The 56,242-nt window shown below is 66.1% G+C and carries 50 protein-coding genes and 2 pseudogenes (1 of these 52 only partly in view); 24 read left to right on the top strand and 28 right to left on the bottom strand.

Annotation, left to right across the window (positions count from 1 at the left end):
- Positions 1 to 83 precede the first annotated feature (83 nt).
- The 3 genes from FBZ89_RS25135 to FBZ89_RS25125 all read left to right on the top strand — a co-directional run bounded on the left by FBZ89_RS25135 (position 84) and on the right by FBZ89_RS25125 (position 2,189).
- The gene (locus tag FBZ89_RS25135; protein WP_145753194.1) at positions 84 to 1,289 is read left to right on the top strand and encodes an acyl-CoA dehydrogenase; all 1,206 of its coding nucleotides are present in this window, start codon (positions 84 to 86) and stop codon (positions 1,287 to 1,289) included.
- A 123-nt stretch (positions 1,290 to 1,412) separates the two neighbouring features.
- On the top strand, positions 1,413 to 1,643 hold the full coding sequence (locus tag FBZ89_RS25130) for a hypothetical protein (protein WP_145753193.1): 231 nt from the start codon (positions 1,413 to 1,415) through the stop codon (positions 1,641 to 1,643).
- Positions 1,644 to 1,955: 312 nt separating this feature from the next.
- Positions 1,956 to 2,189: a hypothetical protein gene (locus tag FBZ89_RS25125; protein ID WP_138918831.1), complete on the top strand. Its 234-nt coding sequence runs from the start codon at positions 1,956 to 1,958 to the stop codon at positions 2,187 to 2,189.
- Positions 2,190 to 2,255: 66 nt separating this feature from the next.
- On the opposite strand, the gene FBZ89_RS25120 is transcribed toward FBZ89_RS25125, so the two are convergent.
- The 6 genes from FBZ89_RS25120 to FBZ89_RS25095 all read right to left on the bottom strand — a co-directional run bounded on the left by FBZ89_RS25120 (position 2,256) and on the right by FBZ89_RS25095 (position 9,779).
- A complete protein-coding gene (locus FBZ89_RS25120; protein WP_145753191.1) occupies positions 2,256 to 2,828 on the bottom strand; it encodes a nucleoside 2-deoxyribosyltransferase in 573 nt (190 codons plus the stop codon).
- Positions 2,825 to 4,834 carry a bifunctional 2',3'-cyclic-nucleotide 2'-phosphodiesterase/3'-nucleotidase gene (locus tag FBZ89_RS25115; protein WP_145753189.1) on the bottom strand — a complete coding sequence of 670 codons (2,010 nt, stop codon included), beginning with the start codon at positions 4,832 to 4,834 and terminating at the stop codon, positions 2,825 to 2,827. Before FBZ89_RS25115 ends, FBZ89_RS25120 begins: the two co-directional genes overlap by 4 nt.
- Positions 4,835 to 4,966: 132 nt before the next feature.
- The gene (locus FBZ89_RS25110; RefSeq protein WP_145753187.1) at positions 4,967 to 5,941 is read right to left on the bottom strand and encodes an ABC transporter permease; all 975 of its coding nucleotides are present in this window, start codon (positions 5,939 to 5,941) and stop codon (positions 4,967 to 4,969) included.
- 20 nt (positions 5,942 to 5,961) lie between these two features.
- Entirely contained in the window at positions 5,962 to 7,086 is a 1,125-nt protein-coding gene (locus FBZ89_RS25105; protein WP_145753185.1) for an ABC transporter permease, read from the bottom strand.
- A complete protein-coding gene (locus tag FBZ89_RS25100) occupies positions 7,083 to 8,699 on the bottom strand; it encodes an ABC transporter ATP-binding protein (RefSeq protein ID WP_246172560.1) in 1,617 nt (538 codons plus the stop codon). Before FBZ89_RS25100 ends, FBZ89_RS25105 begins: the two co-directional genes overlap by 4 nt.
- Before the next feature lie 66 nt (positions 8,700 to 8,765).
- Positions 8,766 to 9,779 carry a BMP family lipoprotein gene (locus FBZ89_RS25095; RefSeq protein ID WP_186457571.1) on the bottom strand — a complete coding sequence of 338 codons (1,014 nt, stop codon included), beginning with the start codon at positions 9,777 to 9,779 and terminating at the stop codon, positions 8,766 to 8,768.
- Between the two features lie 360 nt (positions 9,780 to 10,139).
- On the opposite strand from FBZ89_RS25095, the gene FBZ89_RS25090 reads away from it, so the two are divergent.
- The gene (locus tag FBZ89_RS25090) at positions 10,140 to 11,744 is read left to right on the top strand and encodes an alkaline phosphatase D family protein (protein WP_145753183.1); all 1,605 of its coding nucleotides are present in this window, start codon (positions 10,140 to 10,142) and stop codon (positions 11,742 to 11,744) included.
- A 3-nt stretch (positions 11,745 to 11,747) separates the two neighbouring features.
- On the opposite strand, the gene FBZ89_RS25085 is transcribed toward FBZ89_RS25090, so the two are convergent.
- Positions 11,748 to 12,170 (bottom strand): DUF6326 family protein, encoded by a 423-nt coding sequence (locus FBZ89_RS25085; protein ID WP_145753181.1) that lies wholly within the window; start codon positions 12,168 to 12,170, stop codon positions 11,748 to 11,750.
- Positions 12,171 to 12,212: 42 nt separating this feature from the next.
- Positions 12,213 to 12,959, bottom strand: coding sequence for a DUF4386 domain-containing protein (locus FBZ89_RS25080; RefSeq protein ID WP_145753179.1), 747 nt, complete (start codon positions 12,957 to 12,959; stop codon positions 12,213 to 12,215).
- A 120-nt stretch (positions 12,960 to 13,079) separates the two neighbouring features.
- On the opposite strand from FBZ89_RS25080, the gene FBZ89_RS25075 reads away from it, so the two are divergent.
- A complete protein-coding gene (locus tag FBZ89_RS25075) occupies positions 13,080 to 14,144 on the top strand; it encodes an AraC family transcriptional regulator (protein ID WP_145753177.1) in 1,065 nt (354 codons plus the stop codon).
- A gap of 18 nt (positions 14,145 to 14,162) precedes the next feature.
- Here the strand turns inward: FBZ89_RS25075 and FBZ89_RS25070 are convergent, their stop codons facing one another.
- The 11 genes from FBZ89_RS25070 to FBZ89_RS25020 form a co-directional block, all read right to left on the bottom strand.
- Positions 14,163 to 14,621, bottom strand: coding sequence for an NfeD family protein (locus FBZ89_RS25070; RefSeq protein ID WP_145753175.1), 459 nt, complete (start codon positions 14,619 to 14,621; stop codon positions 14,163 to 14,165).
- Positions 14,622 to 14,672: 51 nt separating this feature from the next.
- The gene (locus FBZ89_RS25065) at positions 14,673 to 15,689 is read right to left on the bottom strand and encodes an SPFH domain-containing protein (RefSeq protein ID WP_246172559.1); all 1,017 of its coding nucleotides are present in this window, start codon (positions 15,687 to 15,689) and stop codon (positions 14,673 to 14,675) included.
- A 121-nt stretch (positions 15,690 to 15,810) separates the two neighbouring features.
- Complete coding sequence (locus FBZ89_RS25060; RefSeq protein ID WP_145753173.1) at positions 15,811 to 17,046, bottom strand: patatin-like phospholipase family protein; 1,236 nt, start codon at positions 17,044 to 17,046, stop codon at positions 15,811 to 15,813.
- 61 nt (positions 17,047 to 17,107) lie between these two features.
- Positions 17,108 to 17,758, bottom strand: coding sequence for a ribulose-phosphate 3-epimerase (gene rpe, locus FBZ89_RS25055; RefSeq protein ID WP_145753171.1), 651 nt, complete (start codon positions 17,756 to 17,758; stop codon positions 17,108 to 17,110).
- Positions 17,755 to 18,741 carry a CbbX protein gene (gene cbbX, locus FBZ89_RS25050; RefSeq protein ID WP_211115355.1) on the bottom strand — a complete coding sequence of 329 codons (987 nt, stop codon included), beginning with the start codon at positions 18,739 to 18,741 and terminating at the stop codon, positions 17,755 to 17,757. Before cbbX ends, rpe begins: the two co-directional genes overlap by 4 nt.
- A complete protein-coding gene (locus FBZ89_RS25045) occupies positions 18,741 to 19,160 on the bottom strand; it encodes a ribulose bisphosphate carboxylase small subunit (RefSeq protein WP_145608921.1) in 420 nt (139 codons plus the stop codon). The genes cbbX and FBZ89_RS25045 overlap by 1 nt, the downstream gene beginning before the upstream one ends.
- A 17-nt stretch (positions 19,161 to 19,177) precedes the next feature.
- Positions 19,178 to 20,635, bottom strand: coding sequence for a form I ribulose bisphosphate carboxylase large subunit (locus tag FBZ89_RS25040; RefSeq protein ID WP_145753170.1), 1,458 nt, complete (start codon positions 20,633 to 20,635; stop codon positions 19,178 to 19,180).
- 131 nt (positions 20,636 to 20,766) lie between these two features.
- On the bottom strand, positions 20,767 to 21,852 hold the full coding sequence (gene fba / locus FBZ89_RS25035) for a class II fructose-bisphosphate aldolase (RefSeq protein ID WP_145753169.1): 1,086 nt from the start codon (positions 21,850 to 21,852) through the stop codon (positions 20,767 to 20,769).
- Positions 21,853 to 21,981: 129 nt separating this feature from the next.
- Positions 21,982 to 24,003, bottom strand: coding sequence for a transketolase (tkt, locus tag FBZ89_RS25030; protein WP_145753167.1), 2,022 nt, complete (start codon positions 24,001 to 24,003; stop codon positions 21,982 to 21,984).
- A 15-nt stretch (positions 24,004 to 24,018) separates the two neighbouring features.
- Positions 24,019 to 24,894, bottom strand: a complete 876-nt coding sequence (locus FBZ89_RS25025) for a phosphoribulokinase (RefSeq protein ID WP_004273407.1) — start codon at positions 24,892 to 24,894, stop codon at positions 24,019 to 24,021.
- A gap of 17 nt (positions 24,895 to 24,911) precedes the next feature.
- Entirely contained in the window at positions 24,912 to 26,045 is a 1,134-nt protein-coding gene (locus FBZ89_RS25020) for a class 1 fructose-bisphosphatase (RefSeq protein ID WP_145753165.1), read from the bottom strand.
- Between the two features lie 135 nt (positions 26,046 to 26,180).
- Between FBZ89_RS25020 and FBZ89_RS25015 the strand changes: the two genes are divergently transcribed.
- The 5 genes from FBZ89_RS25015 (at position 26,181) to FBZ89_RS24995 (ending at position 29,065) form a co-directional block, all read left to right on the top strand.
- Complete coding sequence (locus FBZ89_RS25015; RefSeq protein ID WP_145753163.1) at positions 26,181 to 27,101, top strand: LysR family transcriptional regulator; 921 nt, start codon at positions 26,181 to 26,183, stop codon at positions 27,099 to 27,101.
- A 79-nt stretch (positions 27,102 to 27,180) separates the two neighbouring features.
- Entirely contained in the window at positions 27,181 to 27,672 is a 492-nt protein-coding gene (locus FBZ89_RS25010) for a hypothetical protein (RefSeq protein WP_145753161.1), read from the top strand.
- A 51-nt stretch (positions 27,673 to 27,723) separates the two neighbouring features.
- Positions 27,724 to 28,176: a hypothetical protein gene (locus FBZ89_RS25005; protein ID WP_145753159.1), complete on the top strand. Its 453-nt coding sequence runs from the start codon at positions 27,724 to 27,726 to the stop codon at positions 28,174 to 28,176.
- Positions 28,177 to 28,264: 88 nt separating this feature from the next.
- Positions 28,265 to 28,738, top strand: coding sequence for a hypothetical protein (locus FBZ89_RS25000; protein ID WP_145753157.1), 474 nt, complete (start codon positions 28,265 to 28,267; stop codon positions 28,736 to 28,738).
- Positions 28,739 to 28,837: 99 nt separating this feature from the next.
- Positions 28,838 to 29,065 (top strand): hypothetical protein, encoded by a 228-nt coding sequence (locus tag FBZ89_RS24995; RefSeq protein WP_145753155.1) that lies wholly within the window; start codon positions 28,838 to 28,840, stop codon positions 29,063 to 29,065.
- A gap of 426 nt (positions 29,066 to 29,491) precedes the next feature.
- Here the strand turns inward: FBZ89_RS24995 and FBZ89_RS24990 are convergent, their stop codons facing one another.
- The 5 genes from FBZ89_RS24990 to FBZ89_RS24975 form a co-directional block, all read right to left on the bottom strand.
- Positions 29,492 to 31,378, bottom strand: coding sequence for a TniQ family protein (locus tag FBZ89_RS24990; RefSeq protein WP_186457570.1), 1,887 nt, complete (start codon positions 31,376 to 31,378; stop codon positions 29,492 to 29,494).
- The gene (locus FBZ89_RS31970; RefSeq protein WP_145753151.1) at positions 31,375 to 32,406 is read right to left on the bottom strand and encodes an ATP-binding protein; all 1,032 of its coding nucleotides are present in this window, start codon (positions 32,404 to 32,406) and stop codon (positions 31,375 to 31,377) included. The genes FBZ89_RS24990 and FBZ89_RS31970 overlap by 4 nt, the downstream gene beginning before the upstream one ends.
- A gap of 5 nt (positions 32,407 to 32,411) precedes the next feature.
- A complete protein-coding gene (locus FBZ89_RS24980) occupies positions 32,412 to 34,598 on the bottom strand; it encodes a Mu transposase C-terminal domain-containing protein (RefSeq protein WP_186457569.1) in 2,187 nt (728 codons plus the stop codon).
- A complete protein-coding gene (locus tag FBZ89_RS31030; protein WP_186457568.1) occupies positions 34,591 to 35,418 on the bottom strand; it encodes a PDDEXK family nuclease in 828 nt (275 codons plus the stop codon). The genes FBZ89_RS24980 and FBZ89_RS31030 overlap by 8 nt, the downstream gene beginning before the upstream one ends.
- Positions 35,419 to 35,620: 202 nt before the next feature.
- Complete coding sequence (locus FBZ89_RS24975; protein WP_145753147.1) at positions 35,621 to 37,627, bottom strand: AAA family ATPase; 2,007 nt, start codon at positions 37,625 to 37,627, stop codon at positions 35,621 to 35,623.
- 959 nt (positions 37,628 to 38,586) lie between these two features.
- Between FBZ89_RS24975 and FBZ89_RS24970 the strand changes: the two genes are divergently transcribed.
- The 9 genes and pseudogenes from FBZ89_RS24970 to FBZ89_RS24930 all read left to right on the top strand — a co-directional run bounded on the left by FBZ89_RS24970 (position 38,587) and on the right by FBZ89_RS24930 (position 45,672).
- A complete protein-coding gene (locus FBZ89_RS24970; RefSeq protein ID WP_145753145.1) occupies positions 38,587 to 38,955 on the top strand; it encodes a hypothetical protein in 369 nt (122 codons plus the stop codon).
- On the top strand, positions 38,927 to 39,490 hold the full coding sequence (locus tag FBZ89_RS24965; protein ID WP_145753143.1) for a hypothetical protein: 564 nt from the start codon (positions 38,927 to 38,929) through the stop codon (positions 39,488 to 39,490). The genes FBZ89_RS24970 and FBZ89_RS24965 overlap by 29 nt, the downstream gene beginning before the upstream one ends.
- A gap of 798 nt (positions 39,491 to 40,288) precedes the next feature.
- Positions 40,289 to 40,726, top strand: a complete 438-nt coding sequence (locus tag FBZ89_RS24960; protein WP_145753141.1) for a hypothetical protein — start codon at positions 40,289 to 40,291, stop codon at positions 40,724 to 40,726.
- 7 nt (positions 40,727 to 40,733) lie between these two features.
- Positions 40,734 to 42,152 carry a hypothetical protein gene (locus FBZ89_RS24955; RefSeq protein WP_145753139.1) on the top strand — a complete coding sequence of 473 codons (1,419 nt, stop codon included), beginning with the start codon at positions 40,734 to 40,736 and terminating at the stop codon, positions 42,150 to 42,152.
- Entirely contained in the window at positions 42,149 to 42,802 is a 654-nt protein-coding gene (gene dcd, locus FBZ89_RS24950; RefSeq protein WP_145753137.1) for a dCTP deaminase, read from the top strand. The genes FBZ89_RS24955 and dcd overlap by 4 nt, the downstream gene beginning before the upstream one ends.
- 69 nt (positions 42,803 to 42,871) lie before the next feature.
- Positions 42,872 to 43,005 (top strand): annotated as a pseudogene (locus FBZ89_RS24945) (ATP-binding protein); the annotation flags it as partial.
- Positions 43,006 to 43,146: 141 nt separating this feature from the next.
- On the top strand, positions 43,147 to 43,626 hold the full coding sequence (locus FBZ89_RS24940) for an ASCH domain-containing protein (protein WP_145753135.1): 480 nt from the start codon (positions 43,147 to 43,149) through the stop codon (positions 43,624 to 43,626).
- Positions 43,577 to 45,115 (top strand): GNAT family N-acetyltransferase, encoded by a 1,539-nt coding sequence (locus tag FBZ89_RS24935; RefSeq protein ID WP_145753133.1) that lies wholly within the window; start codon positions 43,577 to 43,579, stop codon positions 45,113 to 45,115. The genes FBZ89_RS24940 and FBZ89_RS24935 overlap by 50 nt, the downstream gene beginning before the upstream one ends.
- The gene (locus FBZ89_RS24930; RefSeq protein WP_145753131.1) at positions 45,112 to 45,672 is read left to right on the top strand and encodes an AAA family ATPase; all 561 of its coding nucleotides are present in this window, start codon (positions 45,112 to 45,114) and stop codon (positions 45,670 to 45,672) included. Before FBZ89_RS24935 ends, FBZ89_RS24930 begins: the two co-directional genes overlap by 4 nt.
- Positions 45,673 to 45,804: 132 nt before the next feature.
- Here FBZ89_RS24930 and FBZ89_RS24925 read toward each other — a convergent pair.
- Positions 45,805 to 45,915 (bottom strand): annotated as a pseudogene (locus FBZ89_RS24925) (IS630 family transposase); the annotation flags it as partial.
- 188 nt (positions 45,916 to 46,103) lie between these two features.
- Between FBZ89_RS24925 and FBZ89_RS24920 the strand changes: the two are divergent.
- Complete coding sequence (locus tag FBZ89_RS24920) at positions 46,104 to 46,910, top strand: metallophosphoesterase (RefSeq protein ID WP_145753129.1); 807 nt, start codon at positions 46,104 to 46,106, stop codon at positions 46,908 to 46,910.
- Between the two features lie 167 nt (positions 46,911 to 47,077).
- Here the strand turns inward: FBZ89_RS24920 and FBZ89_RS24915 are convergent, their stop codons facing one another.
- A complete protein-coding gene (locus FBZ89_RS24915; protein ID WP_145753127.1) occupies positions 47,078 to 50,830 on the bottom strand; it encodes a vitamin B12-dependent ribonucleotide reductase in 3,753 nt (1,250 codons plus the stop codon).
- A gap of 504 nt (positions 50,831 to 51,334) precedes the next feature.
- Between FBZ89_RS24915 and FBZ89_RS24910 the strand changes: the two genes are divergently transcribed.
- From FBZ89_RS24910 to FBZ89_RS31660, 4 genes are all read left to right on the top strand, one after another.
- The gene (locus tag FBZ89_RS24910; RefSeq protein ID WP_246172556.1) at positions 51,335 to 52,462 is read left to right on the top strand and encodes a putative bifunctional lysylphosphatidylglycerol flippase/synthetase; all 1,128 of its coding nucleotides are present in this window, start codon (positions 51,335 to 51,337) and stop codon (positions 52,460 to 52,462) included.
- Between the two features lie 144 nt (positions 52,463 to 52,606).
- Positions 52,607 to 52,996 carry an NADH:ubiquinone oxidoreductase subunit NDUFA12 gene (locus FBZ89_RS24905; protein WP_186457567.1) on the top strand — a complete coding sequence of 130 codons (390 nt, stop codon included), beginning with the start codon at positions 52,607 to 52,609 and terminating at the stop codon, positions 52,994 to 52,996.
- Positions 52,997 to 53,206: 210 nt separating this feature from the next.
- Positions 53,207 to 53,785 carry an outer membrane lipid asymmetry maintenance protein MlaD gene (gene mlaD, locus FBZ89_RS24900; RefSeq protein WP_145753125.1) on the top strand — a complete coding sequence of 193 codons (579 nt, stop codon included), beginning with the start codon at positions 53,207 to 53,209 and terminating at the stop codon, positions 53,783 to 53,785.
- Positions 53,782 to 54,462, top strand: coding sequence for a DUF2155 domain-containing protein (locus FBZ89_RS31660; protein ID WP_246172554.1), 681 nt, complete (start codon positions 53,782 to 53,784; stop codon positions 54,460 to 54,462). The genes mlaD and FBZ89_RS31660 overlap by 4 nt, the downstream gene beginning before the upstream one ends.
- Here the strand turns inward: FBZ89_RS31660 and aat are convergent.
- A complete protein-coding gene (aat, locus tag FBZ89_RS24890; protein WP_145753215.1) occupies positions 54,396 to 55,046 on the bottom strand; it encodes a leucyl/phenylalanyl-tRNA--protein transferase in 651 nt (216 codons plus the stop codon). The two genes, FBZ89_RS31660 and aat, sit on opposite strands and share 67 nt — an antisense overlap.
- A protein-coding gene (locus FBZ89_RS24885) for a DUF2339 domain-containing protein (RefSeq protein ID WP_145753124.1) crosses the window boundary here: on the bottom strand, positions 55,046 to 56,242 show its 3' end. 1,464 nt of this gene lie beyond the right edge of the window; only the last 1,197 of its 2,661 coding nucleotides appear in the window; its start codon lies off the right edge, out of view; its stop codon occupies positions 55,046 to 55,048. The genes aat and FBZ89_RS24885 overlap by 1 nt, the downstream gene beginning before the upstream one ends.

Genomic DNA, 56,242 nt, shown 5'->3' with positions numbered 1-56,242 from the left:
ATCGATCACGGAGTCCCTTGACCGCCCGCGGCATCCCGCCTGCAATGCGGCCATCCAACGACCACCAACCAGGGGAAAGACCCATGGCGAGCGACAGTGCGGGCAAGGGCGGTTTCCATCAGGGAGCGTTTCAATGGGACGACGCCCTGCTGCTGGATGATCAGCTGGAGGCGGAGGAGCGGCAGGTGCGCGACAGCGCCCGCGCCTTCTGCCAGGGCCGGCTGGCCCCCCGCGTGCGCGACGCCTTCCGGCATGAGGTGTTCGACCCCGCCATCATGGCCGAGATGGGGGAGCTGGGCTTGCTGGGCATGACCATCGACGGCTATGGCTGCGCCGGGGTGAACCATGTCTGCTACGGCCTGGTGGCGCGTGAGGTGGAACGGGTGGACAGCGGCTACCGCTCCGCCATGAGCGTCCAGTCTTCCCTGGTCATGCACCCCATCCACGCCTATGGCAGCGAGGAACAGCGCCAGCGCTACCTGCCCGGCCTGGCGGCCGGCACGCTGATCGGTTGTTTCGGCCTGACGGAACCGGACGCCGGGTCCGATCCTGGCGCCATGAAGACGCGGGCGCGCCGGGTGGCTGATGGCTATGTCCTGACCGGGTCCAAGATGTGGATCACCAACGCGCCGGTGGCCGACGTCTTCGTCGTCTGGGCCAAGGATGACGAGGGGCAGATCCGGGGCTTCATCCTGGAAAAGGGTATGACGGGCCTGTCGGTGCCCAAGATCGAGGGCAAGTTTTCCCTGCGCGCCTCCATCACCGGCGAGATCGTGATGGACGGGGTGGCGGTGCCGGAAACGGCGCAGCTGCCCGGCGTGGTCGGGCTGAAGGGGCCCTTCGGCTGCCTGAACAAGGCGCGCTACGGTATCTCCTGGGGCGCCATGGGCGCGGCGGAGGCCTGCTGGTTCGCGGCGCGCGACTATACCCTCAACCGCACCGCCTTCGGCCGGCCGCTGGCCGCGACCCAGCTGATCCAGAAGAAGCTGGCCGACATGCAGACGGAAATCACCCTGGGCTTGCAGGGCGCCCTGCGCCTGGGCCGGCTGATGGACCAGGGCCGCGCGGCGCCGGAGATGATCAGCCTGATGAAGCGCAACAATTGCGGCAAGGCGCTGGACATCGCCCGCGCCGCCCGCGACATGCACGGCGGCAACGGGGTGTCCGATGAGTACCCCGTCATCCGCCATGTCCTGAACCTGGAGGCGGTGAACACCTACGAGGGGACCCACGACGTCCACGCCTTGGTTCTTGGCCGGGCGCAGACAGGCCTGCAGGCCTTCGGCTGAGCCCTGGTGAAGGGTGGGCGACCAAACAAATTGCCTGCCGATTGATCCAGCTCAAGAACGGTGCGGCCGACGACGGATAGTCCTGGCCCTATCCGGAACGCATAGCCAGGGAAGCACCGTCCCATGAACCTTATCTTCCCCCATGCCACGGCTGTGGCGGTGTTGGCCCCGGCCCCGGTTTTTGGGGGTGAACTGGCGGGGCTTTCCTTAATCGCCTATGCCATGGGGTGTGCCGCGCGGCGGGATGGACATGCCCTTTTGTCTAATCCTTTTGATGAGGCCGATCCCCTTGGCTCTTTGGGTCATATCGAACCTGCGGGAGCTTGGCGCGATGGTTGGCTGAACGGCGGCTGAAAGCGGGTAAAGTGCCCATAATGCAGGGGTTGTTGCCAATCCGGAATGGTTGTTCGGGCGACCCACGTGCCACCCGGAATCACGCGCGGGCGTCAACGGCCAGAAAATCGGGGGAAGATGTCGGGTGACAAGGTGATGACGTACCCCTAAGCTATATCCCTTGGCATTTGAATTGGATTATGCTGATCGCAACAGCCCATGGGTTCCAGTCCCCGGGGCGGACCGGTCCGGCGAACGGCCTGGGTTTCTAGAGCCGACCCCCAAAGGCGCGCAGGCAGGTGTCCCCGGGGGCTGTTAAGGAGTAGGGAAGCTATGGCGTTGTCTAGGCGCGGGGTCGAACCGCCCAAACCGGGTGAATGGATGGAAGAGGTGAAGCTGCCCAAGCGTCGCCTGCTGGTCCATGCCATCCATCAGCGGGCGGGTCATCCGCCCCATGTCGAATTCCTGGTCGACGGCCGCTCCAGCGACCGCCTCAGTCTGGCGCTGGAGGTTGTGCTGGACAGTGACCGGTTCCGGCGCATGGGCGTATCGCAAAACGCCGCCTGACGCGCGCGGAAACAGATGGATCTGAAACAGCCGGGCCCGCAACGGCCCGGCTGTTTCATTTTCTGGTCAGCGCCCCTGAAGGGAAATCCAATCCCGCGCTGCGCTGAGGGCGGCATCCACCCCATGATAAATGCCCAGGGGGGCAGGCTTGGCCGTCGGGAACGGCGCGGGGTGGACCAGCATCAGGTTGGCGCCCAGGCCGAAATCCTCCACCATACGTCCTTCCGGGTCGCGCCAGTCGCCCGTGGCGTCCTGGGTCAGAGGAAAATGGGCGCGGGTCCGATCCAGCAAACTGGCTGGTGTGTCGGTATAGGCGAAGACCGGCCGGCCCAGCGCCGCCGCAAAGCCCATCTCATAGGCCGTGCCGTCGTCGGCCGAGGGGCCGCGAAAGGGGCTGACGTTGGCCAACACCAGGTCCGTTTTCCGGATCAGGTCCAGGTTGGTGGCGCGGATACGGGCGGCGTGGTCCGCGGCCGTCTCGCCTGGGATCGAGACCACCGCACCATCCATGGGGAAGACGCCAACGATGTCGAAGCGGGCACAGGCCGCGCGCAGGCTTTCGGCGGCGGCGGTCGGATCGGGCAGGAACACCTCCGGCCCTGCCAGATACGCCCGCCAAACCTTCTTTTCCGCGGTCATTTCCCCAGCACCTGGCCGGCCAGCGCAGTCGGCGACAAATCCACGCGGAACAGTTCCAACCCCGGGTCGCCGGGCCCCACGTCGCTTAGGTTGGGGTATTGGGTCAACAGCGTCGCCGCCTTGGCGTTGGTATCGTACAGCACGGTCACCGGCGCGGTGACGGGCACGAAGCCCCAGCTGTGGTTGGTGGCGGGCACCAGGGTGCCGGTGGCGCGCAGATAGTCGGCGATGATCTCCTGGATCGTTTCCGTGCCTGAGTAGACGATGTTCTTACCGTCCAGGCCGGGGAAGTTGCCGCCGCCGTTGGCGCGATAATTGTTGGTGACGACGATGAACTCATCGTCATCCTTCACTGGCTGGCCTTTATGGCGCAGGTCGACGATGCGGTGGTTGTCGCCCGGCGCCAGCTTGCCGTCGCCGCCGAAGCGCGGCGGCTGGGTCACGTCGACCCGCCAGGTGACGCCGTCGATGACATCGAAGTCGAAGCTGGGGACGGCCCGGTTCACCAGCATCTGCGGTTCCTTCTTGGCCGGATCGACGCGGTTGAAGACGCGGGCACCCATCTCCAGCCAGTCGCGCACCTGGGCGCCCGTCACCTTCACCGCCGCGACGATGTTGGGATAGAGGTAGAGGTCGGCCACGTTCCGCAGGCTGATCTGGCCGGCGGCCACGTCGGTGAAATAATCGGGGCCGGGCTTGCCGCCCGCCTTGAAGGGGGCCGCCGCCGACAGGATGGGCAAATTGGCGTAAGGACCGCCGGCCAACGCCTTGGCCACGTACTGGCGCTGGGCGTCCGACACGATGTCCAAGGCCGGCTGGTCGGCGATGAAGCTGAAATAGGTCTCGATGCGGCCGGTGCTCTTGCCCACGGGCTGGCGCACATAATCCAGGGTCGCCTGGTGCGCGTCCTTGGCGATGGCCGCCACCGTCGCGTCCGGTTCCACCAGCGGCGTGGGCTTGCCGTTCACGCGGGTGAGCACGGGCCGGGTCTCGGCATGGCCGGCGGCCACGGTCCAGCCGCCCTTGCCGCCATGGGCCTTGGGGTCGGCGGACAGAATCAGGTCGATCACGCCCAGATGGTCGCCGAAGAAGCCGGCCATGACCACCGGCTTGCCATGGATCAGGCCGTGCGGGATGTCGGCGTCCGGCAGGTTGGCATAGTCGGCGGCGGGGAAGACGCGGTGGGCATGGCCGGTGACGACGGCATCCACCTCGGGAATGGCGGCCACGGCCACGCCAGCGTTCTCCGCCATCTTCTGGTGGGGGGCCGCCGACAGGCCGCTGTGGATGACCGCCACCACCACGTCGGCGCCCTGGTCCTTCAGGTCCCGGGCGGTCTTGGCCGCCACCTCCACGATGTCGGAGGTGGTGACCTTGCCCTCCAGCTTGTCCTTGTCCCACAGCACGATCTGGGGCGTCAGCACGCCGACCACGCCCACGCGCACCGTGTGTTTGGCGCCGGCGCCGTCGGTGAAGTCGCGGTCCAGGATGACGCCGGCGGGGAACAGGGGCTGGCCATCCTCCACCCGGTTGACGTTGCCGGCCAGCACGGGATACTTGGCCTCCTTCTCCGCCGCCACGGCATAGTCCAGGCCGAAGTTGAACTCATGGTTGCCCATGACGGCGGCGTCATAGCCCAGCGCGTTCAAGGCGGCGATGATGGGCTGGAACTTGCCCGGCCCCAGGCCCTGCACCCGGGCGACATAGTCGCCCATGGGCGTGCCCTGGATCAGGTCGCCGGCATCCACCAGCAGGGTGTTGGGCTTTTCGGCCCTGGCCTTGCGGATCAGGCTGGCCACCCGCACCAGGCCGATGCCAGGGTCCGGCTTGTCGCCGTAGTAGTCGTAATCCATGACGTTCATGTGCAGGTCGGTGGTCGATAGGATCTGCACGTCGATCTGGTCGGATTTGGCTTCCTGCGCCCCCGCGTCCAGGCCCCCGAACAGCCCCCCAAGCGTCACGGTACCGGTCAACAGCAGGGCGGCCAGGCGGCGGCAGGCGGGCATGGCGGGGGCATCCTTGATCTGCATCGGGCTTGATCTGTGTCGGGAAGGGGGGCCGGATGCGTTCCGGCCCCCTAGGCTCTACAGGCGCGGTGTTACACCCACGCCATCGCCGCAGGCTTTGATGTAGGTCGCTTACCGGTCTTTCACATAGGCCTGGCCCGCCGCCTTGGGCGGGATGGACTTGCCAACGAAGCCCGCCAGCAGCAGAATGGTCAGGATGTAGGGCAGCACCTCGATGATCTGCACCGGCACCGCCCCCACGACCGGCAGGGCCACACCCTGCAACCGCGCCTGCAAGGCGTCGGTGGCGGCGAACAGCAGGCAGCCGGCCAGGGTGGGGTAAGGCCGCCACTTGCCCAGGATCAGGGCGGCCAGGGCCAGATAGCCCTTGCCGGCGGTCATGTTCTCCTGGAACCCGGCCCCTTGCGCGATGGAGAGGTAGGCGCCGGCCACGCCACACAGCAGGCCGGTGATCAGCACGGCGCGATAGCGCAGCCAGGGCACGGAAATGCCGGCGGTGTCCACGGCGGCCGGGTTCTCCCCCACCGCGCGCAGGCGCAGGCCGAAGCGGGTGCGGTAGGCCACCCACGAGGTGGCGGGCACGGCCAGCACCGCCAGGTAGACCAGCAGGTTCTGCCCACCGATGACCTCGCCATAGAAACGGCCCAGCAAGGGCACGCCGCGCACGGTCTCCGCCAACGGGAAGTGCAGGCCCAGGAAGCGCTGCCCGCCGTCCAGCGAGGGCGTGCGGCCGCCCAGGTCGAACCAGGCGTTGGCCAGCACGGCGGTCAGGCCGGCGGCGATGGTGTTGATGGCGACACCGGCCACCACCTGGTCACCCCGGTGGGTGATGCAGGCGAAGCCGTGCACCAGGGCCAGCACCAGCGAGGCGGCGATGGCCGCCGCCAGGCCCGCCCAGGGCGACCCGGTGACGGCGGCCGTGGCCGCGGCGGCGAAGGCGCCGGTCAGCATCTTGCCTTCCAGGCCGATGTCGACCACGCCGGCGCGTTCGGAATAAAAGCCGGCCAGCGAGGCCAGCACCAGCGGTGTCGCCAGGCGCACGGTGCTGGCCAGCAGCGACACGATCCACAGGGCGGTATCGTCCATGATCTCTTATCCCCGGGATCTTAAGCGCGCTGGCCGGCGGTCGCCGGGGTCTTGGGCTTCAACAGGCGCGCCATCGCCGGGCGGAACATATGCTCCAAGGCGCCGGAGAACAGGATGACCACGCCCTGGATGACCACCACCAGGCGGGGGCTGATCTCGTTGTATTCGAACGACAACTCGGCCCCGCCCTGGTAAAGGGCGCCGAACAGCAGCGACGACAGGACGATGCCCACCGGATGGCCGCGGCCCATCAGCGCGACCGCGATGCCGGTGAAGCCCATGCCGGCCTGGAAGTTCAGGGTGATGCGGTGCTGCACGCCCTGCAACTCGTTGATGCCCACCAGGCCGGCCAGGGCACCGGAAATGGCCATGGCGATGACGATGGTGGTGCGGGCGTTGATGCCGGCATAGCGCGCGGCGGCCTCATTGGCGCCCACCGTGCGCATCTGGAAGCCCCAGCGCGTGTGCCAGATCAGGAACCAGACGCCGGCGGCGCAGAGCAGCGCCAGGACCAGCGACAGGTTCAGCGGCAGGGTGCTGGTGCGGTAGCCCAGGCTGGCGGCGATGTCCTTCACCGCCGGCAGGAAGGTGCTTTCGGCGAATTCCCGGCTTTCCGGCGCCATCTGGCCATGTTCGATCAGCGGCCCGCCCAGCAGATAGACCATGAGGGCGCTGGCCAGGAAGTTGAACATGATGGTGGTGATGACGATGTGGCTGCCGCGATAGGCCTGCAGATAGCCTGGCACCAGGCCCCACACCGCGCCGAACAGCGCGCCCGCCAGCACGGCCACCGGCAACACCGCGTACCAGGGCCAGCCGCTGAGCGCCAGGCACACCAGGCCGGTGCCCAGGCCGCCGACATAGGCCTGGCCCTCGCCACCGATGTTGAACAGGCCGGCATGGTTGGCGATGGCCACGGCCAGGCCGGTGAAGATCAGGCTGGTGGCGTAATAGAGGGTGTAGCTGAGGCCCGTGCCGCTGCCCACCGCCCCCTTGACCATGAAGGCCAGGGCGGAGACGGGGTCCTGGCCAATGGCCAGGATGACCAGGGACGAGACCACCAGGGCGGCGAACAGGTTGATGGCCGGCAGCAGGGCCAGCGTGGCCCAGCGCGGCAGGCCGTCGGTGTTGGTAGACGCGCTCATGCCGCCCCTCCGGCCGCGTCGGTGCGCTGGCCCCGTTCCATGGTGTTGGGTTCGATGTCGTCGGTGATGCCGGCCATCAGGCGGCCGATCAGGCCCTCGGTCGCGTCCTCGGCCGCCAGTTCGCCGGTGATGGCACCGTCGCACATCACCAGGATGCGGTCGGACAGGGCCATGATCTCCTCCAACTCGGCGGAGACCAGCAGGATGGCCTTGCCGGCGTCGCGCATGGCCAGCAGGCGGCGGTGGATGAACTCGATGGCGCCGATGTCCACGCCCCGTGTGGGCTGGCCCACCAGCAGCACATTGGGATCGCGCTCCATTTCCCGGCCCAGCACCAGCTTCTGCTGGTTGCCGCCGGAGAAGAGTGAGGTGCGCAGGGACGGCTGGCGCGGGCGAACGTCCCAATCCTCCATCAGCCGGGCGGTGGCGGCAGCCACGCGCTTCCAGTTCAGGCGCGGGCCGTCGGCCATGGCCGGGTCGTCCTGATAGCCCAGCAGCGCGTTCTGGAAGGCGGGGAAGGGCTTCACCACCGCGCGGCGCAGGCGGTCCTCCGGCACGTGGGCAATGCCCTGGCGCCGGGCCTGGGCCGGGTCCATGGGCGACTCCGGCGTCACGTCGCGGCCATTGACGTGGACGCGCCCGCGCTGAAAGGGCGTCATGCCCGACAGCGCCTCCAGCAATTCCGACTGGCCGTTGCCGGCGACACCGGCCACGCCCACGATCTCGCCCGCCCGCACGCGGAAGGTGGCGCGCTTCAGCCGCTCCACCCCGCGCTCGTCGAACACGCTGAGGTCCTCGACCGTCAGCAGCGGCGCGCCCGCCGGCGCGCCCGGCCGCCGCACGGCGGGGTTGGCGCGCCGTCCCACCATGGCCTCGGCCAGCGCCGCCTCGTTGGTGTCCCGGGTCTGGAAATTGGCGACCACCGCCCCCTGGCGCAGCACCGACACGGCGTCGGTGATGGCCATGATCTCCTTCAGCTTGTGGGTGATCATCAGGATGGTGCGGCCCTGGGCACGCAGCGCGTCCAGAATGCGGAACAGGTCCTGCACCTCCGGCGGCGACAGCACGGCCGTGGGCTCATCCAGGATCAGCACCTGGGCGCCGCGGTACAGCGCCTTCAGAATCTCCACCCGCTGCTGGATGCCCACGTTCAGGTCGGCGACCTTGGCGTCCAGCGGCACGTCCAGGCGGTAGGCCTTCTCCAGCCGTTCCACCTCGGCCCGGGCCTTCTTGATGCCGTCCTTCAGCAGGGCGCCGCCCTCGGCCCCCAGCATCAGGTTCTCCAGCACCGTGAATTCCTCAACCAGCATGAAGTGCTGGTGCACCATGCCGATGCCCAGGGCGATGGCGTCCTTGGGCTCGCGGATGCGCACTTCGGCCCCGTTCACCAGGATCTGCCCCTCATCGGCCTGGTAGAAGCCGTAGAGGATGCTCATCAGCGTGGATTTGCCGGCCCCGTTCTCCCCCACCAGGCCATGGATGGAACCGGCGCGGATCCGCAGCGAAACCGCCTTGTTGGCGTGGACGGGGCCGAAGCGCTTGTCGATGCCCACCAGTTCCACGGCCCAGGGGCCCGGCTGCGGCGGCACGGAGAGGGGAACGGTTTGCGACACGGGGCGGCTGGTCTCTAGTTCTGGGGGGCCGGGAAAGCGGACCCGAGGCGTGGATGGGATGGCCTGTCAGTACTTGCAGCCGTTGGTTTCGTCGTAATTGGCGACCTTGCGGGTACCGTTCTGGATCTCGGCGGACGCCGCGTCCAGCGCCGCCTTCATGTCCGGCGTCACCAGCTTGGTGTTGTTCTCGTCCAGCGCCCAGCCCACGCCTTCCTCTTTCAGGCCCAGGGTGCGCACGCCCGCCTGCCAGGTGCCGTCCTGCGCCGCCTTGATGGCGTTGTAGGCGGCCACGTCCACCCGCTTGACCATGGAGGTCAGGACGGAACCGGGGAACAGGTGGTTCTGGTTGCTGTCGACGCCGATGGAATATTTGCCCGCGTCCTTGGCCGCCTGCAGCACGCCGATGCCGCTCTGCCCGGCAGCGGCGAACACCACGTCCACGCCCCGGTCGAACTGGCTCTTGGCCAGCTCGCCGCCGCGCGTGGGGTCGGACCAGGCGGCGGGCGTGGTGCCCACCATGTTGGCGATGATGTGGTCGTCCGGCGCCACGGCTTTCACGCCCTGCTCATACCCGCATTCGAATCGGCGGATGAGGGGGATGTCCATGCCGCCGACGAAGCCCACGGTATGGGTCTTGCTGCTGAGGGCGGCCAGCATGCCCACCAGGTAGGATCCCTCCTGCTCGGAAAACAGGATGGATTGGACGTTGGGCAGTTTCACCACGCCATCGATCAGGGTGAACTTGATCTCCGGAAATTCCTTGGCGACCTTGGCCACCGCCGGCGCCTGGCTGAAGCCCACGGCCAGGATGATGTCGGCGCCATGCTCCGCCAGGCGGCGCAGGTATTGCTCGCGCTGGACGTCGTTGCTGATCTCCAGCGCCTTGTAATTGATGCCGGTTTCGCTGTGGAACCGCTCAATGCCCGTCAGGACGCCTTCGTTGAAGGACTTGTCGTACTTGCCGCCATAATCGAAGACCACGCCGGGAAAGAAGGCGGCCTCCGCCCCGCGGGTGGGGACGGTCAACGCGCAGCTCAACAGGGCGGCCGCCGCCAACGCCGCGCGGATCGCTCTACTCATGAAGGGTCCCTGCCTCCGTGGGCATACTTTTGGACGGTGGCGAACGGGATGGGCCGCACCGCCTGCTCTGCTGAAACCTAGTCCATTTCCCAAGGTCCCGGCAAGTCGGGGGCTTAGGGGGCACGGCACGGGAAGCAACCCTGGCTGATCCTGACCAAATGGTCAAGGCGGGGCACGCGCCTGGCAGGTTCGCCATGTAGGGTTGCGGCCGACGATACGCTGTGGTTGCAAGGTCTTGCGACACTTTCATGACAGGGCGTCCGCCAAGGCTTTCATGGTTGAACGCGGTTCCACCGGCGGGCACTCTGCCGCGCATTCCCACCTTTGCCCTTCTGGCCCGCCCGCATCGAGACGCCGCCCATGACCCGGTTCAGCCCCGTTCCCGAGGCCACCCGCCGCGCCCTGCTGAAGACCTTCGGCGCCACCGCCGCCACGGCTTTCCTGCTGCCGTCGGCCGTGGGCTCGGCCCTGGGCCAGGCGGCCTTCAGCGACGACCCGTTCTCGCTGGGCGTGGCCTCGGGCGATCCGCTGCCCGACGGCTTCGTGCTGTGGACCCGGCTGGCGCCCGAGCCGCTGGCCTTCGGCTATGGCATGCCCAAGCGCCCGGTGGAGGTGGACTGGGAGGTGGCGACGGACGAGCGCATGCGCAATATCGTCCAGAGCGGCACCGAGGTGGCGCGGCCGGAACTGGGCCACGCCATCCATGCCGAGGTGGGCGGGCTGGAGCCGGGGCGCGACTATTACTACCGCTTCACCGTGGGGGCGGAGCGCAGCATGGTGGGGCGCGCCCGCACCGCCCCGGCCCTGGGCGCCAAGGTGGAGCGCGTGCGCCTGGGCATGGTCGGCTGCCAGAATTATGAGGACGGCTACTACACCGCCTTCCGCCACCTGGCGGAGGAACGGCCGGACTTCGTCTTCCACTACGGCGACTACATCTACGAGAATCGGGTGCGGACGCATGAAACCAGCCGTTACTACGGCGGCCTGGCCCAGCCCACCGCCCGCCGGCATCTGGGGGACGAGCCCTATTCCCTGGACGAGTACCGCCGTCGCTACGCCCAGTACACGATGGACCTGGACCTGCAGTTGGCCCGCGCCGCCTGCCCGTGGATGGTGACCTGGGACGACCATGAGGTCGACAACAACTGGACCGGCACCGTCGATGGCGCCGGCATCGCCCCGCCGGAATATTTCCTGCTGCGCCGCGCGGCGGCCGCCCAGGCCTATTTCGAGCACATGCCCCTGCGCCGCGCCTCCTGGCCCAAGGGGCCGGATATGCAGATCTACCGCCGCCTGGCCTTCGGCAACCTGATCGACCTGCACCTGCTGGACACCCGCCAGTTCCGCACCGACCAGCCTTGCGGCGACGGCTTCAAGCCCGCCTGCGAGGGCCAGGACAGCGATGACGCCGAGATGATGGGCGAGGACCAGGAACGCTGGCTGTTCGAGGGCCTGGACCGCGGTCGCGCCCGCTGGAACCTCATCGGCCAGCAGGTCATGATGATGACCATGAACCGCGAGCCCTGGCACGGCCCCATCTACAACATGGACAGCTGGGAAGGGTACCACCAGCCGCGCCAGCGCCTGCTGCGCCACATCGCTGACCGGCGCCTGAACAATGTGGTGGTGCTGACGGGCGACGAGCACCAGAACTTCGTGGGCGATCTCAAGACCGACTATCACAGCGACAAGGCCGGCGTGGTCGCCACCGAATTCGTCGGCACCTCCATCAGTTCCGGCGGCGACGGTGCCGACAAGCGCCCGCGCTATGAGGAGGTCATGCGCGGCAACCCGCACATCCGCTTCATGAACGACCAGCGCGGCTACCTGATGTGCGACATCGGCCATGACAAGCTGGCGGCCAATTTCCGGGTCATGGACCGCGTCACCACCCCCGGCGGCGCCATCAGCACCCGCGCCAGCTTCGTGGTCGAGCCGGGCAAGCCGGGCGCCAAGCCGGCATGAGGCTCACCCCTCCGGCAGGTCATCGCGGGGCCAGCTCCAGGCCAGCCAGAGGACCGTGGCCGACAGCGCGATCTCTATGGCGCTGAGCAAGATGTAGAACAGCGGCGCGCCGGGCATGGTCAGGGCCACGATGGCGGCATAGACGATGCCCAGGGCGCCGTTCGCCCACCGGCAAACGGGGGCGGGAAGCACCAGGCAGAGGAAGACCAGGACGCTGGGCAGGGCCATCATCAGCGACACCGCCGCCAGCATGCCCGGGCCAGCCTGGCCGATACCGATATCCCCCGCCATTACCGCCTGGATCTTGCCGGGGCTGTAGAGCGCGAAATAGTCGCCGTAGACGTAGCAGAACAGGATGGCGGTCCACGCGGCGGACAGCTTGAGCCGCATGGGGACGTGCCGGTCGATCAGACGGCGGACTGTCATGGGCGTACTCCCGCGATTGGTGGCCAGCGGTTGGGGGATCAATCAAGAGCGGCGCAGGCAAGAGCGGCGCAGGCGGGGAAGGGGGCGTGCACCGGCCAGCAACAGCCACAGGCAGATCAGGATTTCGCCTGTTCGCGGCGCCAGCAGCCAGGCGCCGAGGCCGCTGGCGGCATAGATGGTGGGCGCGGCGGTCTGGCCCACCCAGTCGGCGACATAGCCCAGCCCTGCGGCGATCAGCACAAGGCCCAGGAGCGCGGGCAGGAAGCTGGCTCTCGACGCCAGGTAGCCGAAGGGCAGCAGCCACAACCCCCAGAAAACCTGCAGGATGAGCAGTCCGTCGTCATAGGCGCGCAGTTCCTGGCCGGCCTGGGCGGCGGCCCCGTTCCCCCCGGCTAGATACAGCCCGGCCAGGTGCAGCAAGGCATACAGATGCTGGGCGTTGGCACAGGCCAGGGGCACGCTGGCCGCGGCGAAGGCGATCATCAGGATGGCGGCGTCCCGTCCCGCCGGTGCCAGCAGCCGGTACAGCGCCAGCGGCAGGACCAGGAACGCGGTGTAGCAGGCCAGCGCCGCCACGATGGCCCAGCGGAACAGGACCTCCTGCGCCTGTATGCGTGCCAGGATCGCCGGGATGTCGTCGCCGCCCAATATCCGCCCTGGCATATAGCCCAGGCTGAAGGTGCCAGCGACCACCACCACGGCGTACAGCAAGCCAGCCGTCCGCGCCCGGCGGTGCCGCGCGCCGGCATCCGGCGTTTGCCGTTCGGTGATCAAGAGGCTCCCCGTCATGCAGTCGTTCCTGTTAGATCGGGGCCGTCGTTGCAAGGCGGCCGCCGCCGGGTCCTCCGGCTTCAGCTGGACTCTATCGGCCGCAGGTGGGCCGGACCATGATCGCAAAGGCCAGGAAACATGACTTCAGGCACCACGCCGCCGGCCGCCGGGCGGGGCAGCGTCTCAGCGGGCTTCACCGACCATCTGTTTCGCCATGCCGTGGCCCAGGGCGCCGATCCCGCCATCCTGGCCCGGCGGGCGGGCTTGCGGGTGGAGATGCTGGGTAATCCGGACAGACGCATCCCGCTGGCGCAGTACATGGCCCTGATGCGCGCCGCCCAGGACCTGTGCCGGTCGCCGTCCCTGGCCCTGCACGTCGGCGCGGCGCGCGATTTCCGCGAGTTCTCCATTGCCGGCCTGATCTGCTATGCCGCCCCCACCATGGGTGAGGCCCTGCGTCAGCTGAACCGCTACGGCCGCCTGGCCATGGACGTGCAACTGCCCCAGGTCGGACCCCGCTTCCAGCTGGTCCCGCGGGCCGACGGGCTGTGGCTGGTGGACGGCCGCGCCGATCCCAACGCCTTTCCCGAGCTGACCGAATCCACCTGGTCGCGCTTTATTGCAGAGACGGCGCGGCATTTCCCCCATGCGGCTTTCGCCCAGGAGGTCCACGTCACCCATGCCCGCCCGGCCTATGGCGACCTGTGTGCCGCGCTGTGGAAGGTGCCGGTGGTCTTCGACGCCGCCTGGAACGCCATCCGCATCGATCCCTCCTGGCTGAACATCCCCCTGCACAACCCCAGCCAGTACGCCTTCGGTATCCTCAGCGCCCATGCCGACACGCTGCTGGCGGAGCTGGAAAGCGCCCGGACGGCCCGCGGCCGTGTTGAGGCGGCGCTGCTGCCCATCCTGCATACCGGTGACGGCGGCATGGACCGGGTGGCCGCGGCCCTGGGGCTCAGCCGGCAGTCGCTCTACCGACAGCTCAAGGCCGAGGGGACGCGGTTCGACGCGGTGCTGGACGGGCTGCGCTTCCGCCTTGCGGTTGCCTACCTCATGGGGCGCAAGGCGTCGGTGAACGAGGTGGCCTATCTGGTGGGCTTTTCCGAGCCCAGCGCCTTCTCCCGCGCCTTCAAGCGGTGGACCGGGGTCAGCCCCCGCCACTACCAGCCGCACGCGGGGCAAGCCGGCCCGGACGCTTAGAATCTTAAGGGTGGCGGTTCAGGCCGCCTCCACCTTCAAGGCCGTGCCGTCCACGCCCACCACGCGCACGGTCGCGCCGGCGGCCAGGCCATCGGGGCCGTAGACGATCCAGGCGCCGTCGTCCAGGCGGGCGCGGCCCTGGCCGTTGGTGATGGGCGTCTCCAGCGTCAGGACGCGGCCGACGTATTGGCTGGCGCGGGCGTTCAGGGGTGGGCCGGGGGGCGCTGCCTCAACCCGGCCGCCTCCCAGCCAGCGGCGGGTGGCCAGCAGCAGGCCGGCCGCCAGCACGGCGAACAGCACCGCCTGCCCGGCCAGGGCGAAGGCCGGGAAGAGGAACAGCGCCGTGCCCACCAGCACCGCCGCCACCCCCAGCCACAGCAGGCCAAATCCGGGGGTGACCATTTCCACCAGCGCCAGGGCGACGCCCGCCGCCCACCAATGCCAGGCGTGGGGCGTCCAGGCGGTGAAATCAGGCATGATGTCCTTTCTCCGCGTTAGCGGCCGGGCCACTGCGTCAGCGGCCGGGGGTCAGCGGCCGGGGGTGGACCAGGGACTGTCGCCGGGTTGCAGCTGCCCGCCGGCGGCCGGCGCATCCCCACGGCGGGGCGGCGGTGCCGGACGGCTGGACGGCACGCCGGCGAAGCTGTCCTTGGCCAGCTCGGCGATGCCGCCCAGGGCGCCCAGGATGCCGGTCGATTCCATGGGCATGAACAGGATCTTCTGGTTGGGGCTGGCGGCAAAGCCCTTCAGGGCGTCGACATAGCGCTGGGCGATGAAATAGTTCACGGCCTGGACGCTGCCGCCGGCGATGGCCTCCGACACCACGCGGGTGGCGGTGGCCTCCGCCTCCGCCAGGCGCACGCGGGCCTCGGCCTCGCGGAAGGCGGCCTCCTTCTTGCCTTCGGCCTGCAGGATGGCGGACTGCTTCTCGCCCTCCGCCCGCAGGATGGCGGACTGGCGCAGGCCTTCCGCCTCCAGAATCAGGGCGCGGCGTTCCCGCTCCGCCTTCATCTGGCGGGCCATGCTGTCCACCAGGTCCCGCGGCGGCTGGATGTCGCGGATTTCCACGCGGGTGATCTTCACGCCCCAGGGGTGGGTGGCGGCGTCCACCACGGTCAGCAGACGGGCGTTGATGGCGTCGCGCTGCGACAGCAGCTCATCCAAATCCATGGAGCCCATGACCGTGCGCAGGTTGGTCATGGTCAGGTTCAGGACGGCGCGGTCCAGGTTGCGCACCTCATAGCTGGCCTTGGCGGCGTCCAGCACCTGGAAGAACAGCACGCCGTCCACCGTCACCATGGCGTTGTCCTTGGTGATGATCTCCTGCGACGGTACGTCCAGCACCACCTCCTGCATGGTCTGGCGGGCGCCGATGCGGTCGACGAAGGGCATGATGATGGCCAGGCCCGGCTTCAGGGTGCGGGTATATCGCCCGAACCGCTCCACCGTGTATTCCATGCCCTGGGGCACGGTCTTGATGCTGCTGTAGACCAGGACGATGGCGAAGGCCAGAACGGCCAGGATGAACACGCCGAAGGGCGACAAAGCGTCTCTCCCGCTTGTGGGCGCGGGTGCCGCCGCCGGAACGGCCGCCCCGCTCTGCCCCGCCATCATGCCACAGCGCGGGTGCCGTGGCCCGGTCTTTTATCTTTCTGGTTGTGGCGCCTCAGCTTTGGCTGAGGGCCACCCACCGCGCCTTGGCCTGGGCATAGCTGCCGTCGCCCAGCACGCAGTCCAGTTGTGGCAGGCGGGTGATCAGGGGTTGGTTCGGAACGTCGCCCGCCATCCAGTCGCGTCCCAGCCGCTGGATCAGGGCGATCTGTTCCGGCTCCACCGCGTCGGCCGGCAGGGCCGCCACCTGGGCGAAGCGCCCGTCGGCCAGGCCCGGCGGCGCCTTCCACACCCCGCCATCCAGCACCGGCTGGACGGAGACGTTCAGGCGCACCAGCCCGCCCAGGGTGGCGGGGTCCCGGCCCGCCAGGCGCTGGGCCAGGATGTGGGCCTCCAGGCTGGCGGTGTCGGGTGGATCGTCCAGGGTGGTCTGGGCCAGCAGCGACAGGTCGCCCAGGGTGCCCCGCATCCCCACCGGTTCCGCCAGGTCGTCCGGCGGCTGGCTGGTGCTGGTCACCGGCGCGTGGCGGGTGGTGCCGCTGCCCAGGCTTAGAATCTGCAGATCCGTGCTGCCGCCCGGCTGTGCCAGCGCTTCCATCACCGCCAGCATCACCGGGTTGTTGCAACCGGTCAGGCCGCCGTCCCAGTACAGGCGGCCGTCGCATTGCGCGGGCTCATCGAAGAAGGCCACGGGTGCGGTGCTGCTGGCATTGATGACCTCCGCCAGGGGGGCGGTGGAGGCCTGCGGCTCCGTCACCGCCGTCGCCAGGCCGGCATAGCTGCGGAAGGTCATGGCCCGGCGCTGGGCGTAGTCGAAGGCGGGGATGAACACCTTCACCGGCGCGTCGCCCCGCCGCGCCAGGGGCAGGGGCAGGCGGGCCATGGGGCAGGCCGACAGGGCCAGGGGGCGCACCTGGCCATCGACCGTGGCGGGGGTGGGCGGCACCAGGCCGGGGTCGTCCAGCATGGCGGTCAGCCCGGCCAGCTTGCCCTGGGTACTGTACTGCGGGCCTAAATCCAGGTCGGCCACCAGCCTGTCCAGCCCATCAACCTTTACGAACAGGCTGTCCCGCCGCGTATCATCGACGAACAGGTCCAGGATCTGGGCCGGCGTCAGGTTCTTGATCAACCCGCCCAGCACGATGGCCCCGGCCGAGGTGCCGGCCGCCAGGTCGAATTCCCCAAGGATGTCGTGGCCCGGCGTGTCGCTGCCGTACAGATCGGCCAGGACCATGGCCTCCAGCAGGGCCCAGGGGCCGCCGCCATCCAGCGTCAGGATTCGATAGGACATGTTTCCCCTCCGTCACCCCGCGCATCTCTACGCGGTTTTGAGGGGAATGGGCCAGGGCCACTTAGCCGCGCAGTGCGGCGATGTTGGCCTGATAGCGGGCGGCACCGCCCTGGAACACGGCGGATCCGGCCACCAGCACCTCCGCTCCCGCCTGCACGCACAGGCGCGCCGTCTCATGGTTCACGCCGCCGTCCACCTCGATCTGGATGGGCCGGCGGCCGACCATGCCGCGCAGGGCCTGGATCTTGGGGATCATGGCGGGGATGAAGGATTGGCCGCCGAAGCCGGGGTTCACGGTCATGACCAGCACCAGGTCCAGCCGGTCCAGCACATAGGTGACCGCACTCTCCGGCGTGGAGGGGTTCAGCGCCACGCCGGCCTTTTTGCCCAGGGCGCGAATGCGTTCCAGCGTGCGGTCCAGGTGGGTGGTGGCCTCCGCCTGCACGGTGATGATGTCGGCGCCGGCGTCGGCGAAGGCCTCCAGGTAGGGATCGACCGGGCTGATCATCAGGTGCACATCGAAGGGGCGGCCGGTATGGGCGCGCAGGGCCTTCACCACGGCGGGGCCGATGGTCAGGTTGGGCACGAAATGGCCGTCCATGACATCGACATGTATATAGTCGGCCCCAGCCGCCGTGATGGCCCGCACTTCGGCGCCCAGGCTGGCGAAGTCGGCCGACAGGATGCTGGGGGCGATCAGGGGCTGGCTCATGACGGGGTCCCCCTATCCCCTGCCTGGCTGTCCCCCGTTTGGCTGTCTGGCGTGCCGGCGAACACGCGGCTGGCCAGGATGTCCTCCGCCTCGATCACCGTCAGGTCGTCCACCGACAGGGGGCCTTCGTCCCGCTGGAACAGGCGGCTGGCCTGGCGCAGGCGGGCGCGGTCCAGGGCGTTGCGGATGGACCGGCCGTTGGCGAAATGCGGCTGGCCCCGGCGCAGGGCGATATACTGGGCGAACACCGCCTTGGCCTGCGGGCTGAGGCGGTAGTTCATGGTCTCCAGCTGTCGCTCCCCGATCTCCAGCAACTCCTCCTCGCCATAGTCGGGGAAGTCGATGTGGTGGGCGACGCGGGAGCGGAAGCCGGGGTTGGCCTGGAAGAAGCGGTCCATGCGGTCGGCATAGCCGGCCAGGATGACCACCAGGTCGTCGCGCTGGTTCTCCATGACCTGCAGCAGAATCTCGATGGATTCCTGGCCATAGTCGCGCTCGTTCTCTGGCCGGTAGAGATAGTAGGCCTCATCAATGAACAACACGCCGCCGGCGGCGCGCTTCAGCACCTCCTTGGTCTTGGGCGCCGTGTGGCCGATGTACTGGCCCACCAGATCGTCGCGGGTGACGGTCACTAGGTGCCCGCGCCGGACATAGCCCAGCCGGTGCAGGATGGCCGCCATCTTCAGCGCCAGGGTGGTCTTGCCCGTGCCCGGGTTGCCGGTGAAGCTCATGTGCAGGGTGGGTGCCCCCACCGCCAGGCCGAAGCGCTGGCGCGCCCTGTCCACCAGCAGCAGGGCCGCGGTCTCGCGCAGCCGCCGCTTGATGGGCGCCAGGCCCACCATCTCCTGGTCCAGTTGCGCGAAGATCTCCGGCAGGCCGGAGGCCTCGAAATCCGCGCGCAGGTCTACCGCCTTTGGCGCCCCCGGGGCCGCCGGTGCCGCGTCGGCGGCATCCGGCGGGATTGCCATGAGGGTCGCGGCCATCACGAATACCGCTCCCCTTCCGGCAGCTGGGCGGCGTAGGCGCGGGTGCTGTACAGGATGCGCCGGCCGTCGCTTTCCTGGCGTTCCAGGGCGAAGCCGGGCTCGTTGGCGGGCCGGTTGACGATGAAGGACAGGCGCACGCTCTCCCACCCGTGGCTGGCGTCGAAGCCGGAGATGCGGATGTAGCGGTCGCCGTAAATCTTGCGGCAGGACGCTAGCTCGCCCATGACGCCCGCGGCGTCGCGGATGTCGAACATGGGCAGGCCCCACATGTCCCAATAGGTGTTGCGGGGGTGCGGGTCGTCGGTGAATTCGATGTTCACGGCCCAGCCCTGGTCGATGCAGTACTGCACCTGGGCCGTGATCTGCTCGTCCGTCAGGTCGGGCAGGAAGGAGAAGGTTCCTTGGGTGAGGCGCATGATGAGGTCTCCTTCCTTTAACCAGCGACGCTGGTGGTGGGCACGAAATCCGGTGAGTCGGTCGAGGTGTAGTTGAAGGTCACGTCCTTCCAGACATCCAAGGCCTGGCGCAGGGGCGTGCAGTGGCGGCTGGCGGCGGCCAGGATGTCCGGGCCTTCGTTGACGATGTCGCGGCCCTCGTTGCGGGCCAGCACCATGGCCTCCAGCGCCACGCGGTTGGCGATGGCGCCGGCCTGGATGCCCATGGGGTGGCCGATGGTGCCGCCACCGAACTGCAGCACCACGTCATCGCCAAAGAGGTCCAGCAGTTGGTGCATCTGCCCGGCATGGATGCCGCCCGAGGCCACCGGCATGGTCTTGCGCAGCGAGGCGAAGGACTGGTCGAAGAAGATGCCGTTTTCCAGCCGCTCGGGCAGGAAGTCCTCGCGGCAGACATCGTAATAGCCTTTGGTGGTGGCGGGATCGCCCTCCAGCTTGCCCACCACGGTGCCGGCGTGGATGTGGTCCACACCTGCCAGCCGCATCCACTTGGCGATGACGCGGAAGGACACACCGTGGCTCTTCTGCCGGGTGTAGGTGGAATGGCCGGCGCGGTGCAGGTGCAATATCATGTCGTTGCGCCGCGCCCATTTGGACATGGACTGGATGGCGGTGTAGCCGATGACCAGGTCGATCATGACGATGGTCGATCCCAGGGACTTGGCGAACTCCGCCCGCTCGTACATGTCCTCCATGGTAGCGGCGGTGACGTTGAGATAGGTGCCCTTGATCTCACCCGTCGCCGCCTGGGCGCGGTTCACCGCCTCCATGCAATAGAGGAAGCGGTCGCGCCAGTGCATGAAGGGCTGGGAATTGATGTTTTCGTCGTCCTTGGTGAAGTCCAGGCCACCCTTCAGCGCCTCATAGACCACACGGCCGTAGTTGCGGCCCGACAGGCCCAGCTTGGGCTTCACCGTGGCGCCCAGCAGGGGCCGGCCGAACTTGTCCAGCCGTTCCCGCTCCACAACGATACCGGTGGGCGGCCCGTCGAAGGTCTTCACATAGGCCACGGGCAGGCGCATGTCCTCCAGCCGCAGGGCCTTCAGCGGCTTGAAGCCGAAGACGTTGCCGATGATGGATGCCGTCAGGTTGGCGATCGATCCGGGTTCGAAAAGATCGATGTCATAGGCGATGTAGGCGAACCAGCTGTCGGGCGAGCCGGGCACGGGGTCCACCCGGTGGGCCTTGGCCCGGTACTTGTCGCAGGCGGTCAGCCGGTCGGTCCATACCACCGTCCAGGTGGCGGTGGAGGATTCGCCCGCCACGGCGGCGGCGGCCTCGATTGGGTCCACCCCGTCCTGTGGGGTGATGCGGAAGACGGCGATGACGTCGGTGTCCTTGGGCACGTAATCCGGCTGCCAGTAGCCCATGTCCTGATACTTCATGACCCCGGCGGCATAGCGGTCGCGGCGGTCCCTTTTATCGATCGCGTTCATGGTGTTCTCCTCAAGCGCCGGCGGCGCATCCGCGCCTTGGCTATCCTCGGTTTCCAGTCCGCCTTCGGCTGCCCGTAAACCTTCGGCGGACGCGGTCGCGTCCTGGGTTTAAAAAGGGGAGGGGTGTGGGCTTATTCCGCAGCCACGGGCGTCCGGCCCAGGTGCGGGTCCAGGGATCCTGTGGCGTAGCGCTTGGCCATGGCGGCCATGGGCAGGGGCGTGATGCGGCTGGCGTTGCCGGCGGCGCCGAACTGTTCGAACCGGTCGCGGCACAGCGCCTTCATGGCATCCATCGCCGGCTTCAGGAACTTGCGCGGGTCGAATTCCGCCGGGTTCTCGGTCGCTGTCTTGCGGAACTGCACCGCCATGGCCAGGCGGCAGTCGGTGTCGATGTTGATCTTGCGCACGCCGAAGCGGATGCCGCGCACGATCTCCTCCACCGGCACGCCCCAGGTGCGCGGCATGCGGCCGCCATAGGCGTTGAACAGGTCCTGCAATTCCTGGGGCACGGACGAACTGCCGTGCATCACCAGGTGGGTGTTGGGCAGCCGCGCGTGGATGGCCTCCACCACGTCCATGGCCAGGATGTCGCCGTCGGGCTGGCGCGAGAATTTGTAGGCGCCGTGCGAGGTGCCCATGGCGATGGCCAGGGCGTCCACGCGTGTGGCGGCGACGAAGTCCAGCGCCTGGTCGGGGTCGGTGCACAGCTGGTCCAGCGACAGCACGCCCTCGGCGCCGTGGCCGTCCTCCGCTTCGCCCTGGCCGGTCTCCAGGCTGCCCAGCACGCCCAACTCCCCCTCGACCGAGGCGCCCACCCAGTGCGCGGCCTCCGCCACGCGGCGGGTGATGTCGACGTTGTACTCATAGGCGGCCGGCGTCTTGGCGTCGGCCATCAGCGACCCGTCCATCATGACGGAGGTGAAGCCGTGCTGCAGGGCGGTCAGGCAGGTGGCCTCGCTGTTGCCGTGGTCCTGGTGCAGGCACAGCGGGATGGTGGGGTAGAGGGCCTCCAGCGCGTCGATCATATGGGCCAGCATGAGGTCGCCGGCATAGGACCGGGCGCCCCGGCTGGCCTGCAGGATGACGGGCGCGTCCACCTGCGCCGCCGCCTCCATGACGGCAAGGCCCTGTTCCATGTTGTTGATGTTGAAGGCCGGGACGCCGTAGTCGCGTTCCGCCGCGTGGTCCAACAGCTGTCGCAGTGTAATGCGGGGCATAAGTGTTCTCCTTGTTCCCTCAATCGCCGGGCGCGGCCATCCGGCCGCTTGGCTGTCCTCGATTTCCAGTCCACGACGCTCCCCGGAAATCTCCGGCGGACGCAGTCGCGTCCTAGAACGGAAAAGACCTCAGGCGTGGGTGACGCGGGCGCGGACGGCGGCCATGATGGCGTCGACGGTGATGCCGAAATGGCGGTAGAGGTCGGGCGCGGGGGCGGAGGCGCCGAAGCCGGGCATCCCGATGAAGGCGCCCTGGTCACCCAGCCAGCGGTCCCAGCCGAAGCGCACCGCCGCCTCCACCCCGATGCGCGGGGCGTTGCCCAGGACGATGGCGCGGTTGGCCGGCGGCTGGCGCTCGAACAGCTCCCAGCAGGGCATGGACACGACGGCGGCGGCGATGCCCTCGTCGGCCAAGCGCTCCGCCGCCTCCACCGCCAGCGCCACCTCCGATCCGGTGGCCAGCAGGGTGGCGTCGCGCGGGCCCGGCGTCTCGCGCAGGATGTAGGCGCCGGCGGCGCTGCGGTTCCAGGAGGCGTCGCGGCGCAGGGTGGGCAGGTCCTGGCGCGACAGGCACAGGGCCGACGGCGTGCCGGGGCTGCTCAGTGCCAGTTCCCAGCACTCCGCCGTCTCCACCGCGTCGGCGGGTCGAAAGACGTGCAGGTTGGGCGTGGCGCGCAGCATGGCCAGGTGCTCCACCGGCTGGTGGGTGGGCCCGTCCTCGCCCAGGCCGATGCTGTCATGGGTCAGCACATGGATGACGCGCACGCCCATCAGGGCCGACAGGCGGATGGCGCCCCGGGCATAGTCGGAGAACACCAGGAAGGTGCCTCCGTAGGGGATGACGCCGCCATGCAGGGCCAGGCCGTTCATCACGGCAGCCATGGCATGCTCCCGGATGCCATAGTGGATGTAGCGTCCGGCGTAGGCGCCGGCGTCCATCACCTCCATCCCCTTGGTCTGGGTCAGGTTGGAATGGGTGAGGTCGGCGGATCCGCCCACGGTCAGGTCGGTGGCGGCGTTCACCACCCCCAGCACCAGTTGCGAGGCCTTGCGCGTGGCCATCCTGGGCGCCGTCTCCACCAGCTCCTGCCGATAGGCGGCCAGGGCGTCGGCCAGGGTCGGCCCGGGATCGGCCGCCATGACGCGTTGGAAATCCAGGCGGGACGGATGGACGGCCAGGCGCCGTTCCCAGGCCTCGCGCGCTTGCCCGCCCGCTTGGGCCACGGCGCGCCAGGCGGCCAGGATGTCGTCCGGCACGGTGAAGGGCGGGCTGTCCCAGCCCAGGGCCCGCGCCGCACCTTGCGCCTCCTCCGTCCCCAGGGGGGCGCCGTGGACGCCGCAGGTGCCCGCCTTGGTGGGGGCGCCATAGCCGATGACGCTGCGGCAGGCGATCAGGGTGGGGCGGTCGCTGGCCTGGGCCCGGTTCAGGGCGGCCTCGATGGCCTCATGGTCGTAGGCGTCCACCCGCTCCACCGCCCAGCCAGAGGCTTTGAAGCGCGCCGGCTGGTCCGTGCCGGTGGACAGGGTGGTAGACCCGTCGATGGAAATGCCGTTGTCGTCCCACAGCACCACCAGGTGGGACAGCTTCAGGTGGCCGGCCAGGTCGATGGCCTCCTGGCTGATGCCCTCCATCAGGCAGCCGTCGCCGGCGATGACATAGGTGCGGTGGTCGACCAGGGCGTCGCCGAAGCGGGCGTTCAGGTGCCGCTCCGCCAGCGCCATGCCCACGGCGGTGGTGAGGCCCTGGCCCAGCGGGCCGGTGGTGGTCTCGATGCCCGCCGCATGGCCGTATTCCGGATGGCCCGCGGCCTTGGATCCCAGCTGGCGGAAGCGTTTCAGCTCCTCGATGGGCATGTCGGCGTAGCCCAGCAGATGGTGCAGGGCGTACTGCAGCATGCTGCCGTGGCCGGCCGACAGGACGAAGCGGTCGCGGTCGGGCCAGTCGGGGCGGGCGGGATCGATGCGCATCATCCGGGTGAACAGCACGGTGGCGACGTCTGCCATGCCCATGGGCATGCCGGGGTGGCCGGACTTCGCCGCCTCCACCCCCGCAACCGCCAGCATGCGCACGGCGTTGGCCATGTCGGCCAGCTCAGGGGGGGTGTCAGGCTCGGCGCTTTCGACTTGGCGCAGCGATAGGGTGGGGGTCATGGCGGTGTCCCTCCTTCAACCGGCGCGGCGTTTGCGTTCGACCAGCTGCAGGATCAGCGGCGTCAGGATCAGCTGCATGGCCAGGTCTAGCTTGCCGCCCGGGATGACGATGGAATTGGCGCGCGACATGAAGCTGCCGGCGATCATGGACAGCAGGTAGGGGAAGTCGATGCCGCGCGGGTTGCGGAAGCGGATGACGACGATGGATTCGTCCGGGGTCGGTATCCACCGGGCGATGAAGGGGTTGGAAGTGTCGACCGTGGGCACCCGCTGGAAATTGATGTCGGTCTGGGTGAACTGCGGGCAGATGTAGCGGACGTAATCCGGCATGCGCCGCAGGATGGTGGTCATGACATCTTCGGTGCTGTAACCCCGCGCGGTGCGGTCGCGGTGGATCTTCTGGATCCATTCCAGGTTGATCACCGGCACGACGCCGATCTTAAGGTCCGCATGGCCGGCGATGTCATAGCCGTCGGCCACCACCGCGCCGTGAAGGCCTTCATAGAACAGCAGGTCGCTGGGGCCCGGCAGATCCTCCCAGGGGGTGAAGGTGCCGGGGGGGCAGCCATAGTGCTCCGCCTCGCCCGCGTCGTGGACATAGTGGCGGGTGCGGCCCGTGCCGTCGTCGCCATAGCGCCGGAACAGCTCCTGCAACTCGCCCAGCAGATTGGCGTGCGGGCCGAAATGGCTGAAATGGTGGTCGCCGTCCTTGTCGGCCTGCGCGATGGCCTGCTTCATCTGGGCGCGGTCATAGCGGTGATAGGCGTCGCCATCGATGCAGACGGCGTTCACCCCCTCGCGCCGGAAGACGTGCTCGAAAATCTGCCGGACCGAGGTGGTGCCGGCCCCGGACGAGCCGGTGACGGAAATGATGGGATGGCGGATGGACATGGTCTGGGCCCTTTCCGTCAGGCGCGCAGCAGGCCGCGCTGCCCGAACAGGGGGGCGCGATCGGCCAGGATGGGTGGGGCGGCATGGTGGTTGGCCACCCGCTCCACCTCGGCGCGTGACCCGAAGACCAAGGCCGTGCGCTCATGCAGGTGGCCGGGCGTCAGGTCCAGGATGCGGGTCTGCCCGTCTGTGGCGGCTCCGCCGGCCTGCTCGATGACCAGGGCGATGGGGTTGGCCTCATAGACCAGGCGCAGGCGGCCGGTGCGATAGCCGGCGCGCTCGTCCGTGGGGTAGAGATAGACCCCGCCCCGGCGCAGGATGCGGAAGGCGTCGGCCACCAGGGACGCGATCCAGCGCATGTTGTAGTTCTTGGCCCGAGGCCCGTCCGACCCCGCCAGGCAATCGTCGATATAGCCCCGGATGCTGGGTGCCCAGTGCCGCTGGTTCGACGCGTTGATGGCGAATTCCTTCGTTTCCGCCGCCACCGCGACAGGCCCGGTCATGCGGACGAATTCCGCCGTGGGTGTGGGCGGCGGCGGGGCGGCCCAGCCATTGCCCGCCTGCACCGACACCACGGGCGCCACCGGCCGCTTATCCAGGAAGAAGATCTCGGTGCCCGATCCCAGGGTCAGGACCAGGGCGGTCTGCGGCCCGTAGACCAGGAAGCCCGCCGCCAGCTGGCGGTGCCCGGGTTGCAGCAGCGCCGCCGCCGGGTCGTCGGCATCCTCCACACCCAAAATGGAGAAGATGGTGCCGACCGAGACGTTGGTTTCGATGTTGCTGGACCCATCCAGGGGGTCGATGGCGACTGCCAGTGTGCCTGCGGGATCCAGCAGGACGGGGGCGTCCGCCTCCTCCGACCCCACCACCGCCACCGGGGCGCCGGCCAGGCGGTCGATGACGATGTCATGGGCCCGCAGGTCCAGTTCCTTCTGGGTGTCGCCGTTGCTTTCGCCGCGCACCGCCGCCATCTCGCCCGCCAGGGGGCCCATGGCCACCAGGTCGGCGATGGCCAGGCCGGCGTCGGCCAGGGCCAGGATGGTGCGGACCACGTCCGCCCGCCGGTAGGCCATGTCGTTGGGGGCCGCGCCGTTATGCGCAGCATTGCTCCAGGCTACCAGATGCCGTGCCAAAGTCGTGGCGTCCGCCATGATGTCCTCCCGTTGTGAGCCGGGTTCCCAGTCCCCGTGTCGTTCTTGAGAGGAGTGTGCGGACGATTGCCTTGTTAGAAAATTCGAATAAACTTAGCTTCACGTTCAGTTTTTCTGAAAGTGTGACGGGGGCCCATGCGCAACGTGACGCTGAAGCAGCTGCGCGCCCTGGCGGCGGTGGCGGAAACCGGTTCGGTGACGGCGGCGGCCAAGCGCCTGCACGTGACGCCGCCGGCCGTCACCATGCAGGTGCAGGCGCTGGAGGATCTGCTGGGCGTGCCCCTGCTGGACCGGCTGGGGGAGCGCTTCAAGCCCACTGACGCGGGGCGCGAGGTCATTGAGACGGTGACCCGCATCGAGGCGGAGCTGCACAACTGCGCCGCCGCCATGGAGGCGCTGCGCAACCTGTCCGGCGGCCGCGTGGCGGTGGGGGTGGTCAGCACCGCCAAATACTTCGCGCCCTATGCCCTGGGCGCCTTCCGCGCCGAATACCCTCAGATCGAACTGTCGCTGATGGTGGGCAACCGCGAGGACATCATCGCGGCGCTGAAGGCCGACAGCATCGACATCGCCATCATGGGCCGCCCGCCCCGGGATTTGCAGGTGGACATGCATGCCATCGGCGACCACCCGCACATCATGATCGCCCCGCCGCACCACCCGCTGGTGGGGCGCCGCCACCTGAAGCTGGCGGAATTCGCACACGAGACCTTCCTGGTGCGCGAGGTCGGGTCTGGCACCCGCATGCTGATGGAATGGTTCTTCGCCCAGGCCGACCTGCACCCCCCCATCAGCATGGAGGTGGGCAGCAATGAGACGGTGAAGCAGGCGGTGATGGCCGGCCTGGGCCTGTCCTTCATCTCCGCCCATACCATCGCCGCGGAACTGGAAAGCGGCCGCCTGGCGCCCCTGGATGTGGAAGGCCTGCCCATCGTGCGTCAGTGGTTCTTGGCCAAGCGGTCGGACAAGCGCCTGGCGCCGGCGGCGGCGGCCGTTAAAGCATTTCTGGTGGAACGGGGCCGGGAATTCCTGCCCAGCGTGAAGCCCATCGCGTGACGCATACTCTTTAGGGTCCCTTGCGCGTGAACGGCCAACGCGTTCAGATCTTGATGGGGCGGGCAGGAGCCGCCCAGCCATGCGGATCCGCCGTCTTCCCATCCTTGTCCTGTGCCTGTCGATCCTGTGTCTTCCGGCCACCCGGCCGGCGGCCGCGCGCGCCCCGGCCGAGGGCGTGCCGGCCTGCAATTACCAGCCGTTTGAACCCGGCCCCAGCCGTATGCGCATGGGCTGGGTCATCCTGGATTTGGGGCCGGGCGACAATCCCAAGACGCCGGAGACATGGCGCGGTCCCATCATCATGACGCGGCCGGACCGCAGCTATTGCATCACCGACCTTCACACCGGTGTGCTGCAGCGGCCCTTCTTCACCGATGGCCAGAACGTCGTGATGACGACCTATGCGGATGAACAGCAGACGGTCTTCTTCATCGAAGCCGCCACCTGCCGGGTGCTGTGGAAAAGCCCGGCCTTCTCCGGCGGCGTGGCGTTGACGGCGACGGTGCTGCACACCGGCCGCAAGGCCTGGAAACTGGGGCCGCATTGCCTGCCGGAGGCTGACGCCCCGTGAGCGGTTCGGCCGCCCTTATGCCAGCATTCAGCTTAACTCGGCTGCCCAGTCATGAAAGCGATCCATATCCTAACCATTGCCTTCACCGTCTACACGTCCACGGCGGTGGGCCAGGCATGCGCATACAAGACGCTTGAGCCTGGCGTTGGCAAGGCCCCGGTTGCAGGCGGCGCTATTGATTTGGGGGCGGGGGATGACCCGCTCAAACCACAGGCTTGGCAGGGGCCTGTGGTGTTCACCCACGCTGATGGGACATCCTGTACGGCGGATCCGGACGTCAGTTTGGTGGAGCGGCCGTTGTTCACCGACGGCCGGCGTGTCGTCGTCTCCACCTACTCGGGCAGCGAGCGTCGAATTTACTTCTTGGATATCAATAATTGCCGGACGTTATGGAAAAGCCCCACGTTTTCCGGTGACGTGAGCCTGACGGCGCAGACCCTGCGCCTGGGGGAAAAAGCGCATAAGCTAGGGCCGCTTTGCGTGCCGCCAGCGGCTCCCCACTAAAGGCTTACCGCAACAGAGGAGGTGTATTCCCGCGTCGCGGAAAAAAGATTCTTATGAACGACAGGCTCGTCGAAGGACCGGTTCGCCCATGATGATCTTCTCCAAAGGCAGGGCTTTCGCCTGCGCTGCGGCGCTGCTTCTGCCCGTCGCGGCCCAGGCCGCCCCCCAGCGCCATTTGCCCGTGGTTTGCCCCTATCAGCCGGTGGAGCCCGCGTCGGGCAAGGTCCGCGCCGATGTGCTGACCCTGGACCTGGGCCCCGCCACCGGAGGTGAGGCGAAGTCGTGGAAGGGGCCGCTGACCATCAGCCAGCAGGACGGGACCACCTGCACCGCCGATGCCGCCGTGGCCCCCATCGAGGGCACGCTGTACAGCGACGGCCAGCACCTGCTGGTGACCACCTCGGCCGGCGGTAGCCGCAAGCTGGTCGTGCTCAGCACCACCAGTTGCCAGCCCTTGTGGAAAAGCGGCAGCTTCACCGGCGCCGTCTATTTGAAGGACGGTCAGCTTTACACCGGCAAGACTGCCAACAAGCTGAACCCGGATTGCCTGCCCCTGCCGTGAGGGCGCCGGGGCGCTTCCTTTTCGTGAAATGCCGCTGGCGGCGCGCGTTCCCTTTGGGCGATGATCCCGCGACAGTCCGTGGGGGAGCGTGTACCGCCGATGATCGACCAAAATGGCCAGCCCGTCCGCAAGGCGGCACTGAAGACCTACCTCGACACCTATAACGCCGGCGTGCGCGGCTCCAAGGAGTTCGGCGCCCTGCCCCGGGCCCTGGTGATCATTTGCGATGGCCTGACGCCGGGCAAGACGACCTACGTGAAGTGCGTGGACGGCCAGGTGCAGCTGTCGCGCCGCAAGGACGGCTCGGTGGTGGGCGGCGGGCTGTGAAGAAGCGCTAAAGACGCGCTAGTGTTTTCGCGTGCCGACTGCAAGGCATGCAGTCGTGTCCCTGCCGCCCAGCGCTTGGTGCTGTCAGGATGCGGTGCTTCCCTTCGTGGGAAACAAAGATTAGATTGCGAAATAAAAAGCCCGCCGCAAGTTACTGTGCGGCGGGCTTCAATATAGCTAGGTCAGGCCACAATGCCTTGTGTGTGGAGCGCGCCAAAGGTTGCCTCAATAGGCGACCGATGGCTTGGTAAGCCGTTGATAAATATATAAAATTTTGTGGACTTGGAAAATTGCGGACTTGATATTTGCCGCGACGGTTTGCATAGTTTGGCTCAACCCAGGCCATTCGCGTTTATGGTGAGCGGCAACCGAGGGCACAAATGAAAATGGCCCAGATATCGATCTGGGCCATTTTCATTAGTTTTTTTATCGATATCGGAAAGGTGGTTTTTCGCAGAATGATGGCCTATTTATTCTGTATATAATCCATTCAGGCATATCTGATCTATTATAAATCCGAAGTCCAATACGGTCATGGCGTACGGGATTTATGCCAAGATCACTTATTTGTTTTTTGACATCGTTGCGATTTCCTTTGAATATTTCCATTAAGTCGTCGACAACGACATACTTCTTTTTGAAGTCATGTAAGGACTCTAGTGTCACCATTCGTTGCTTCAGGCGGGTAACAGGGTTCTCCACTACTTCAAACGGAAGCAAAGATTCGTTTACCAAAAAGGTGATCAAATTTCTTCCCCAACCCGTTTGTTCGGCTGCTTCTTGCAGTGACAGGCCGGTCCTCGATCCGTATAAAATTCCTCGAATTTCGGCCGGTGACACATGTACGGACATGTAACCGTAGTCATCCCGATCCTCAATAGTGCCAATTCGACCATCAAAGATGAGTTGGATGATATCAACCGCTGAGCAACGCGCCTTTTTTGCGGCATCTGGGATCGTAAACAATTCTTTATTATAAATTCTGGCAACATCGTCTTCATTTGTCTTATGATTCTTGGTCAGTTTTGCCAAGAATTCGTCAAGATCTCGCTTGGAGAAGGATCGTTCCGTGCTCTTACCATCGCCACCCGCTGCAGATGCTTGCAGAATGCCGGATTTCAGGAGCAACCGCATTTGGACACGAGGAGCATTAATGTAGATGCCCGCTTGCTTCAGGGACATTGTCTCCGCGATCTCTTGCAGGAGCGCGTCGGTATGCCCATCCATACGGAACACAAGGCCGCCGTTGGTAATCACTCCGCCAAGGACAAGGAGTTTGCGCAACCACTTGTGGTGTAATCCCATTGCCTTGGCCGCCACATGGATGGACGACATGGACCGCTCTCCCAATGGAGCCCCGTAAATCTGGGCTGTGGGGGCGATCGGCGTCGAGTCGGCGATCGTCTCGCGGACCATGTTGCGGATGCTGTCGAACGCATTGTCATATGGACGTTTAGCCAGTTGGACATGCAAGGGACCCAGGATGCCGCCTGGCTTCATGATGCCGCCACGTGTGCATGCCATTATGGCAAATCGCTTAATAAATTGGCGGAACGCCTCGGGGCCACCGCTTAGAATCTGCCAACCCACATCACCAGCCGCATGTCGATCCGCGAGCGAGAGTGAGTAAATGGATAGCGCCCTTGCCTTGATCTTATTCGCCGCGATCTCGTGCTCCATGTTGGCCAGGAGGCCGACCGCTTCGCAAAAATCCGCGACCGAGCCAAGGTGCAATCCTTCCAGCCATTTACCGCCCGAAGAAGGCTTGGCCGTTGCGCGATGACGCAGATAAGCCTCCATTCCTGATGGTTGAAGCGGCGTCAGGTTTCCTTGCATGAAGCCCGGACCGATTGCCGGCCATTCACCATCGGCCACCAAGGCCATGGCATGAACCGGGCAGGCGCGCATCCACTTCAGTTGCCACTCCCCGCGAATGAACGGCGCGGCCCCATGCAAATCCGGCCATCGCTCCCGGTCTTCGGCCAGACACAGGGGGCAGAGGCGCATGACGGAACGTTCGACATGGCGCTGCGCCACCGGATGCCCGTTGAACCGGTATCCACGGGCGTGAACGGGACCCTCCAAGTCCCGCTTGAGGGTCACGGCGCGGAGCCGGTCGGCATCGACCCGTCCGAACTCCGCCGCAATGCGGACGGCTTCGTCGGTGCCCTGCACGACCTGCGGCATCGTCGTGCCGATATCGGTCAGGAACCCTCCCAGGGTGGGACTGCCACTGACGATGGCCATGCGGCGGCAGAAGCTGACGAGGTCCTCGCCATCCCCCAGCGGGACCTTGGCGCGCCAGGCGTTCATCGCCGCCCCCGCTTTCCCTGGACCGCCGTTTGCCGCGGATCCGGCGAGGCTTCCCGCAGACGGGAGTTCGCGGGGTCGATTTCCAGCCAGTCCCTGACCAGGAAGATGTTCTGGTCGTCCGTACAACCGCGCTCGCCCTGGTAGGCGATAGCGAAATCCCGGCGGTCCACGACGGCATCGGTGCCGTCCCGCTGGAAGGCGAACAGAACCGCCGCCCGGCACATGTCCACCAGGGAGCCAAGGCATCCTTCCGTCGCATGGCATAGCCGGTGGAGGAATTCGTCGTCGGTGGCCACTTCCTCGTGTAGCCGCATCCGGGCCTGCCCGACCACCAGGCGTTCCAGGATCTCCCGGATCACCGGCGCCTGGGCCGGGAATGCCATGCGGTCGAAACTTAAGGTGCGGCTCCGCCGTTCGATCTGCCGGTCGCCCCCAAGGAGGCCGGAGACGATGGGAAGGCCGGAGATGACCAGTCCGACCGGCCAATCGCGTTGTTGCACCAAGGACTTGAGCGTGTCCCTCAACACCATGAGGTGGGCGTCGCTACAACGTCCCATCGCATGGTGGGCCTCGTCCACCCAAACGAAACTGACGCCGGTGGCCTGAAGCTGGCACCGGACCATATGCCAGATCTCCGGTTCGGTGAGCCTCTGCTGCCGCAGTTCGTAGCCGAGGCCCCGCAGGATGCTCCTGCCCAATTCCTTCGGCGTGCAGGGCGACGGCGCCAGGACCCGGAGGATGGCGTCCCCCTGCAGTTCGGGGATGCGGTCGAGCGCGTGCGAAACGGCGCGCGTCTTTCCTGCGCCTGCGTCACCGACCACGGCGACGATGCCGCCGGCGGAATGGCCGCCGGCCCTCGCCATTGCGACGTGGTCGACCAACCAGCCGAGTTCCTGCGCCAGCGACCGGTCCCGGCCGGTCGGAAGGTAGACCTCCGAAAGGCGCCGGCCGAGTTCCTGGCGCTGTGCCGCAATGTCGGCCCTGGATGTCGTGGGGGCGAGGCCCGGCCTCGGGTGCGTCTTGTGCATTCCGTTCACTCCTCGTCTTCGTCATGGATTTCGAATTGGTCACGTTGGAAATGCTTCCAGTTTGGATCGTCAGCCGGGTCAGGGCCGTGCCGGGCTGGGGCAAGCGGGGTTGGATGGACCGCTTGCTGCTGGTCCGCGACTTGGGGGACGCCCTCCAACAGGTCGGCGCCGCGCGTGCCGTCGTCCTGGAACGCGAAGCTCAGGAAGAGGTCCTTCTCAGCCCGCTCCAGGGCTTCCTCTCCGATGATCGGCGAGCCGAGTTCGGCGCGTTCGGCCGCTGCCAGCCCTTCCCGCCGGATGGTGGAGAGCGCCTCCCGGACCACGGGGATGCCCAGGCTGGCCGCGTCGGCATGCCGCCGCCGGAGGTCGGCGGCGGTGGCCGTCCACTCCCACCAGGTCACGCGGTGCAGGTTGAGGCCGGGCACGGCCGGCTTCACGGTGAGCCAGCCGTCGCCCGCCTTCACCGAGATTTCACCGAGGTCGAACCGATCGACCCGAACCTCCACTTCCGGCGTCGACCGCCGCAACCGTTGGAGTTCCGGCGACTGGTAATGGATGCCGAGGACGCGCACGCCCTTGCCCTGGATGTGCCGGGTGCAGGACAGCCCGAAGACGCTGCGTCGCGTCCGGGCGTCCGGGGGCGGTGTCACGCCATACTTGGCTGTCAGCCGTCGCCAGGCGCTGGCCGGCGTCTCGCCGGCGAGGCCCTCATGGGCGCTGCAGTGATATGCATCGACGACCCATCGCACGAGCGTGCGGTTCAACTCCCCCATGTCGATGGAAGCGTTTCCCTGGGCATCATAGTCACCCCTGATCACAACATTCTCAAAGGTTTGGCCCGAGAAATATTTGACGAAATGGCCTTGGAGCGTCCCAAAGACACGTTCCACGCGGGCCCGCATCTCCGGCATCTTCGCCGGTGGGTTCATGGACCGGATGCCGAGGCTGGTGAGGACGGTCTTCGTCTCGCGCGCGATGAAAGCCGAGCCCGAATCCGTGACCACCTCCTCGATAAGGCCGCACATGTTCCAGGGCGACTGCGCGCTGGCCACCTGGCCGAGGTGGGTCTTATCGAAGATCGCCATCTCGATGGCGGCGATGGCGCTCGCCGACGATGGTGGATCGGCGAAAACCCTGAGCGCCACGATGCAGCGGGTGGCCGCGTCGATGGCCAGCGTGACCCAGGCTCGGGTCCGCTCGACCAGCCTCTTCTGCTCCGCCGTCAGCCGTGCCCAGGCGCCGGCGGCGGTCAACAGCACCTGCAGGGACAAATTGCATTCGTCGATCTCCACTCGCTGCAGCGGGCGGATAACCTGGAGTCCGGCGGCGGTGATCCGATGCTTCCGGCGTGCCGCGTCCACTCCTTCGCGGCCGCATTGGACCTGGAACGGGTCGAGGTTGGAGATGTGCCGGTTGAAGGTACGCGGGCTGACCTTGGCAAGGAGTGGGCCGCCCGCCTCCTCCCGTCGCCGGTTCTCGTCCTCCAACTCGGCCAGGTAGGAGTCATAGACCATGCGCCTGGTTGGCTGCCGCGAGTCGAGGAAGGCCCGCGCGCCGGCCAATGCGAAGGCGTGCGAATCCCCGTCGGCCCGCGGCAGCCGGTTGCCGCACCGCCGCCAATTTTCCCTAAGGCCGACCGCGTTGTAGCCGGCCGCCTGGTACAGCCGCAGCCAGCGCCGCAGCGTGGCGGGTGACGGCGGGTGGCTGACGGCCACCTTGCTGCCGGCGCGGGCCCTGCGCCCGCCCTGTCCTTGCCATGCGGCCTCCAGCGTGGCCACGGCCGCATGGATCTGCGGGATCGCGAGGGTCATCGCCCGGTCGCTGCGCGTCATCGATGGCAGGTCCTTTTCCATCTGGAGGAACCTGTCGCACCACTCGGCCCGCCACAGGATCGTGTGCTGCTCGGTTTCCGGAAGGTCCGCGAGGTTCTCGGCGTCGCTCCGCCGCCGGGCTTGGAATGCCCCCGCGCCCAGCCACCCGGGCCGGACGGTCAGGCGGCCGTCGACATGCAGGGCATAGAGGTCCTCGTGCCGGAACTCCGCCAGGGGACCGTCCCCATCGGGCTCAAGGCCACGCAGGATGTGCCCGCGCCGGTCGACCGACACCGGGCGGTAGGCCTTGCCGTCGACCGCGATGTAGTCATCCATCGAGAAGCGGAAGCGCGTGGCCTCGGAAGGATGGCTCTCAGGCATGTCCGGCCTCCCTTGCGCCGGTGCCGGCCGGAACGGGGCGGATGAGCGCAAGTTCTCCGATGGCCGCGCCCGCGTCCGGGAGTTCGACGGCCCCCTCGTCGATAAGGTTGACGAGGGCGTTCCACGCGCCCGGTCCCAGGCCGGACTGCATGACGACAGCGGCCATGGCTGCCGGCTCCGCCATCGTCGCCGTGAACTTGGCCATGGCGGCGACCTGACCGGGATCGCGCATTCTCCGCGCTTGGAGGATCCATTCGGCGTTCTGAACCATGGTCGGCGTGGCGTGCCGTTCGGTTCTGAGCGCGTAATGGTCGGCGAAGCCTCGGACTTGCCTTCTGATGAGGTCCAGCGTCCGGGCAATGCCGCTGCGTTCGACCTTGGCCGAGGGCTTGACGGCAACGGCGATCCGCGTGCCGCCGACAACCTCGAACAGGAAGTCGAAGGTGTGCCGCCGGCCCCTGCCGTGCTCATCCCGGTAATCCACGGCCGGGGGCTGGTCCCAGATCCCGAGGATGCGCCGGTCGGCTAGTGCCACCAGGGCGATGTTTCGCTCCAAATGGCTTTCGAACAGCAGTTCCCGGTTGGATGCTGGATCTACCAGGGAGCCGCCGCAGTGACCGCGGGATCGGGCCGGTGGCCTGCGGCTGGCGGTGGACGGTGTCGGTGGTAGCCAGAAATCCGAGTCGTTCGAGCCGTCCCCAGCTACCGTGGGGGTGGCAATCGCCTCGGGGAAAGGGGGCTCCGCAGCGGCGGGGGCCCAGCCGAATTCAGCCAGGCCATGGCGCCGGAGATGCAGGTGCTGGGCGATCAATCGTTCCATCGGTTTCGCCTCCGCAGGCCCCGGATGCCGCATGGGCTGTCGGGGGCCAGATCTTCGGTTCAGCCGGGCAAAGGGAGGGCGTTGCCCGGCGCGTGCTCGCGCCTGGCGGGGGATGATCCCTAGCCTCGGCATGGTTCGGTTCGTTCGGGGGTTTAGTGTTTCAGCGGGCCATGGAGGGGCGGGGTCGCCCTGGAGCGGTCCGTCATGCCGTCACCTCCCTATCGCCGATCGAGGCTGCGGTTACCGCGGCCTCGATCTCCGCACCGCTGGCGGATTCCCGTTCCCGCAATAGCGCCGCCACGGCTTCCAGCGCCGGCCGGTGGCGTCCCAGCAGGTCGGTGATCCATCGGTGCTGGTCCACCAGCAGCCTCTCGACCTGGGTAGCCAGGGTCGGGCTCGCCCGAAGGGCGGCCGCCACGTTGGCCGCTGTAATCTCGCCCATCCAGGTCAAGCCGCCATCCAGGCCGTAGCTGGCCACCAGGGAGGCGGCCAATACCGTGGCTTGCGCCAGGTCGCTTTCGGCGTTGCCGCCTGCGCCGGTGGTGCCGGACCCCAACACCAGTTCCTCCGCCGCCCGCCCCGCCAACATGGCGCGGATCCGGGCCAGGACATCGGAGGCCGTACCATGTCCGGCGTTACGGGTAAGGACGCCGCCGGCCATGGCACCGCCCGGCCTGATCGAAGCGCCCATCAGGGTGCCGGGTGATTCCAGTGCGGCGGCCACCGCATGGCCTGCCTCGTGGATGGAGAGGCGGCGGACGAAGTCGCTCGACCAGGCTGGCAACCGCGGCACCTGGGACAGCAGATCCTCCGGTGTCAGTGGTCGGTTGGCCCGGCGAGCCCGCCTTCTGGCGCCTCGGACCCACTGTTCGCAGTCGGCCCCGGTGCCGCCCAACCCGGCCCTGGCCACCTCCCGCAGGCACGCATCCGGCAACTGGTCCGGGCCCAGGTGGTGCCGCAGGATATTCGCGAGGGCCATTTCATCCGGCAGCCCGATATCGATGACGCGATCGAGCCGGCCAGGCCTAACAAGGGCCGGGTCGAGGCCGTCCGGGCTGTTGCAAGCGCCAATGACTACCACGCCGACGCGCGTGATTGCCCCGTCCAGCAGTTCCAATAGGCTGTTCACCACCTGCACCATGTAATCCCTGTTCCGTCCCTCCAGCTTGGAACGGTTTGGGAAAGCATCAATTTCGTCGATGAATAAAATGCAAGGCGCCAGGGAACGGGCTTGGTCGAAGGTAGACCGCATGCCGCGAAGCATATCGCCTTGATGCCCCAGGCTTTGCCACATGCCATGGGAACCGGTAATCAGCGGCACGCCTGCTGTCTTCGCCAAGGCGCCCGCGAACGTGGTCTTCCCCGTTCCCGGCGGCCCGACGAGGAGGCCGCCGCGGTCCACCGCTGTCCAGGGGATGACGCCATCGGCGTAGTCCCCCAGATCCTTGATTAAATCCAATCCCCACGCCACCGCTCCGTCCATGCCGTGGAGGTCCGCGAGGACTGGGCCAGGTAACCGAGGCATCTTGGCCTCCGCCAGGTCCCTCAGTCGTGCCAGCCATGCGTCGGCGCTTTCATTTGGGCGGGCGGCCAGCAGGAAATCATCCGGTTCCAGGGTTCGGCACAATGAGTCAGGCAGGTCGCCCGCCGGGGCCGTGCCGGCAAGGACGACCATCGCCTCTTGGATCGCCGGCCAGTCCGGCGCCGGTACGGTGACCTGGAAATCGACCGCGCGGCGGAGATCCTCGGGTAGGCAGGCCAACGAATGGGATGCCCCGATGACCCCGATGCCCTCGCTCAGGGCGCGTCCGACCTGTTGCCGGTTCGCGGCGATCGTTGGCGCTGCATCCTGGATGATCCAATGCCAACGCGGAGGCTCGTATCCCAGGAGGAAGGCGTCTACTGCGGCGAAGCCATCGATGTCCTCCTCGTAGTCGGGCAAGGCGGCGGGGTCGGGTTCCTGTTCGTTCGCCAAATCCAGATGGCGGCGGATGGCCTCGACGATCAGGTTCACCCATCCCGCGGATGGGGCCTCGACCGCGATGGCGCTACCGCCCCGCCGCAGGGCCTCGGCCAACCCATCGATGGTTGCCATCGCTCGCTCAAATAGAACGCCGGCGATGATTTCTTCCAGCCTCAGCGCGCAACCGGCATCGGCGCGTGCGGGCTCCTGGTCCTGGGGCGAGCCCAGGGAATCTGGAACGATCATGGCGGGGATCTGCCTTGCATCGGAGATTGCATGGCGCCACGGCCCGTATCATCGGGCGGTGGCGGCTCTCACAGGATGCGGGCCGCGCGGGACGTCGGAATTTTACGGAAAAGGGTCTTCCACCCTCCCGACGCCTTACGCGGCCGGGATTATTTTTTTGGCGCCGAGGCGCGACGGCTGGGCCGTGGCGATGCGCGAAAGGGCGGGGGCGTGTGTCATGATTAGCTCAGCGTGCCGCCGCTCTCGGGTAGTGTCAATCGATCGAATACGCGACTGGGTTGTACTGTGCGCATGGCTGTTTCGCTATCCTACCGGCGTGGACCGCTCTTGCCGTTCGACCAAAGTCGTGCGACGCGAGCGGACGCGCCAGTGCTATCCGAAGTCTTCCCGCCACCAAGGGGGTGGTCGGGGGCTCGGTCGTAGCCGGCAAGACGGGGGCTGGGGTCCGTTCAATCGCAGGCGCCCGCTAAAGAGATCCCTTTAAATTCCGGCACCACTCCGCGATATTGCCGTTGTGCCCGGTGGTGTGACTACCGGCCGGGCATCGCTCTACGCGCACACACGGGCATCCCGCTTTGTCGGGCAGCTCGCTGAATGAAATATCCTATTTGCCAACGGGTTACGGCCCATTGTCAGGGAAAATAGGCGGGACGCGTCCGTGTGCGCGTAGTCACCTGCCCGGCGCCAGCCGGGCACAACACGGGGGCTTGTCTAATGCTGACGATGCCAAGTTCGATCGGTTGCGGCTGCGTGATGCTCTTCGGAGCGCGTTTGATCGAAGCGAAGCCCCGAATAGCGGGCTGAACCGCACACAATCCAACAGGGTAGCAGGTAGGCGGTCACCGTGACCGTGCCCTTGGGCGCGCCTATCCCTGCTGTTTCCAAACTCAACGTATCCGTATGGGACCCTGGGCTTTCGCCCGGGTCGCTCCGTCACATCCACCAGGCAGGGGGACCAGATGACCTTGTTCAAGAAGACCGCTTTTGTCGGCATCGCCTTGATTCCATTAATGGCGCTCACCGCCTGTGGCGATGGCGGCCCGTCGGAATCCGACATGCAGGCCGCGTACGTGAAGTACGCCCAGGAACATCAGGAGATGTTGGCCGACCTGATGCATCCCACCTCGGACCGCTCGGCGAAGCCGCAGCCCAGGGCGGAGGTGAAGGCGAAGATCAAGAAGGGCGAATGCAAGCCCGCCCAGGGCAGCACGGCCTATGTCTGTTCGTTTTCGGTCACCGAACCCGTCGATGGCAAGGACCGGACCGACACTGCGGAATTGGCTTTCTTGAAGGCGCCCGATGGCACATGGGCCGTGGTGGGCTTTTGACGATTTTGTGAGGGATGGGCCTCCGCTGTCCGTGTCGGCCCATCCCTCCGAATCCAAGGAAATCTTTCTGATCGAACCGGTAGAGGCGGAAATGGAATCACATACTGGCGTAATGAAGAGATTTGGATCGTCTACCCATGACCTGAGAACAGGTGTGACCAAGGTGCCATTCATCGAGATTGGGGACAAAATCATTAAGAGAGTATTGATGAAGTTTGGAATTCATGACCTTCTCCACGAAGGATTGTCGCGGGAGGTCACATTATACACGATGCAGTATACTCCATTTCATAAGCGTCTTGTGGTATTGCGGATTCCAAATGTTGGATTTTATCGAGAGTCGGTGTCAATATTGCAAATTATCTTTTTTGGAATCATTTCGGCTCTATTGGACTATTGTGTCTTTGCTGTGAACGGCAATGATAAGATGCCACTGGTTTTCTGGGCGATTTTACCCAATTTTGTCTTCATTTATTATCTAATTGAGGCCCGACATCTATTGGCCCTCGGCCGCCTGGGCGCGAGGTCGCTATGATCGGTATGGTTTTTCCGGGCAAGGTGGGCCTTGCCTCCCTCGTGGCGCTGGGCGCCCTGTCCACCGCGCCGACCCTGGCGGCGGCGCCCTCCCGGCGGGACTACGGTGTCCGTGCGGGTCGAAGGCCATCGCAACGTGGCCTGGTGCACGAGCAAGGTCAGTCCCCCTGCTGAAGACGGGCAAGGTCGGCGACGTGGTGGTGGGCGGCATCGCCCGCGATCCGGCCAACGACGGCTGCTTCTCGCACGATGCCCGACGATGGTTGGATGGGCAGAAGCTGCCCGAATATCACGATCCCGCCGATTGATGAGGGGGGAGTATGTCGGTTTACCGTTGGCCGTCGGCATCAATGTTCGCGACTTCCGCCTGAGTGGCCCGTGCCCAGCGCTTGGCCTGGAAAGCCGCAGTGAGGTTCGGCTGGCCGACTCCGACTTCGGCAAGGCGCTCAACGGCGTACTGCGGTTGACCATGAAACTGTGAAGGAGCCCTTGGAGGACACTGCGATCCTGAGCAAGCTCAGCGACGGTTGGCGCCTTCAGCCGCTGGGCGTGGGCCGCCGTGGGTTCATCACCGCATTTGCGGCACCGGCAAAACTACGGCGATAGTGATCCGATATAGAGGCCTAACCACCTATAATGACTCATCTTTTTTTCCACAACCCACTGACTCAAATGGACTCTTTCCAGATTCGGCTTGACAATGCTATATTCGACTACCGGTATCGCCTCCCGGCGCACAGATCCTAGTGCGCCCATTTGTTGTCCGTAAAGGACGGCTACCAATAAGGGGAGAACCATCTTGTTCGCACATATCGGACCGATGTCAGAGATTGGCCTCCGCCATGCATTAGAAGACGGATTGGTGATAGTTCGTGACGGCGAGGTAACCAATTCTCGTAGAGAAGAGGTTCTCGATGAATTGGCGGATATGTTTTCCGGTGCCCGGCGAGGGATGGAGATTGTCCGCGCCCAGAGCCTGTTCGTTCAGGCGGACGATAAGCCGGCGTTCGAGGCATTCGCCATGATCTTTCGCTATCTGAATAGCGTCTACGGCGAAGACCTGTCCGACCATATCGCCGCCGCAAATGAAGTCATCGACCTCCTAAAGAAAGGAGACGTGCCGGCGGAGCAAACCAAGGGGGCGGTTGCGGAATTTTTGTGCAAATTGCTAGAGGCACTCAAGCTCGAAAGTGCCTTTCGCCCTTTGCGGGCGCCGATGACACTGGGGATGGCCTGAGGTCCTGATGCCACTCGAAAACGCGAGAAAGGCCAACGGTCTGTTCCTGGCCAGGCTTGAGGAGCAGGTGGCTGCCCTCCAGTTGACGACCTTTCCTGGAAGGCATCCCGGCCCCTACTGCTGGCTTGCCATTGTGAGGGGAATCATTGACACCGCGAACGCCTACCTATCTAGTTCGAGGGACGCGGAGATTGGCATTGATCAGGCAAACAAGCTTGTCGTCGATGCGGCAGCACTTGGCCAGCTCGCGGTCAAGTGCTTGGGCGATCTGAAAGGCGCAGAAGCGTCCGAACTGCCCTATCAATTGGTCCGCCCCCTCCAGCGGTGGTTGGACCAATTAGGTATCGACCGGACCACATTCTTCAGGGCTGAGCACGCGCCCAATTACGAGCTTGCTAAGTTTGGGCCCGGTTATTTCCAGGTCCGAGACCCGTCGCCTTCTTTGCAGGAGGCCATGAAGGGCATCGAGTGGCCGATCCATCGGGTAACGGTTCCCAGCCGTTCACTCGGAATGCTGCCATATTTCGCCGTTGTGGCCCATGAGGCAGGGCACGCGATTTTTGAACGTATCAGCTCAGACATCGAACAGGGTCTTAACGGACGATCGGACGCGGCTGCCGATCTACTGGAACGAGTTGCTGGACGCCTTGGGAAGAACGCGTTGGAGACCGCTGAAACAATGCGGGTGATTAAGGTTTTGAGCAACTGGATAGAGGAACTCGCGGCAGATTCTGTAGCTCATATTATCGTGGGACCTGCGTTCTACTTTGCCCTGTTTGGATTCCTGGAAATGTCATGGCCGAGTTTGGGGATCGCCGAGACTCATCCGCCGAGTGACCTGCGGCGGAGTTTGCTTTTCGGAAAGATGCAGAGCCCTCATGGAACAAATTATGCCCAAGTCTTCCTCTCCCGGACCGGCGTCGAGCTAAGGAAGGACATCAACAGTCCCGGCCTCACGCTTTGCCCTGATCCCGACGATCTTTTCGACAAGCTGAAGGCCTTTGAAATGCTGAAGGCAGGCGGACACCCCGAACTCGATGCGGCGATCATGACAGAAATGGTCGCCTATATGGAAGAGGTCCATGACGTGGTCCATTCCTGCTGTGAAAATTATCTAAAGGCCAATTTCGCGAACCTCGTATATACCCCGGACAAATTCGAGGCGGATCTTGATCGCCACCTTAATGCCCTCTGCGCATTGATTCCACCCATTGAAGCAGAGGAGGAAGGCATCCTCCGCCCAGCGGCTTTGGCGACAATCCTGAATGTGGGCTGGGCCGTGTTACTCACCAGGATGGACGTGATCCCCTCACCCAACGGCGCCTACGGGAATGAGGATGCGAAACGCATGGAACGGGTGCATGCGTTGCTCGTGAAGGCCGTCGAACTCGCCGAAGCCCGCCATGCTTGGGAGGATGCGGCATGAGTGTCCTCGACGGGCAGGCGATCTGGGCTCGTTTGAAGGAGCACGATTTGGCGAAGCGCTTAGTCGTGAGTCCCCTTCTCGATCCCCAAGGTCAGGTGAGACCCGGTCAGGCGTCGGTGGACGTACGCTTGGGTTTTGAGTTCGCGTTGGTGACTGCTTCGGCAACGGGAGTTGTGGACGAATTCGCCGAAGCTTCGAGGCAGCTTAGCCAACTCTCTTTTTCCAGCCTTTACCGGAAGGAATACGTGCCTCTTGGGGCATCGATCGTCATTCATCCGCACCAGTTTATCCTGGCTACGACGCTGGAATACATCCGACTCCCCTCGGACCTCATGGCCTATGTCGTTGGACGATCGACTTGGGGACGGTTAGGTCTGATCAACGCCACGGCCGTCGGCATCCACCCGGGTTTCGCTGGCAGCCTGACCCTTGAACTCAGAAACCTCGGGGAAACTCCGCTGGCCCTCTATCCAGGCCAGACCATTGGTCAACTGTTCTTTCACAGGGTGGAGGGCGGCGATCCTCAGGTGGCTGTGACCGGGCAATACGGTGGGACTGTGGACATGGTCCCCCAACGTATCTCCTCCCCGAAAACAGCGGAGAGGCTGCGGGCGCTTTCGCGCCAATTCAATGGCATCACCAACATCTGATTCAGCCAGCGCAGCGGGGTCCGTAATTGATCCTCCTAAACGTTCCAGTCACGTTTAGGCGCATCCGTATCAGACATCATCACCAGCCAGATGCCGGTCGACCGCTGGTACGAAATCATCGGCGATTCCACCATCGCTGACGCCATTCTCGACAGCCTCGTCCTAACGCCTATCGCCTCGAACTCAGCAGCGACAGCTTCAGGTCGGAATTCCGTTGGGCTTCGTGGGAATCCGCGATTAAATTCATGGGCGATGTTAGCGGCTTGCCGGGAAGGCGTCTTTCTACTTGGCACAAGACTCGCGCCTTGGTTTAATGGAATTCAGGGAAAAAGGACGAGTATGCTATGAATACCATGCCGCTGTTTAAGCGGGACATACTCGTGAGCATTCGCCCGACGTACGCCTCAAAGATTTTGAGCGGCCTTAAGACCGTCGAACTGCGGCGAAAGTTTCCCGAGGCATCTGCTATTGGCGCCACCGTGCTGATTTATTCGACCAGCCCTGTGCAGGCCATCGTCGGCTACGCCAGGATCAAGGACGTTCTCCGCCTGCCCGTAGAGCAAATCTGGCAGGACCATGGCGAAGCGGCTTGCATCGAACGACATGATTTTGATGCTTACTTCGATGGATTGGCCTACGGCTTTGCCATTTTGTTGGATAAAGTCCAGACACTGAATCAGCAGTTGAATGTCGCCGAACTTAAGGATGAGTTCGGGTTTGTGCCGCCGCAATCATTCCGTTACCTTGACGAGGGATACACTTCATTGTTGAGCGATGAACGGCTTCAAACTCCTTATCGACACAAACATCGTAATCAGGCTTGAGGACGCTCAGCCGGTTCAAGCGTCACTTGCCGAACTGGTCCGGCTCTGTACCGAAAATTCCGTTGGACTGTTCGTTGATGGCGCCAACTATGACGATATTGCCCGAGACAAAGATGCCGCCCGCCGGGCAGTGACGTTGAGTAAGCTCGCAAAGTTTCCCCAATTACGCGATATTCCCTTGCCGCCCGAGGCAGACCTGATTGCCCGATTTGGCGAGATTAAGCGCGACAATGATCGATCCGATGTCCGGCTCCTGGCGGTACTCGACGCAAAAGCGGTGGACTTCCTTGTAACCGAGGATATTGGCCTCCATCGTAGGGCGGACCGCGCGGGAATTGGCGCAAGCGTCCTGACGGTAGAAGAAGCGCTTGAATGGTTGCGCCAGACCTTCCAGGCGAAAGCGGTTAGGCTGCCCTATGTCGAGGAACGGAAGGCCTATGAGATCGATCCGAAGGAACCAATACTAGGAAGCCTTCGGCGAGACTACCCCGAGTTTGACGGTTGGTTCGATAGCTGTCGAAAGAAGCATCGGGACTGCTGGGTGCTGGAGATTGACGACCAAATTGCCGGTATCGTAATTCGCAAGGATGAGGCCCACGCCGAAGCCGGTACAGTCAACCCTGGTCCAAAAATCCTAAAAGTCTGCACTTTCAAGATTCGGGACGAGTTCCGGGGCGAGAAGTTCGGCGAACTGCTCCTGAAGCAAGTGCTCTGGTTTTCACAGCAAAATGGTTACGACCTTGTCTACCTGACCGTTTTCCCCAAACACGGATTTCTCATCGACCTGCTTCGCTCGTACGGATTTGAGGCCACTGCGGAACGAGGAAATGGTGAATGGGTAATGGAGAAGGTCATGATTAAGGGGCCACTCCCGGCACCCAAGGCCTCAATCTGCGAAGAAGACCGTCTCGTCTATCCCCGTTTCTACGATGGCGAGGTGGTGCGAAAGTTCTGCATCCCCATTAGGCCTGACTATCACAGGCGCTTGTTTCCGGAAATCGCCGAGGGCAAGACGCTTCCACTGTTCCCTAGCGAAGTCCGCATGCTCGATCATCGTCGTGATAGAACGCCGGGAAATACCATCCGCAAGGTCTATCTATGCCGAGCGAAGATAACGAAATTGCGCCCTGGGGATCTCCTGCTCTTCTACATGTCCAAGGACGAGGCTTACAACTTTTCCCAATCCATAACTACGGTTGGGATCATCGAGCAGGTGAATCACGCAGCTGCGACTGACGACCTCATTCGCCTGACAGCGAAACGCTCGGTCTTCAGCGAAAAAGAACTGGACGGGCTGGCGGCTTCGCCGAAAAGTCCAATCAAGGTCATCGACTTTCTATTAGCCGGACATATCTCGCCTCCCCCGACTCTGGATAATCTTCTTCGGTCGGGCGTCTTCAATGGCAGTCCGCCCCAATCAATCGCTGAATTGAATGCCGCGCGGTATGCCGCCCTTCGCCCCAATATCAAGTTGGGATTCGACCTATGAGTGGACGTGTGATTGCTGTTCTCGGTATTTCTGGTGTAGGCAAGACAACAATGGTGTCTGCCTTCACCCAGCGCCATCCCTGGGCGCACAGCGTCCGTGCGAGCGCGCTTCTCAAAGAGGCCTCTGCTGTTTCGGATACCGAGGCGTTGCGGACTGCATCGGCGTCGGATATTCACGCCAATCAAGACCGGCTCACGTCTGCATTTTCCGAGCTACGCCGTCGTCATCCCAACCGTCACATCATCTTCGACGGCCACAGCCTAATTGATAACGACGACCGTCTGGTGATTGTGCCCACTACCACATTCGTCCAATTGGCACCGGACATGATCGTGTTCCTTGAGGACGATGAAAATGCCATTCTTGCGCGGCGTCTTGCTGACGTTGGGCGAGTAAGGCCGCACCGGTCCGCCGACGAGATCGCGGTGCATCAGAACGCTGCAAAAGAGGCCGCGTTCGAATATGCAAGTGCGCTCAGCATTTCATGTGCGACTGTCCATTCAGAAGATTTCCAAGCCTTCGAAGAAAGCCTGCTCGCCAACTTTCAACAGCCGTAGGGATATGAATGCCTCTCTCCCCATCTCAGCCAAGCCTGAGCATGGAAATCGTGAAATTGGTCGCCCAAGGCACGCGAGCCGTGCTGCTTACGCACCTTTCCGCAATGGACGTCCCACCGGTTTTTCGGTTCTGATGATGTTTGCCCGCTGCGTATGCTTGAGGGGGCGGTTACGATCTCTGAGGATCGCAGCCAAGCGCGCGCCGTCCTCAGGGCTAACGATGATGCTAACAGTCCGGGCGATGCCCGTAGAATCACACGACGCAGGCCGGATGTGAATCCTATGTTTGCGTCAATGCACTAGCCGGACCAAGACACCATGATCATGCACGCTCACTCCAAAAAACGAACCTCGGTGGCCAACGCCACCTAAAGCGCGCTCAGGCTCCCGCTGGCCTGGGTATTGCCCCAGACCATCCGTTGGAGCCCATCATGGTCCGTATTGCGGTCTTTTCAGACCTTCATTCAGAATTTTCCCCCTGGGCCCCGCCCCCTGACCTGCAGGCCGATGTCGTCGTGCTCGCCGGCGACTTGTGGACCAGGGGTCGCGGCGTGCGCTGGGGTGACGCCCGAGAGACGTTCGGCTGCCCCCATGTGGTTGCCGTCGCCGGCAACCATGACCTCTATGGCACGTCTATCGACGATGGCATGCTCAAGCTCCGGGGCAACCTGGCCGCCCAAGGCGTCACCCTGTTGGAGCGCGGGGAGACCATCGTCCACGGCGTCCGCTTCCTTGGCGCCACCCTCTGGACCGATGTGCGCCTCTTCGCTGGCGACGACCTGCGGCGGGTGAGGGCCGACGCCACCATGCTGGTCGGCGAGCGGCACGGGCCGCGCATCGCCGACTACTGGCGGATCCGGGTGGCGCGGGGCGGTTACCGCCGCCTCCGCCCCCGGGATACCGCCACCCTTCACCAAACCTCCGTGGCCTGGCTGGACGAGCGTTTGGCCGCCCCCCACGACGGCCCCACCGTCGTGGTCAGCCACCATGCCCCGTCCGCCCAGTGCCTGCCCGCCGGTGCCCGTCACGACCCATGGAGTTGTGCCTATGCCAGCCACCTTGACTGGTTGATCGAGCGGCACCGGCCGGCGGCCTGGGTCTACGGCCATATCCACGACCCGTCCCCCGGCTTCGTGGTCGGGGGCACCCCACTGCTCGCGAACCCGCGTGGCTATGACGACGATGACCATGGGCTGAACCCCCGGTTCGATCCCTATGGCCTACAGTTGGAGATCTGAGGGCGCCGCCAACCTCACGGGTTTGCCTGTGCTTCCGATCAAGCCGCGCCAGATAAAAACGGCCCGCCACGGTTTCCCGTGGCGGGCCGAATTTTGAACTTGAGCCACACTATGGTGTGCCTGAGGCAACCTATGGTGCCTTTCACACAAATTTACCATAACACTACTCAGCTGCACCCGGTCGTGCTGCCACAGGTGTCGCACTTGAGGCATGTACCGTTGCGCACCAGGGTCATGTTCTGGCACTCGGGGCAGGGGTCGCCTTCGTAGCCCTTGGCGCGGGCTTCCTTGACGCGTTCCCAGCGGGCGTCGCCGCCGCCGGAGACGGCGCCGCCGTAGCTGGTGCCGGTCACCACCTTTTCGGCGCGGCTCAGGGCCGAAAAGGCCTGGGCGGCGCCGTGGGTGCCGGTGGCCACGTGTGTCTCGACACTGGCGGTGGCGGTGGCCGTCTGGAAGGCGGCGACGGCGCGGCCGGCCTGGCCGCCGGGCAGAACCCGCAGGTTGGGCAGGTTGTTGCGGACATAGCCGGTGGAGGTGATGCGCGCCACGGCGTTCAGCGTCTCCTCCGCCACCTCGGCCGCGTGCGGGGGCAGGTCGCTCTGCTTCACGCCGCCGCCCATGGTGTCGGGCAGGATGTCGTCCGGCGTGGCGTGGGCCAGGTCGGTGCGCGACAGATAGCTGATGGCCAGCTCACGGAACACATAGTCCAGGATGGACGTCGCCATCTTGATGGCATCGTTGCCCTGCACCATGCCGGCGGGCTCGAAGCGGGTGAAGGTGAAGGCCTCCACATACTCCTCCAGCGGCACGCCGTATTGCAGGCCCAGGCTGATGGCGATGGCGAAGTTGTTCATCAGCGAGCGGAAGGCAGCCCCCTCCTTGTGCATGTCGATGAAGATTTCGCCCAGCTTGCCGTCCTCGTACTCCCCGGTGCGCAGATAGACCTTGTGGCCGCCGACAGTGGCCTTCTGGGTATAGCCCTTGCGGCGGTGGGGCAGGCGCTCACGCTGGGCGCGCACCACCTTCTCCACCACCTTTTCCACGATGCGCTCGGTCACCACCTCGACGCGCATGGCGGCCGGGGCCTCCAGCACGCGCTCCAGCGTGGTCTCGGTCCCCTCGTCCTCGTCATCCTCCTCCAGCACCTGGGCGTTCAGCGGCTGGGACAGCTTGCTGCCGTCGCGGTAGAGCGCGTTGGCCTTCAGGCCCAGGCTCCACGACAGCATGTAGGCGTCCGTGCATTCCTCCACCGTGGCGTGGTTGGGCATGTTGATGGTCTTGGAGATGGCGCCGGAGATGAAGGGCTGCGAGGCCGCCATCATGCGGATGTGGCTTTCCGCCGACAGGTAGCGCGTGCCGATCTTGCCGCACGGGGTGGCGCAGTCGAACACCGGCAGGTGTTCGGCCTTCAGGCCCGGCGCGCCCTCCAGGGTCATGGCGCCGCAGCAATAGACGTTGGCCGCCTCGATCTCGGCCTTGGCAAAGCCCAGGTGGGACAGCAGGTCGAAGCCGAACTCTTCCAGCGTGTGCGCCGGCACCCCCAGGGCGCCGGTGCAGAAGTCGGCGCCCAGCGTCCACTTGTTGAAGACGAACTTGATGTCGAAGGCGTTGGCCAAGCCGGCTTCCAGCTTCTCCAGCTGTTCCGGGCCGAAGCCCTTGGCCGCCAGCGTCTCATGGTTCACGCCCGGCGCGCCCTTCAGCGTGCCGTGGCCCACGGCATAACGCTCGATGCGGGCCACGTCCGTGGCGGAGTAGCCCAGGCGGGACAGCGCCTCCGGCACCACGCGGTTGATGATCTTGAAGTAGCCGCCGCCGGCCAGCTTTTTGAACTTCACCAGGGCGAAGTCCGGCTCGATGCCGGTGGTGTCGCAGTCCATGACCAGGCCGATGGTGCCGGTGGGGGCGACCACGGTGGCCTGGGCGTTGCGGTAGCCGTGCTTCTGGCCCAACTCCAGCGCCTCATCCCAGGCGCGGCGGGCGGCGGCGATCAGCCGCTGGTCGGGACAATCCTCGGCGTCCAGCGGCACCGGGGTGACCGACAGGCCCTCATACCCCTCGCCGGCGCCATAGGCGGCGCGGCGGTGGTTGCGGATGACGCGCAGCATGGCCGTGGCGTTGGGGGCATAGCCGGGGAAGGGCCCCAACTCGCCCGCCATCTCGGCGGAGGTGGCATAGGCCACACCGGTCATGATGGCGCTGATGGCGCCGCAGATGGCCCGGCCCTCGGCGCTGTCATAGGGGATGCCCTCGGCCATCAGCAGGCCGCCGATGTTGGCGAAGCCCAGGCCCAGGGTGCGGTACTCGTACGACAGGCGGGCGATCTCCTTGGAGGGGAACTGCGCCATGAGCACGGAGATTTCCAGCGCCACCGTCCACAGCCGGCAGGCGTGGCGGAAGGACTCGGTGTCGAACGAGCCGTCGGCCCGGCGGAACTCCATGAGGTTCAGGGACGCCAGGTTGCAGGCCGTGTCGTCCAGGAACATGTATTCCGAGCAGGGGTTGGACGCGTTGATGCGGCCGGACTCGGGGCAGGTGTGCCAGTCGTTGATGGTGGTGTCGTACTGCACGCCCGGGTCGGCCGACTGCCAGGCGGCGTGGCCGATCTTGTCCCACAGGTCGCGGGCCTTCAGCGTCTTGGCCACCTTGCCGTCGGTGCGGCGGATCAGGTTCCAGTCGGCGTCGTCCTTCACCGCGCGGATGAAGGCGTCGGACACGCGGACGGAGTTGTTGGAGTTCTGGCCGGAAACGGTCAGGTAGGCGCTGGAATCCCAGTCCGTGTCATAGGTCTGGAACTCCATCTCCGTATAGCCCTGGCCGGCGAACTGGATGACCCGCTGGATGTAGTTTTCCGGGATCATGGACTTGCGGGCCTCGATGATGGCCCGCTTCAGCGCCTTGTTCTTCGTCGGGTCCAGGCGGTCGGCGTCGGGGCCCATGCCTTCCGTCGCCGCCGCCATGATGGCGTTCAGGTGCTTGTTGGCCAGCTTGGACCCGGCCACCAGGGCGCAGACCTTCTGCTCCTCCACCACCTTCCAGTCGATGTAGGCCTCGATGTCCGGGTGGTCCAGGTCCACGGTCACCATCTTGGCGGCGCGCCGCGTGGTGCCGCCGGACTTGATGGCGCCGGCGGCGCGGTCGCCGATCTTCAGGAAGCTCATCAGGCCGGAGGACTTGCCGCCGCCGGCCAGCCGCTCCCCATCGCCGCGCAGGCGGGAGAAGTTGGAGCCGGTGCCGGAGCCGTACTTGAACAGGCGGGCCTCGCGCACCCACAGGTCCATGATGCCGCCTTCGTTCACCAGGTCGTCGGCGACGGACTGGATGAAGCAGGCGTGCGGCTGCGGGTGCTCATAGGCCGAGGTGCTGGCCACCAGCTCCCCCGTCTTGAAGTCGACATAGTGATGGCCCTGGGCGGGGCCGTCGATGCCATAGGCCCAGTGCAGGCCGGTGTTGAACCACTGCGGGCTGTTGGGGGCCGCCATCTGGCGGGCCAGCATATGGCGCATCTCGTCGAAATAGGCGCTGGCGTCGGCCTCGCTATCGAAATAGCCGCCCTTCCAGCCCCAATAGGCCCAGGTGCCGGCCAGGCGGTCGAAGACCTGACGGGCGGAGGTCTCGCCGCCCACCCGCTCCTTGGCGGGCACATCGGCCAGCGCGTCCTCATCGGCCACCTGGCGCCACAGGAAGGACGGGACGTCGTTCTCCTCCACCTTCTTCAGGCGGGCGGGCACGCCGGCGCGGCGGAAATACTTCTGGGCCAGGATGTCACAGGCCACCTGGCTCCAGTCCGCCGGCACCTGGATATCCTTGGCCTGGAAAACCACCGAGCCGTCGGGGTTGCGGATCTCGCTGGTCGCCGTGCGGAAGGCGATCCCCTCGTAAGCGTCCCGACCGTCGACCGTGAACCGTCTCTCGATGCGCATGGTGCCCCGACCCCCGAATGAAATGCCGCGATGGTGGGGTGGGTGTCGCGGGGGCGCCGAATTCCGGAGATCGTTGTCCGGACCTGGGGTCCTGGAAACAGGCAAAACCACCCCAAAACCTGGGCTGGTCCCCGGTGCTCTACGCCGCGACAGCACCCCTAGATGCTGTATGTCGGGGAAGCGTATGCCACCATGTTTCGACCATCAACGACATTTTGTGGTCTCTAAAGGGGAGGTGCATACGGGTTGTGGTTGACTCTTCGGGTAGGGGGCGATTCTTCAACGAAACCGAGCCTTTCATGGTTTTGGCTCACCCTGGTTCGTAAGCTGAAGAATGCGTCCGGCCGCCCACTTCTCAGGCAGTGCGTCCGGCGGTTCGGGAACACCCGGGGCGCCACCGCGCTTTTGGGTTTCCAACCCCCCCTGGAAGATGGCAGGGTGCCTCTCCGGCACCGCAGGTGGTGCGGCGTCTTGGCCCCTTGTCTTTGAGAATCACCGTCCCGAATGCCCCCTGAGCGCAGCCCAGACCAGCGCCCCGACCGACCGACTTATCATCACCCGGTGGTCATCGATCCGGCGGCGCGCGCGCCGGCGGGGGAAAAAGCGGAAGGAAGCGCGGTGGATGACAAGGCGGTGGGTGGTGATGCGGCCAAGCCCAACTGGATGAAGCGCCTGACCACCCTGGTCACGGCCCTGGTGCTGCTGGGCCTGGTGGTGCTGGCCATCCGCCATGTCGCGCGCGACTTCCGCCCTGCGGAGGTCTGGGCCTATGTCCGGCTGCTGCCCTGGGCGCGGGTGGCGCAGGCGGCGGGCTTGGTGGCCTCCGCTTACCTGGTGATGACGCTCTACGACGTCTCCGCCCTGAAATACCTGGGCATCAAGCTGCCCTACCGCACGGTGGGTTTCGGCAGCTTCGCCGGTTACGCCATTTCCAACAACGTGGGTTTCGCCGTCATCAGCGGCGGGTCGGTGCGCTATCGCGTCTATTCGGTGGCCGGCCTGTCGGCGGCCGACATCGCCAAGATCGTGGTCTTCTCCACCACCACCTTCACCCTTGGCATCACCTTCACCGGGGCGCTGGGCGTGGCCATCGGGCCGGAGGTGGGGGCGGGCCTACTGAACGTGCCCGCCTGGCTGCTGCAGGGTGTCGCCGGCCTGTTGCTGGTGGGCCTGGGCGCCATGACGGTGGCGGCGGCGGTGACGCACAAGCCCGTGCGCCTGTGGCGCTGGTCCTTCGCCCTGCCGTCCTCGGGCGTGATGCTGTCGCAGATCGTCATCGCCTCGCTGGAGATTCTGCTGTCGGCGGCGGCCCTGTGGACCCTGCTGCCGCCGGAGACGGGCGTGGGCTTCATGGAGTTTACCGCCCTGTTCTGCGCGGGCTTGGCCATCGCCATCGTCAGCCATGTGCCGGGCGGCCTGGGCGTGTTCGAGACCATCCTGCTGCTGGGCCTGCGCGACCATGGGCCGGCGGGCGGCGCCATCGGCGCCCTGTTGGCGTATCGATTCCTTTATTATGTGCTGCCCCTGGTGCTGGCCGGCATCCTGTTGATGACCTGGGAAATCCGCGCCGACCACGGCCCCGTCGCCGCCTGGCGGCGCTGGCGGGCGCGCAAGGCCGGCCGATCCCAATAGATGTCACGCGGGGGAGCTACCCGCTGGCTGCGGCCCCTCAGCGTATGGACGCGCGGGGCCGAAACTGCCATAGTCCGGCCGGTCCGTTTCAGGGGGCCCGCTGCCAGGCGCTTGGCCCTGTTCACACTTTTCTGGTTTTGGCCCATGACCCAACGCATCTCCATCCTGACCTGGCTGTCCCAACTCTCGATCCGCCTGCTGATTTCCCGGCGGGGCGAGTTGGTGGGCACCGACCGGTTCGGCAACCGTTACTTCCGGGAAAAGAAGGCGCGTCCGGGCATGAAGGTGCGCCGCTGGGTGCTGTTCGCGGGTGAGCCTGAGGCGTCGGCCGTCCCGGCCGAGTGGCACGGCTGGCTGCACTACTCCATGGAACAGCCCCTGCCGGAGAACAGCGCCTACCACAAGCCGTGGGTGAAGCCGCACGAGGCCAACCACACCGGCACCGTGGACGCGTACCGTCCGCCCGGTCACACCTATGAAGGTGGCCACCGCGCCGCCGCCACCGGCGATTACGAGCCCTGGACCCCTGCATAAGGGACCCCCGCGTAAGGGGGCACCGGCCTGCAGGATGCGCGGCGCATCGCCGACGGTGACGCCGCCCCGACATCGTGACAGGGTGGGTAACAGGGCTGGGGACCGGGCAGTGGCACCGGTGTCCCCCCGACAGGCGTCGGCCAAGGCCCCTCCCGGGGCCTTGCGTCTTTCCGGACCTGTCCTATTTCTAGGGTTTTCCAGAGGAAGCGAATGCGCAGCAATGTGATCGAGACCGTGCTGGGGGCCGTCGTCCTGGTGGTGGCGGCGTTCTTCCTCTATTTCGCCTACACCACGGCGAACGTGCGTGCCGTGTCGGGCTATGCCCTGCAGGCCCGCTTCGCCAGCACCGGCGGCCTGACGGCCGGCAGCGACGTGCGCATCAGCGGCGTGAAGGTGGGATCGGTCACCAAGGCCTACCTGGATCCCAAGACCTACCAGGCCGTCATTGAGATGCAGATCGACAGCCAGGTGAAGTTGCCCGAGGACACCAGCGCCGGCATCGCGTCGGAAAGCCTGCTGGGCGGCAAGTTCCTGAACCTGCAGCCCGGCGGCGAGGAAGAGATGCTGAAGCCCGGCGGCCGCATCCAGTACACCCAGTCGGCGGTGAACCTGGAAGATCTGCTCGGCCGCTTCATCTTCAGCGCTGGCGGCAGCAACGCCAACAAGGGCGGCGATGCCGGCCAGCAGAACCAGGGCCAGCCGGCCCAGCCCGCCCCGCAGCAACAGCCCGCGGGCCAACAGCCCAAGGCCGACCCGTCCAAGGGGCTGCTGAACGGCGGCGGCAAATGAGCCAGCGCCGCCTGCTGATGGCGGCGGCCTCGTGCCTGGTGCTGGCCGCCGCGGCCGGCGCCCAGGCCCAGAACGCGCCCCAGAACGCGCCCTCGGGTAACGCGCCCACCATTCCCGGCACGCCGCCGGCCCCGCCGGCCGCGACTCCGGATCAGAAGAAGTCCGGCGACCAGGCCCCGGAAGAGCAGCCGCCCACCAGCCAGCCCGTGACCGGCCCCGGCGCCGCCGGCCAGTCGCCGCAGCCGGCCCCGGCCGAGGGCGCCACCGCCCCGGCCGAGGGCGCGGCCTCACCCGTGACGCCACTGCCCCCCTTGCCGCCGCAGCCGGCCGTGGCGCGCACGTTCGAGGACATGAAGATCGCCGTGCTTGGCGGCCTGGACAAGGTGACGGGCCGCGTCTCCACCGTGGAGATCGCGGTGGGCCAGAGCGGCCGCTTCGGGCAGCTGACCGTGGCCGCCCGCGCCTGCCGCAAGACCACCCCCATTGAGGAACCGGAATCGGCCGCTTTCCTGGACATCGTGGAGGCCAAGCCGGACGATCCGGCGGCCAAGGTCTTCACCGGCTGGATGTTTGCCTCCAGCCCGGCCCTGTCGGCGATGGAAGACCCCGTCTATGACGTCTGGGTGGTGGACTGCAAGAACCCGGCGACCAAGGCGCCCTCGTCCAAGCCGCAGTGAAACCGCCCCGGCCGGGGCAGCGCCCGGGCCAGCCGCGCCTGATATTCGGCGCGGGGGATTTCTACCGCGCCGAACTGCGACAGGTGGGTGGTCACGAACTGCGTGTCCAGCAGGCTGTAGCCGCCGGCGCGCAGGCGGGCCACCAGGTGGACCAGGGCCACCTTGCTGGCGTCCGTCTCGCGCGAGAACATGCTCTCCCCGAAGAACGCCCCGCCGATCGATACGCCGTAGAGGCCGCCCACCAGCTGGCCCTCGCGCCGGCATTCCACGGAATGGGCCCGGCCCTGGCGGTGCAGGGCGACATAGGCCTCCAGGATCTGGGCGTTGATCCAGGTGTCCGGCCGGTCGGTGGTGGATTCGCCGCAGGCCCGCATCACTCCTTCGAAGTCGGTGTCGACGCTGACCTGGAAGCGCCCCTGGCGCACGGTGCGCAGCAGGCGGCGCGGTGCGTGGAAGCCGTCCAGGGGCAGGATCCCCCGCTCCGGCGGGTCGAACCAGAAGATTTCGTCGTCATCGGCGGACTCCGCCATGGGGAAGACCCCCATGGCGTAGGCGCGCAGCAGCAGTTCCGGCGTCAGGCGCATCACGGGGTCTCACCTGGCGTTAGATTGGCCGGCACCCGCGCTGGCGCGAACACCACCCGCTGGTAGACATAGCCGATGCCCATCAGGCACAGGCCCAACCCCAGGAAGGACAGGATGCGCAGCAGTCCGGTCAGGTCGGCCATATCGGACAGGAAGACCTTCAGCACCGTCACCAGCAGCACGGCCAGCGAGGCGTAGCGCAGATCCGCCCGGCGCGTGCGCACGCCCAGCGTCAACAGCACCAGGGCGAAGGCCAGCCAGGCGGCGGAATAGCTATACCACTCCGCGTCCGTCCGCTCCCCGCCATGGGCCCACAGGGTCAAGGTGCTGCCGTGAAAGGCCTGGCGCACCTCCAGCGACACCCAGGTGAAGGCTAGGACCAGCACCAGGATCACCAGGGCGCGGCGCGCCAGCCCGGCTTCCCGCCGCCAGGCCGCCAGGCCGAACAGCAGGGCGGGCAGGGCGTAGACCAGCAGCAGCAGGTTGAACACCGGCCAGGGCCCCACCGGCTCCACCGCCCACAGGGGGTTCAGCACGCCCAGTTGCACCAGCACCACCTGGGCCGCCGCCACCCGCACCAGAATGCGGGCGCCGATACGCGCCACAGGCCCGGCGGCGCTGCCGGCCATGATGCCCCGCCGGCCGGTCAGGACCAGGGCCACCGCCAGGAACAGCACGCTGCGCAGGCTGGTGGGCAGCAGGGCGAAGGGATCGCTGGCCAGGCTACCGGTCTGCATGACCTGGATTTCCAGGCAGGCGAACAGCAGGCCCAACACCAGGGCCGCCGCCGCCAGCCCCTGCGCCGGCCGGTCGTCCCGCCGCTGTCGCAACAGCCAGGCGCCGGCGGTGCAGGCCAGCGCCGGCACGCCATAGCCCCACAGCAGCCAGTTGAGGGGGGAGGTGCCGTTCAGCGGATAGTCGAGCAGCCAGGGGTTCAGGGTCAGGCGCGTCACCACCACAATAGCCACGGCCACCGCCCCGCGCCGCAAGGCGCCAGCCAGCGGGGAGGCCGTCGTGCGGCTTTCGATCAGCGCCGCCGCCGGCACCAGCAGCGACAACGCCGCCGTCAGCCAGGAGGTGCGCAGCAGGGCGGCCAGCGCCAACCCAGCCAGGGCCAAGGCCGCCAGGACGAAGGCGCCGGGCACCGGTTGCGGGCGGTCTGCCCGCCCCGCCCAGGCGGCGGCCCAGGCCATGCC

The sequence above is a fragment of the Nitrospirillum amazonense genome, from assembly GCF_007828045.1.
GTDB classification, from domain to species: Bacteria; Pseudomonadota; Alphaproteobacteria; order Azospirillales; family Azospirillaceae; genus Nitrospirillum; species Nitrospirillum amazonense_C.
Note: the sequence above shows the minus strand (reverse complement) of the source record. Positions and strands in the feature narration are given on the sequence as shown.

Bases quoted from the DNA above. Each gene is read 5' to 3' on its own strand.
- FBZ89_RS25135 (WP_145753194.1), top strand. From the start codon at position 84: ATGGCGAGCGACAGTGCGGGCAAGGGCGGTTTCCATCAGGGAGCGTTT.
- FBZ89_RS25130 (WP_145753193.1), top strand. From the start codon at position 1,413: ATGAACCTTATCTTCCCCCATGCCACGGCTGTGGCGGTGTTGGCCCCG.
- FBZ89_RS25125 (WP_138918831.1), top strand. From the start codon at position 1,956: ATGGCGTTGTCTAGGCGCGGGGTCGAACCGCCCAAACCGGGTGAATGG.
- FBZ89_RS25120 (WP_145753191.1), bottom strand. From the start codon at position 2,828: ATGACCGCGGAAAAGAAGGTTTGGCGGGCGTATCTGGCAGGGCCGGAG.
- FBZ89_RS25115 (WP_145753189.1), bottom strand. From the start codon at position 4,834: ATGCCCGCCTGCCGCCGCCTGGCCGCCCTGCTGTTGACCGGTACCGTG.
- FBZ89_RS25110 (WP_145753187.1), bottom strand. From the start codon at position 5,941: ATGGACGATACCGCCCTGTGGATCGTGTCGCTGCTGGCCAGCACCGTG.
- FBZ89_RS25105 (WP_145753185.1), bottom strand. From the start codon at position 7,086: ATGAGCGCGTCTACCAACACCGACGGCCTGCCGCGCTGGGCCACGCTG.
- FBZ89_RS25095 (WP_186457571.1), bottom strand. From the start codon at position 9,779: ATGAGTAGAGCGATCCGCGCGGCGTTGGCGGCGGCCGCCCTGTTGAGC.
- FBZ89_RS25090 (WP_145753183.1), top strand. From the start codon at position 10,140: ATGACCCGGTTCAGCCCCGTTCCCGAGGCCACCCGCCGCGCCCTGCTG.
- FBZ89_RS25085 (WP_145753181.1), bottom strand. From the start codon at position 12,170: ATGACAGTCCGCCGTCTGATCGACCGGCACGTCCCCATGCGGCTCAAG.
- FBZ89_RS25080 (WP_145753179.1), bottom strand. From the start codon at position 12,959: ATGACGGGGAGCCTCTTGATCACCGAACGGCAAACGCCGGATGCCGGC.
- FBZ89_RS25075 (WP_145753177.1), top strand. From the start codon at position 13,080: ATGACTTCAGGCACCACGCCGCCGGCCGCCGGGCGGGGCAGCGTCTCA.
- FBZ89_RS25070 (WP_145753175.1), bottom strand. From the start codon at position 14,621: ATGCCTGATTTCACCGCCTGGACGCCCCACGCCTGGCATTGGTGGGCG.
- FBZ89_RS25060 (WP_145753173.1), bottom strand. From the start codon at position 17,046: ATGTCCTATCGAATCCTGACGCTGGATGGCGGCGGCCCCTGGGCCCTG.
- rpe (WP_145753171.1), bottom strand. From the start codon at position 17,758: ATGAGCCAGCCCCTGATCGCCCCCAGCATCCTGTCGGCCGACTTCGCC.
- cbbX (WP_211115355.1), bottom strand. From the start codon at position 18,741: ATGGCCGCGACCCTCATGGCAATCCCGCCGGATGCCGCCGACGCGGCA.
- FBZ89_RS25045 (WP_145608921.1), bottom strand. From the start codon at position 19,160: ATGCGCCTCACCCAAGGAACCTTCTCCTTCCTGCCCGACCTGACGGAC.
- FBZ89_RS25040 (WP_145753170.1), bottom strand. From the start codon at position 20,635: ATGAACGCGATCGATAAAAGGGACCGCCGCGACCGCTATGCCGCCGGG.
- fba (WP_145753169.1), bottom strand. From the start codon at position 21,852: ATGCCCCGCATTACACTGCGACAGCTGTTGGACCACGCGGCGGAACGC.
- tkt (WP_145753167.1), bottom strand. From the start codon at position 24,003: ATGACCCCCACCCTATCGCTGCGCCAAGTCGAAAGCGCCGAGCCTGAC.
- FBZ89_RS25025 (WP_004273407.1), bottom strand. From the start codon at position 24,894: ATGTCCATCCGCCATCCCATCATTTCCGTCACCGGCTCGTCCGGGGCC.
- FBZ89_RS25020 (WP_145753165.1), bottom strand. From the start codon at position 26,045: ATGGCGGACGCCACGACTTTGGCACGGCATCTGGTAGCCTGGAGCAAT.
- FBZ89_RS25015 (WP_145753163.1), top strand. From the start codon at position 26,181: ATGCGCAACGTGACGCTGAAGCAGCTGCGCGCCCTGGCGGCGGTGGCG.
- FBZ89_RS25010 (WP_145753161.1), top strand. From the start codon at position 27,181: ATGCGGATCCGCCGTCTTCCCATCCTTGTCCTGTGCCTGTCGATCCTG.
- FBZ89_RS25005 (WP_145753159.1), top strand. From the start codon at position 27,724: ATGAAAGCGATCCATATCCTAACCATTGCCTTCACCGTCTACACGTCC.
- FBZ89_RS25000 (WP_145753157.1), top strand. From the start codon at position 28,265: ATGATGATCTTCTCCAAAGGCAGGGCTTTCGCCTGCGCTGCGGCGCTG.
- FBZ89_RS24995 (WP_145753155.1), top strand. From the start codon at position 28,838: ATGATCGACCAAAATGGCCAGCCCGTCCGCAAGGCGGCACTGAAGACC.
- FBZ89_RS24990 (WP_186457570.1), bottom strand. From the start codon at position 31,378: ATGAACGCCTGGCGCGCCAAGGTCCCGCTGGGGGATGGCGAGGACCTC.
- FBZ89_RS31970 (WP_145753151.1), bottom strand. From the start codon at position 32,406: ATGCACAAGACGCACCCGAGGCCGGGCCTCGCCCCCACGACATCCAGG.
- FBZ89_RS24980 (WP_186457569.1), bottom strand. From the start codon at position 34,598: ATGCCTGAGAGCCATCCTTCCGAGGCCACGCGCTTCCGCTTCTCGATG.
- FBZ89_RS31030 (WP_186457568.1), bottom strand. From the start codon at position 35,418: ATGGAACGATTGATCGCCCAGCACCTGCATCTCCGGCGCCATGGCCTG.
- FBZ89_RS24975 (WP_145753147.1), bottom strand. From the start codon at position 37,627: ATGATCGTTCCAGATTCCCTGGGCTCGCCCCAGGACCAGGAGCCCGCA.
- FBZ89_RS24970 (WP_145753145.1), top strand. From the start codon at position 38,587: ATGACCTTGTTCAAGAAGACCGCTTTTGTCGGCATCGCCTTGATTCCA.
- FBZ89_RS24965 (WP_145753143.1), top strand. From the start codon at position 38,927: ATGGCACATGGGCCGTGGTGGGCTTTTGACGATTTTGTGAGGGATGGG.
- FBZ89_RS24955 (WP_145753139.1), top strand. From the start codon at position 40,734: ATGCCACTCGAAAACGCGAGAAAGGCCAACGGTCTGTTCCTGGCCAGG.
- dcd (WP_145753137.1), top strand. From the start codon at position 42,149: ATGAGTGTCCTCGACGGGCAGGCGATCTGGGCTCGTTTGAAGGAGCAC.
- FBZ89_RS24940 (WP_145753135.1), top strand. From the start codon at position 43,147: ATGAATACCATGCCGCTGTTTAAGCGGGACATACTCGTGAGCATTCGC.
- FBZ89_RS24935 (WP_145753133.1), top strand. From the start codon at position 43,577: ATGAACGGCTTCAAACTCCTTATCGACACAAACATCGTAATCAGGCTT.
- FBZ89_RS24930 (WP_145753131.1), top strand. From the start codon at position 45,112: ATGAGTGGACGTGTGATTGCTGTTCTCGGTATTTCTGGTGTAGGCAAG.
- FBZ89_RS24920 (WP_145753129.1), top strand. From the start codon at position 46,104: ATGGTCCGTATTGCGGTCTTTTCAGACCTTCATTCAGAATTTTCCCCC.
- FBZ89_RS24915 (WP_145753127.1), bottom strand. From the start codon at position 50,830: ATGCGCATCGAGAGACGGTTCACGGTCGACGGTCGGGACGCTTACGAG.
- FBZ89_RS24910 (WP_246172556.1), top strand. From the start codon at position 51,335: ATGCCCCCTGAGCGCAGCCCAGACCAGCGCCCCGACCGACCGACTTAT.
- FBZ89_RS24905 (WP_186457567.1), top strand. From the start codon at position 52,607: ATGACCCAACGCATCTCCATCCTGACCTGGCTGTCCCAACTCTCGATC.
- mlaD (WP_145753125.1), top strand. From the start codon at position 53,207: ATGCGCAGCAATGTGATCGAGACCGTGCTGGGGGCCGTCGTCCTGGTG.
- FBZ89_RS31660 (WP_246172554.1), top strand. From the start codon at position 53,782: ATGAGCCAGCGCCGCCTGCTGATGGCGGCGGCCTCGTGCCTGGTGCTG.
- aat (WP_145753215.1), bottom strand. From the start codon at position 55,046: ATGCGCCTGACGCCGGAACTGCTGCTGCGCGCCTACGCCATGGGGGTC.